Below are 55,088 nucleotides of genomic sequence, written 5' to 3' on the forward strand. Positions count from 1 at the left end.
CTTCACTTGCCCGGTCCGGGGTTCCATGCCGGACCGGGTTTTGTGCTGGCCTTTCGGGGCTCCGCCCCGGACCCGGCTCCTCAAACGCCGGAGAGGCTAGTTCTGTGGGTGGTCCCCCACCAGTTCCGCACCCGTGGTGTGCTCGCCGCGCTCGGTGATCTCGCCTGCCACCCAGGCCTCGACCCCGCGGTCGGCCAGTGCGGTCAGGGCCACGTCCGCCGATTCCTGCGGGACGATCGCGATCATGCCGACGCCCATGTTGAGCGTCTTCTCCAGTTCGAGCCGCTCGACGCTGCCGGTGCGGCCGACCAGGTCGAAGATCGGACCGGGGGTCCAGGTGGCGCGGTCGACGATCGCGTGCAGGTGGTCCGGGATCACCCGGGCCAGGTTCGCCGCGAGTCCGCCGCCGGTGACGTGGCTGAAGGCGTGGACCTCCGCCGTGCGCATCAGGGCCAGGCAGTCCAGCGAGTAGATCTTGGTCGGCTCCAGGAGTTCCTCGCCGAGGGTGCGGCCGAGCTCCTCGACGTGGGCGTCCAGGGCGAGGCCGGCCTGGTTCAGCAGGACGTGCCGGACCAGGGAGTACCCGTTCGAGTGAAGCCCGGAGGACGCCATGGCGATCACCGCGTCACCCGTACGGATACGATCCGGGCCGAGCAGCCGGTCAGCCTCCACGACGCCCGTACCGGCGCCGGCCACGTCGAAGTCGTCCGCGCCGAGCAGGCCCGGGTGTTCGGCCGTCTCACCGCCCACCAGGGCGCAGCCGGCCAGCACACAGCCCTCGGCGATGCCCTTGACGATGGCGGCGACCCGCTCGGGGTGGACCTTGCCGACGCAGATGTAGTCGGTCATGAACAGCGGCTCCGCGCCGCACACCACGATGTCGTCCATGACCATGGCGACCAGGTCGTGGCCGATCGTGTCGTACACGCCGAGCTGCCGGGCGATGTCCACCTTGGTGCCCACGCCGTCCGTGGCGGAGGCCAGCAGCGGCCGCTCGTAGTTCTTGAGGGCGGAGGCGTCGAAGAGGCCGGCGAAGCCTCCGAGGCCGCCGAGGACCTCGGGGCGCTGCGTCTTCTTCACCCACTCCTTCATGAGCTCCACGGCGCGGTCGCCCGCCTCGATGTCGACACCGGCAGCCGCGTAGGAAGCACCGGAAACAGGGCTCTCAGACATTGCCTGGGATCTTTCGGGTTGATGACGGGGCTTACGGGCGACGGATCGCGTCGGCCGCGGCCGTGGCTGCCGGACCGGCGGCCAGCTCGGTCTCCAGGAGCTGCTTGCCGAGCAGCTCGGGGTCCGGGAGCTCCATCGGGTACTCGCCGTCGAAGCAGGCGCGGCAGAGGTTCGGCTTGGCGATGGTGGTCGCCTCGATCATGCCGTCGATGGAGATGTACGCCAGCGAGTCGGCGCCGAGCGAGGTGCCGATCTCCTCGATGGTCATGCCGTTGGCGATGAGCTCGGCGCGGGTGGCGAAGTCGATGCCGAAGAAGCACGGCCACTTCACGGGCGGGGACGAGATCCGGATGTGGACCTCGGCGGCGCCGGCCTCCCGGAGCATCCGCACGAGCGCGCGCTGGGTGTTGCCGCGCACGATCGAGTCGTCGACGACGACCAGCCGCTTGCCCTTGATGACTTCCTTCAGCGGGTTCAGCTTCAGGCGGATGCCGAGCTGACGGATGGTCTGCGAGGGCTGGATGAAGGTCCGGCCGACGTAGGCGTTCTTGACCAGACCGTTGCCGAAGGGGATGCCGGAGGCCTCCGCGTAGCCGACGGCGGCGGGAGTGCCGGATTCCGGGGTCGCTATCACCAGGTCGGCGTCGACCGGGGCTTCCGCGGCGAGCTTCCGGCCCATCTCCACCCGGGAGAGGTAGACGTTCCGCCCGGCGATGTCGGTGTCGGGGCGGGCCAGGTACACGTACTCGAAGACACAGCCCTTGGGCTTCGCGTCAGCGAATCGCGAGGTGCGCAGACCGTTCTCGTCGATGGCGACGAACTCGCCCGGCTCGATCTCGCGGACGAAGCTGGCGCCGCAGATGTCGAGCGCGGCGGACTCGGAGGCGATGACCCAGCCGCGTTCGAGGCGGCCGAGGACCAGCGGGCGGATGCCCTGCGGGTCGCGGGCGGCGTAGAGGGTGTGCTCGTCCATGAAGACGAGCGAGAAGGCGCCCCGGACCTTCGGCAGGACCGTGTGCGCGGCCTCCTCGATGGTCAGCGGCTTGCCGTCCTCGTCGACCTGGGCCGCGAGGAGCGCGGTGAGCAGGTCGGTGTCGTTGGTGGCCGCGACCCGGGTGGACCGGCCGTTGTGGTCCTTCGGGAGTTCGGCGACCATCTCGGCGAGCTGCGCCGTGTTGACGAGGTTGCCGTTGTGGCCGAGCGCGATCGAGCCGTGCGCGGTGGCGCGGAACGTCGGCTGGGCGTTCTCCCACACGGAGGCACCGGTGGTCGAGTAGCGGGCGTGACCGACCGCGATATGACCCTGGAGCGAGCCGAGCGAGGTTTCGTCGAAGACCTGGGAGACGAGGCCCATGTCCTTGAAGACGAGGATCTGGGAGCCGTTGCTGACCGCGATACCCGCGGATTCCTGGCCCCGATGCTGGAGGGCGTAGAGCCCGAAGTACGTGAGCTTGGCGACCTCTTCACCGGGAGCCCAGACACCGAAGACGCCGCAAGCGTCCTGGGGGCCCTTCTCACCGGGGAGCAGATCGTGATTGAGGAGACCGTCACCACGTGGCACGCCACCGAGTGTAGGCGAGATCGACCACTGGTCCGAATTGGGGATACACAGCCGTAATGGATCTACGCCCGCGGGCGCCGTTGTGGCTTTCTCCATTTTCGCAGGTCAGCGCGGTGGGAGGTTTCTCCAGACGGCGTCGGTTCGTGCGGAGCGGTGCCGGCGCAACCCCCTGACACCGTATCCCTGAGTGAGGTGTCGCACATCAATCGGGGGGCCACGGCCCAGGTCGCGGCCTCGATCGCGGTCATGTCGCGGTCATGTCCTGGACAGCTGGACGCGGTCGCCGCCGGCCGTGGTGAGGGTGAGTTTCCGGTCCTCGCCCTTCATGGTCAGCGGGCCGGAGGTGAGCGTGCGGGCGAGTGCGCGCTCGAAGGTCATCCGGGCGTTGTCGCAGGCCATCCGGGTGGTGCGGGTGTGGCTCAGCCGGATCTGGTCGTCCGTGATCTGTGCCGTGGCGCTGAACTGGTTGCACCCGAAGCTGCCAGCCGCCCGGCCGTCATCGATCTTCACATGGGCGCGCGCCGGGGCGCGGTGGGTGGTGCCGTCGACGGTCACGCTGTCGACGGTCCAGTCGATCCCCGTCACCGGTGGCTGAGTCCCCACGGAGGCACCTTTCGCACTTCCACAGGCCACCACGAGCGGAACGAGCAGGGTGGCCGTCGCCGTCAGGGTCGTACGCCGCATGCGCTGTTTCAACCCGTACATGCCGTTTCGACGGCGCGCACCGGTCGATCGGTTCCCTCACCCCAGGACGGGCAGGTACGCCGCGAGGTCGGCCCGCTCCCCGCTGGCGCTGACCCTGGCGTCCGCCACGGCCTCCTGCCACGCGAGCCGTCCGGCGGCCAGCCGGATCCAGGTCAGCGGGTCGGTCTCGACGACGTTCGGCGGGGTGCCCCGGGTGTGCCGGGGCCCTTCGACGCACTGCACCACCGCGTACGGCGGCACCCGCACTTCCGTGGAGCCGCCGGGCGCCTTGACGGCGAGCGCGTCGGCGAGCAGCCGGGTGCAGGCGGCCAGGGCCTGCCGGTCGTAAGGCACCTCCAGCCCGGCGACGGCCGCGTTGAGGTCGTCGGTGTGGACGACCAGCTCGACGGCGCGGGTGACGAGGTAGTCGTCGAGGGAGAGCGCGCCGGCGCTGGTGGCGAGCAGCCGGGTGCCGGGGTGCGCGTCGAGCAGGGCGCGCAGGCCGGTGTCGGCGTCGGCGAGGTAGGCGCCGAGGTCGGGGTGGTCGGCGGCGAGGCGCCGGGTGAAGCCGTCGATCGCGGCGGCGTTGCCGGAGATCCCGAACGGCCAGTCGAGGAGGACGGCGTCGGCCTTGGCCGGCTCGGGCTGGTCCGCGGCCCGGTGGACGGCGGTGACCGCCATGCCGAGGTGGGCGACGAGGTCCCGCACGGTCCACCCCGCCAGCCGGGTGGGGAGCGCGAGCTGCTCGGCGGTGAGGCCCTCGACCGCCGCTCGCACATGGCCGAACTGGGCGAGAACCGCGGCGCGGGTCCTGGCCGGGTCGTAACTGCGGGCGCGCTTCTTGGCCTGGGGCATGGCGGTGAGCCTATCGAGCCCCTCCCTGTCAGTCTGGGTTGACAACCGGGCTGGCGTCAATCCAGACTGACACACATGAACGCAGGAGATCTCTCAGCACGCCTCAGGTCGCACGACCCCGCGGTGGGACTGCGGGCCGTGGGTGCCCTGCACCGACTGGCCGAGCAGGTCGAAGCGGCGGCCGTCGCGCGCGCCAGGGAACAGGGATGGTCCTGGGAACAGATCGGGGACGCCCTGGGCGTGTCCCGGCAGTCCGTCCACGCCAAGTACGGGAAGTGAGACGACCATGTTCGAACAGTTCGCGGCGGAGGCCCGGGCGACCGTCGCCTCGGCGCTCGAAGAGACCACGCTGCGCGGCGACCGCCGCATCGGTACCGAGCACCTCCTCCTGGGAGTGCTGCACGACCCCGGCGCGGTCCGGGCCCTCGGCACCGACCTGGAGACCGCCCGCGCCGCCCTCGACGCCCTCGACCGGTCCGCGCTGGCCGTCGTCGGCATCGACGTGCGGGGGATCGAGCGGGCCCCGATCCCCGCGTCCCGCAAACGGACCCCCTTCACGTCGGGCGCCCGCGCCGTCCTCCCCCGCGCCCTGACCGAGACCAAGAAGGCCCACAGCCGCCGCATCACACCGGAACACCTGCTGCTGGCCCTGCTCGACTGCGAGCGCCCGGATCCCGCGGCAGAACTCCTGACCGAACTCGGCATCGACCGCCCGGCCGTCCGTGACCGCATCAGGCAGACAGGGCGCTGAGAGATCGGGCGGGGCGCCGAGAGATCGGGCGGGCCCCCGCCGGTCGGCACACACGGCAGAGCGGCCCCGCCTGTTGCCTGAGCAACGGACGGGGCCGCCCGGAGAACCTCTCGCCCCCGGCTACGCCAGCAGCGCCTCGATCGTGCCCTCGTGCGCCTCGCGCAGTTCGGTCAGGGGGAGTTCGAACTCGCCCTGGATCTCCACCGAGTCGCCGTCCACGACACCGATGCGGGTGACCGGAAGGCCGCGCGCGCCGCACATGTCGTTGAAGCGGACCTCCTCGGAGCGCGGGACGGCCACGATCGCGCGGCCGGCCGACTCGGAGAGGAGGAAGGTGAAGGCGTCGAGGCCGTCGGGGACGACCAGTCGCGCGCCCTTGCCGCCGAGCAGCGCGGACTCGACCACGGCCTGGATCAGACCGCCGTCGGACAGGTCGTGCGCCGAGTCGATCATGCCGTCGCGGGAGGCGGAGATCAGGATCTCGGCCAGCAGACGCTCGCGCTCCAGGTCGACCTTCGGCGGCAGGCCGCCGAGGTGGTCGTGGACGACCTGGGACCAGGCCGAGCCGCCGAACTCCTCGCGGGTGTCGCCGAGGAGGTAGAGCAGCTGGCCCTCCTCCTGGAAGGCGACCGGCGTGCGGCGGGCCACGTCGTCGATCACGCCGAGGACGGCGACCACCGGGGTCGGGTGGATGGCCGCCTCGCCGGTCTGGTTGTAGAGCGAGACGTTGCCGCCGGTCACCGGGGTGCCCAGCTGGAGGCAGCCGTCGGCGAGGCCGCGGACCGCCTCGGCGAACTGCCACATGACCGCCGGGTCCTCGGGCGAGCCGAAGTTCAGGCAGTCGGAGACGGCGAGGGGCTTGGCGCCCGTCGTCGCCACGTTGCGGTAGGCCTCGGCCAGGGCCAGCTGGGCACCCGCGTACGGGTCGAGCTTGGCGTAGCGGCCGTTGCCGTCCGTGGCGATGGCGACGCCGAGGCCGCTCTCCTCGTCGACGCGGATCATGCCGGAGTCCTCGGGCTGGGCGAGGACGGTGTTGCCCTGCACGAAGTGGTCGTACTGGGAGGTGATCCACTTCTTGGAAGCCTGGTTGGGGGAGCCCACCAGCTGGAGGACCTGCGCGCGGAGTTCCTCGCTGTCGGCCGGGCGCGCGAGCTTGTTCGCGTCGTCCGCCTGGAGTTCGTCCTGCCAGGACGGGCGGGCGTAGGGGCGCTCGTAGACCGGGCCGTCGTGGGCGACCGTGCGCGGGTCGACATCGACGATCTTCTCGCCGTGCCAGAAGATCTCGAGCCGGTCGCCGTCGGTGACCTCACCGATGACGGTGGCGATGACGTCCCACTTCTCGCAGATCTCCAGGAAGCGGGCGACCTTGGCCGGCTCGACCACCGCGCACATGCGTTCCTGCGACTCGCTCATGAGGATTTCCTCGGGCGAGAGGGTCGAGTCGCGCAGCGGGACGTCGTCGAGGGTGACGGTCATGCCGCCGGAGCCGTTCGAGGCGAGCTCGGAGGTGGCGCAGGACAGGCCGGCCGCGCCGAGGTCCTGGATGCCGACGACGAGCTTCTCCCGGAAGGCCTCCAGGGTGCACTCGATGAGCAGCTTCTCCTGGAAGGGGTCGCCGACCTGGACCGCGGGGCGCTTGGAGGGCTTCGCGTCGTCGAAGGTCTCGGAGGCGAGGATCGACGCGCCGCCGATGCCGTCGCCGCCGGTCCGGGCGCCGTACAGGATGACCTGGTTGCCCGCGCCGGAGGCCTTGGCGAGGTGGATGTCCTCGTGCCGCATGACGCCGATGGCACCGGCGTTGACCAGCGGGTTGCCCTGGTAGCAGGCGTCGAAGACGACCTCGCCGCCGATGTTGGGCAGGCCCAGGCAGTTGCCGTAGCCGCCGATGCCGGCGACGACACCCGGCAGCACGCGCTTGGTGTCGGGGTGGTCGGCGGCACCGAAGCGCAGCGGGTCGACCACGGCCACCGGCCGCGCGCCCATCGCGATGATGTCGCGGACGATGCCGCCGACACCCGTGGCCGCGCCCTGGTAGGGCTCCACGTACGACGGGTGGTTGTGCGACTCGACCTTGAAGGTGACCGCGTAGCCCTGGCCGACGTCGACCACGCCCGCGTTCTCGCCGATGCCGACGAGCAGGGCGTCCGACTGGGGCGCCTTCTCGCCGAACTGGCGGAGGTGGACCTTCGAGGACTTGTACGAGCAGTGCTCGGACCACATGACGGAGTACATGGCGAGCTCGGCGCCGGTCGGGCGGCGGCCGAGGATCTCCACCACCCGCTCGTACTCGTCCTTCTTCAGGCCGAGTTCGGCCCAGGGCAGCTCGACGTCGGGGGTCGCGGCCGCGTGCTCGACCGTGTCCAGAGGCGTCCGGCTCATGCGCCCACCAGCTTCTTGAGGATCGAGGTGAAGAAGGGGAGGCCGTCGGTGCGGCCCGTGCCGATCAGCGGCTCGACGGCGTGCTCGGGGTGCGGCATGAGGCCGACGACGTTCCCGGCCTCGTTGGTGATGCCGGCGATGTCGCGGAGCGACCCGTTGGGGTTGAAGTCCAGGTAGCGGAAGACCACCCGGCCTTCCGCCTCCAGCTTGTCGAGCGTGTACTCGTCGGCGACGTACCGGCCGTCCATGTTCTTCAGCGGGATGTGGATCTCCTGGCCCGCGCGGTAGTCGGCCGTCCAGGCGGTGTCCGCGTTCTCCACCCGCAGCTTCTGGTCGCGGCAGATGAAGTGGAGGTGGTTGTTGCCGAGCATCGCGCCGGGCAGCAGGTGCGCCTCGGTGAGGACCTGGAAGCCGTTGCAGATGCCGAGGACCGGGAGGCCGGCCTTCGCCTGTTCGATGACGGTCTCCATCACCGGCGAGAAGCGGGAGATGGCGCCGGCCCGCAGATAGTCGCCGTAGGAGAAACCACCGGGAAGAACCACCGCGTCGACCTGGTGGAGGTCCTTGTCCTTGTGCCAGAGGGCGACCGGTTCCGCACCCGCGAGGCGGATCGCGCGCTGGGTGTCACGGTCGTCGAGGCTTCCCGGGAAAGTGACGACGCCAATACGAGCGGTCACTTCGCCGCCTCCGCGACTTCCTCCACCTTGACGGTGAAGTCCTCGATCACGGTGTTGGCGAGGAAGGATTCCGCAAGATCGTGGATGCGGGCGAGCGCGGCCTCGTCGACCGGTCCGTCAACTTCCAGTTCGAATCGCTTTCCCTGACGTACGTCGGCGATGCCCTCGAAACCCAGGCGCGGCAGCGCACGCTGGACCGCCTGGCCCTGGGGGTCGAGGATCTCCGGCTTGAGCATGACGTCGACTACGACGCGTGCCACTGGCACTCCCGGTGTTGTGGTGCTGACTGCTGTGCCTTCAGACTACCCGCACAAAATTTCTACGCGGGTAGAGTTGTAGGAAACTACGTGAGCCGCATCACGATCGGGTGACAGCGGCGGATCCTCACGAAAAGTTCTGGGAAAGTTCCCCGGGTTCGCCCGTGACATCTATTGCGCCGGGACACGCCGGACGGATTTAGTCGGGCTTCACTTTGTATTGCCAGGCACTGTACAAATGAATTGGCAATAGCCGATACTCGGCACGTCATCTCCCGCCATCGCGGTCATCGCCGATGTGCCGACGATGAGCTGTATAGACGTGCCACACGAAGGGACCGAATATTCGTGGCGCAGAAGGTCGTGGTCACTCTCTTTGACGACATCGACGGCTCGGAAGCGGCGGAAACGATCGCCTTCGGACTCGACGGCAAGTCGTACGAGATCGATCTGAATCAAGCGAACGCCAAGAAACTGCGCAAGGCCCTGGAGCCGTACCTTGCGGCCGGCCGCAAGCGGTCGAAGTCGGGCAAGGCGTACAAGCAGACGGAGGTCGCCCCCGACCCGGCGGCCGTCCGCGCCTGGGCGCAGGCGAACAAGATGGACGTCCCGGCCCGCGGACGCATCCCGAAGAAGGTGTACGAGGCGTTCAGCGCCGCCCAGTGACAGGACGGCCGGCTGCCCTCAGGGTGCGTCAGCCGCCCCTGGGGGCAGCCGACTTGCGCTACCCCCCTGCTGATCAGCTAATGTCTGGAGCACGCCGAGGGACACGGTCGAAAGCCGGGGCCCACGGAGTACACGCGGGTGTAGTTCAGTAGTAGAACATCCCCCTTCCAGGGGGAAGGCGCAGTGTGCAATTCCTGTCACCCGCTCTGCACCGCCGGTCCTGAGCAGCTTGTGGATCAGGTAGGCTGGTGCTCGCACCGATCGGTGGGAGCCGGTCGGGAGCAGTGCGGACGTAGCTCAGTTGGTAGAGCGCAACCTTGCCAAGGTTGAGGTCGCGAGTTCGAGCCTCGTCGTCCGCTCCAGCTCATAGAGGAAACCCCAGTCATATGACTGGGGTTTTTTCGTGCGCCCACCCGCACCCACACCCGCCGAGGCTGTTCACTCTGACATTTGTCATGGCGAGTGATGACACCGCGCACTGCTCCCGGACCCCGGCGGCGGAGACGCTGGAGTCATGGACTACGAACACGTGATTGAGGTCACAGATCTCCGTCGTGTCTACGGGGGCGGGTTCCAGGCGGTCCGCGGAATCACCTTCTCCGTGGCCCGCGGGGAGATCTTCGCGCTGCTCGGCACCAACGGTGCCGGAAAGACATCCACGGTCGAACTGCTGGAAGGACTCGCCCCGCCGGACGGGGGCAAGGTCCGGGTGCTGGGCCACGATCCGCACCGGGAGCGGGCCGCCGTACGCCCGCGCACCGGCGTGATGCTCCAGGAGGGCGGCTTCCCCTCCGAGCTGACCGTCGGCGAGACGGTACGGATGTGGGCCGGCTGTACGACCGGAGCCCGGCCCGTGGCCGAGGCGCTCGGCCTGGTCGGGCTAGCGGGCCGGGCGGAGGTCCGGGTCAAACAGCTCTCCGGCGGGGAACGGCGCCGCCTCGACCTGGCACTCGCGCTGCTCGGGCGGCCCGAGGTGCTGTTCCTGGACGAACCGACGACCGGACTCGACGCCGAAGGGCGCCGGGACACCTGGGAGTTGGTGCGCGCGCTGCGTGACGCCGGCACCGCCGTCCTGCTCACCACGCACTACCTGGAGGAGGCCGAGGACCTCGCCGACCGGCTCGCGATCCTGCACGAGGGGCGCATCGCCGTCACCGGCACTCCGGCCGAGGTGACCGCGGACCGGCCCGCGCGGATCTCGTTCGACCTGCCCACCGGGTACTTCCTCGGCGACCTGCCGCCGCTCGCCGCACTGGGCGTGTGCGGGCGCGAGGCCGAGGGCCGGGCCGTACGGCTGCGGACGCGCGAGGTGCAGCGGACCGCCACCGGGCTGCTGACCTGGGCCGAGCGGACGGGGGTCGCGCTGGAACGGCTGGAGGTGCGGTCGGCCTCGCTGGAGGAGACGTTCCTGGGGATCGCGCAGGAGGTGGCCGCATGACCGCCCCGAACGCGCCGGCTCTCGGCGGGCGCCGGGCGACGGGCACCGCGGTCCGTCGCCGGCTGGCCGCCCTCGCCCGTGCCGAACTGCTGCTCCTCGGCCGCAACCGCGGCACGGTGCTCGTCGCGCTGCTCGTGCCGCTCTCCCTGCCGATCACCGTACGGCCCACGTTCGACCAGCTCGACGTCAAGGGGAAAGGACTCAACACCGGCATCCTGATGCTGACCGCCGCGATCGGCTTCTCCTTCCTCTTCGCCGTGTACACCTCCCTGGTGAGCGCCTACGTGGCCCGCCGCGAGGAACTCGTCCTCAAGCGGCTGCGCACCGGCGAGCTCGCCGACGCGGAGATCCTGGCCGGCACCGCCCTGCCCGCCGTCTGCCTCGGCCTGGCGCAGGCCCTGGTCCTGACCGTCGGCTGCGCGGTGCTGCTCGACGCGGGCGCGCCCGAGGCCCCGTACCTCACCGTGCTGGGGCTGCTGGCGGGCCTGCTGATCAGTGCCGCGCTCGCCGCGCTGACCTCGGCCTTCACCCGGACCACCGAGAGCGCCCAGGTCACCGCGCTGCCCGTGGTCTTCGTCTCCATGCTGGGCTCGGGCATCGCCGTCCCCGCGGACGCCCTGCCCGACCGGGTGGCCGAGGTCGGCGAGTTCCTCCCGCTCTCCCCGGCCGTCCGGCTGGTGCGGGCCGGCTGGACCGGCGAGCTGACCACGGGCCAGGCCCTGGGCACCGTCCTCGTCGCGCTGGCCTGGACCGTGGTCGCGGTGTTTGCTGTACGGCGGTGGTTCCGCTGGGAACCTCGACGCTGAGGGCGGGGACGGGACCGGGATGAGCGGGGCAGCAGGTGGCTGGTGGCGGGGGAAGACCACGCCCGCCAAGGTCGAGACGTACACGCGGTGGTCGTTCCACTTCTTCGCGGTGATCGAGGTCGCGGCGATCGGGCTGCCGGCCTTCGCGGAGGCGGGGACGGGGGTGGCCGGCTGGCTGGTGGGGATGGTCGTCGTCCACGCGCTGCTCTGCGCGGTGACCGCCTCCCGGGCACTGGACTGGACGCGGGGTCGGCGGGAGCGGCCGGTGCGGCTGCTGTGGGTGCTGACCGCGGCGAGCTGCGTCTTCGCCGTCGCGGCTCAGATCCTGCGCAGGCACGGCGGCGGAGGTGACGGCACTCAGAGCGCGACGGCGACCGTCTTCGCCATGATCCTGGCCTTCGGGGCCGGGACCATGGCGCTGGGCGTGCGCGACCGGCGGCGCGTGGTGGCGCAGACCGCGGGCTTCGCGTGCGGGGCGGCCGTGGTGTCCCTGCCGCTGGGCGTTCCCGGGCCCGAAGCCGTGGTCACGGCGTTCGTGGTGTTCCTCTCCGGCAGCTTCCTCGCCGCCACCTCGGTCTTCTCCGTCTGGCTGCTGAACGCCGTCTACGAACTCGACGAGGCCCGCGAGACCCGGACCCGGCTCGCCGTCGCCGAGGAACGGCTGCGGTTCGGGCGCGATCTGCACGACGTGCTCGGCCGGAACCTCGCCGTCATCGCCCTCAAGAGCGAGCTGGCCGTGCAGCTGGCCCGGCGCGAACGGCCCGAGGCCGTGGAGCAGATGATCGAGGTGCAGCGCATCGCACAGGAGTCGCAGCGGGAGGTCCGCGATGTCGTACGGGGGTACCGGGACGCCGACCTGGGGGTCGAACTCTCCGGTGCGCAAGGGGTGTTGACGGCGGCGGGGATCTCCTGCGAGGTGACCGGCGACACCGGCAGGCTGCCCGCCGAGGTCCAGTCGGCGCTCGGGTGGGTGGTGCGGGAGGCGACCACCAACGTGCTGCGGCACGGGGACGCGGGGCGGTGCTCGGTGGGACTGCAGGTGCGGGAGGGGTGTGTGGTGCTGACGGTGGAGAACGACGGGGTGGTGGCTCATGGGAGTGGCGCGGGCCCGGACCGCGGCGGGAACGGGGGCTCCGGGCTGGCCGGGCTGCGGGAGCGGCTCGCGGTGGTCGACGGGACGCTGGAGGCAGGGCCGGTGGGAACGGACGGGTTCCGGGTGGTGGCGTCGGTGCCGCTGTCCGGTCGTACGGATGATGCGTCTGATGCGCGTGTGAGTGGAGTCACGTCATGACGTCTCCGGTACGGCTGTTGCTCGCGGACGACGAGCATCTGATCCGGGGTGCGCTGGCCGCACTGCTCGGTCTCGAGGACGACCTGGTCGTCGTCGCCGAGGCGGCCACCGGCCCGGAGGCGCTCGCCATGGCGCGGGCCCACCGTCCCGATGTCGCGGTGCTCGACCTCCAGATGCCCGGCGCGGACGGTGTGAGGGTCGCCACATCGCTGCGCGCCGAACTGCCCGGCTGCCAGGTGCTGATCGTCACCGGTCATGGCCGGCCCGGCCATCTGAAACGGGCGCTGGCCGCCGGTGTGCGGGGGTTCGTCCCGAAGACGGTGAGTGCGCAGCGGCTCGCCGAGATCATCCGGACCGTGCACGCCGGAAACCGCTACATCGACCCGGAGTTGGCCGCCGACGCGATCTCCGCCGGGGACTCGCCGCTGACCGCGCGGGAGGCCGAGGTACTGGAGCTGGCGGCCGACGGGGCGCCGGTCGCGGAGATCGCCGAGCGGGCCGCGCTGTCGCCGGGGACCGTGCGGAACTACCTCTCCTCGGCCGTCACCAAGCTCGGTGCGGAGAACCGTCATGCGGCAGTGCGTCTCGCGCGGGAGCGAGGTTGGGTATAGTTGCTCTCGCGCCACGGCGCATGCGGACGTAGCTCAGTTGGTAGAGCGCAACCTTGCCAAGGTTGAGGTCGCGAGTTCGAGCCTCGTCGTCCGCTCAGAGGAGAAGGCCCCCGGTTTCCGCCGGGGGCCTTCTGCGTACGCGGCCCTGCCTGTTCCCGGGCCGTCCGTTCCCGGGCCCTGGGGCCCGGGAGCCGCGTCCGTCACGACCAGGTGTTGCCCGTCAGCCGCTCGTACGCCTCGATGTACTTCGCGCGGGTCGCCTCGACCACCTGCTCCGGCAGCGGCGGCGGGGGCTGCTCGCTCCTGCGGTCCCAGCCGGACTCGGCCGAAGTCAGCCAGTCGCGCACGTACTGCTTGTCGAACGACGGCTGGGCGCGGCCCGGCTGCCACTCGTCGGCCGGCCAGAAGCGGGACGAGTCCGGGGTAAGGACCTCGTCGGCGAGGACGAGGGCATCGTTCTCGAAGCCGAACTCGAACTTCGTGTCGGCCAGGATGATCCCCCGGTCCCGGGCGATGTCCCGCGCCCTGCCGTACACCGCGAGGGTGGCCTGGCGCAGCTGGGCGGCGGTCTCGGCGCCGACCTGGCGGGCGACCTCCTCGTACGACACGTTCTCGTCGTGCTCGCCGACCTCGGCCTTGGTGGCGGGGGTGAAGATCGGGGCGGGCAGCTCGGAGCCGTCGACCAGGCCCTCGGGGAGGGCGAGGCCGCAGACCGTGCGGGACTCCTGGTACTCGGCGAGGCCGGAGCCGGTGAGGTAGCCGCGGGCCACGCACTCGACCGGGAGCATCTTCAGGGACTTGCAGATCAGGGTGCGGCCCGCCCAGTCGGCGGGGGCGCCCTCGGGCAGCTCGGTGCTGATGACGTGGTTGGGGGCCAGGTCGGCGAGCTTGTCGAACCACCACAGGGAGAGCTGCGTGAGCACCCGGCCCTTGTCGGGGATCTCGGTCGGCAGCACCCAGTCGTACGCGGACAGGCGGTCGCTGGCGACCATCACGAGGTCGCCGGCCGCGTTCTGGTACAGCTCGCGCACCTTGCCGGTGTGCAGATGCACCAGACCCGGCACCTCGACGGGCTCGGGCTTTTCGACGAATCCGGACACGGTTCCTCCCCGTGGTTCTGTACAGGTGCCCACGATTCTCCCGTATGCCGGGTTGCGCACGGACAGCGGGGCCGCGCGGACACCTGTACGGGGCGGTCGTGCGGTCGGTCGCGCGCGCATCAGTCGTGCTTGCAGATGCGGTCCAGGAGGTTGGCGGTGGCGCGCTGGACCCGGGGGTCGACATGGCCGGGGCGGTCCAGGGCCGGGGACCAGGCGAAGGTGCCGGAGGCGAAGACCAGGGCGCCGGAGGGGGCGCGGTAGAGGGAGGTCTCCTGGTGGCGGAGCGCGCCGTCGTTGTCCGTGTAGGGGGAGTGGGCGAGCAGGATGCGCGCCTCGTGCTCGGGCAGCGCGGTGCGCGGGAAGTAGCGGTCGGCCTCGCCGGCCACCAGGCCCGGGAGTTCGTCGCCCTCGTGCGCGCCGGTGGCCTCCCAGAGCCAGTGCCCCGCGTTGCGCACGATCAGGGGGGACGGCTCGGGCACCCGGCCCGCGTACTGGATGCCGACCGTCTGCTGTTCGGGCCGGTCGATCTCGCGCCAGAGCGCGGGCTTTCCCGGGCCCTTGCGTTTTCGGCAGGTCAGCAGGCGGTTCGCCACCCCGGACGGCGAGGGCCCCAACTCCACCTGCCAGTACATGGTGTTGGCGGAGAGGAAGACGAGACTGGTGCCGCTGTCGCGGGCCAGTTCGACCGTGCGGCGCATCTGCGGGGACCAGTACTCGTCGTGGCCCGGGAAGACCAGGCCCCGGTAGCGGGCGGGGTCGATGCGGCCGGCGTGCAGGTCGCGGGCGTCGGCGTAGGCGAGGTCGTAGCCGTAGCGCTCGGCCCAGCGGATGAAGTCGTAGGCGTGGCCGACGTGCAGCGGCAGGCCCGCGCCCGCGTACGGCCGGTCGAAGGAGACGGTGGTCGCCGCGTCGGCCTCGCCGAGCAGCCGGCCCCGCTCGTCCCAGGCGTGGTAGAGGCTGGCCCCGGTGCGGCCGTCCTCCGGGTAGAGGTTGTACGCCTGCCAGGTGATGTCCGGCAGCAGGAGCAGCAGGTCGGCCGGGTGGTTGTCGCGGATCGTGAACGGCACGTGCGAACGGTGGCCGTCGGCCGTGGTGAGCACGGCGACGTACGCACCGATGCTCCAGTACGACGGGACCTGCAGCCGCCAGGACAGCCACCAGTGGTGGCAGGAGACCGTGCGGTCGGCGGCCAGCGGCGGGGGCTGGACGATGCCGGACAGCCGGGGGCTGGTGGTGATCTTGGACGCGCCGTCGCCGCCGTAGTGGCCGATGCGGTAGATGTCGACGCTGAACTCCTGCGGCGGGTCGACGGTGATGTGGAAGTCGACGGCCTCGCCCGGGGCGACCGCGCCGGTCGAGGTGAACCCCTTGATCTGGCGGTGCACGTCGTCCGCCGAGCGCGGGCCGCCGACGGCGGTGCGCGGTGCGGGGACCCTGGGGTTCTCGCCGGTGGGCTGCGGCCGGCTGGGGTCCACGTACCAGGGGACGACATGACCGGTGTCGTCGAAATAGGTCTCGCTGCCACGCAGCCAGGGGACGGGCCCCAGGCCGAAGGGGTCCGTGACGGCGTGCGCGAGTGCTCCCGACTCCCAGCGGCGGATGTGGTCCGATGCCATGGTGGCTCCCCTCCCTCGTGCCCCCGTGAAGTGTGCTGATACGAGCCGATGTGCGATGTGTACGCGGTTCTTTTCCTGTTGCGCGCTCTTTCCCCGTTGCGCCTGGCCGTTCCTGGTCGTGCCTGTTCGCGCCTGGTTGCGTACGGTTCTGATCCCGGTCGCGGTGTCGGGCCGCGCCGTGACTGTGGCGTCTGTCTTATGTCGGATGCGCTTGCCACATCCGCGAACGGTCCCAGCACATCACATAACGCACGCGTCCGGTCACGGTTCGTTGCGAATTTGCCTGAAGTGGAACACTTTGCTCCGCTAAAGCGTCGAAACGCCGAGGTCAGACGAGTCGGACCGGTTTCTCGGGACGTATTCCGGACTCGACCAGCCAGGCCCGCAGCGGGGCCGGGTCTCCCTCCTCGACGAGGCTGAGGACTCTGGACGTCAGGTCGGCGGCCCGCTCGCCGTCGACCAGCAGGGACGGGCCGTCGAGCCAGTCCAGGCCGGGGGTGGCTCCGGCGGTGTCCACGGCCGCGCAGCACACCATCGCCTTGACGTGGTCGGCGAGGAGCTCGCGGGCGGTGCGCGGGGGCTGGAGCGGGAACAGGGGCAGTGCGCCGTCGTCCCAGAGGGGGCTGCCGGGGCCGGCCTGGCCGGCGGAGGCAGAGGCGGGGGCCAGGACGGGGCTGCCGGGGCGCGCGGCGTCGGCCGCCTCCGCGCGCTCCTCGCGGGCGAGGGCCGCGGTGAGGCCGGCGGCGAGGGCGGCGCTGCGTTCGGTGCCGGTGGGCTCCTCCGCCTCCTCGTCGTAGCCGGGGATGTGGGGGTCCTCGTAACCCGGGGTGCGAGGGTCCTCGTGACCAGGGGTGTGGGGGTCCTCGTCGTACTCCGAAGGGCACGGGCGGTGCCTGCCGGGGGCGGACGGGTCCGTCAGGTGGTCCAGGACCCGGGCCAGGGTGGGGCCGCCGGGATCCGGGGCGGCGGGGTCCAGGGTGGCGCGGACGCCGAGGGCGTCCAGGACGCGGTGCAGGCGGGCCGCCTCGGTGCGCCAGGTGCGGTCGACGACCTCGTCCGGATACTCCTGCCAGTCCACCGGCGACCAGGCCGGTCCGGGCTCGGCGGGGCCGCCGTGGAAGAGGCGGGCGGCGAGCAGCGAGGCGGCCTCGTCCACGAGGCCCGGCTCCTCCAGCAGGTCGCAGGCGGGCCGCTCGCCCAGCCGGGAGGCGAACCCCTCGGCCAGCCGGTCGCGCCGGGACAGCTCGGTGAGGGCCGCGACCACGCCCGCGTCCAGCCGGGACGGCCAGCGGCCCATCCGCCAGGCGGGCAGCGCGACCCGGGTGAGCAGGCGGTCCCAGCCGGCGTAGGCCAGGCCGACCTGCTCCTGGGCGACGATCCGCAGGCCGTAGTCCACGGCCTGGGCCCGCTCGGCGGCCGCGGCCGCGACCCCGCGCTCCATCAGCGCCGCGTGCTCCCGGCAGCCGCGCAGCAGCATCCGGGCCACCCAGCCGACGCCCACGCAGAGCAGTCGGGTGCCCGGACATCGGCCGGGCGTCGCGGACACGGCCACCGCCGCGTCCAGGCCCCGTACGAAACGGCGGGCGGCTGCTATGTCCGGGTGCGCCGAGGGTCCCGTACCGGCGACGACCGGGGCGAGGACCGCGCGGAGCTCGCCGACGCGCATCCACCACAGGAACGGGGAGCCGATGACGAGGACGGGGGCGGCCGGGGTGCGGCGGTGCAGACCGGGGGTGCCGAGCTCATCGCCGCCCTTGGGCGCGGGCGGGCCGTGGGCCGGGTGGGTGCGGTCCTCCAGCCAGCTGTCGCAGTCCGGGGTGAGCGCTATCGCGGAGGGCGCCGGCACGTCCAGGCGGTCGGCGAGGTCGCGCACCATCCGGTACAGGTCCGGGGCGGACTCCTCCGGGACCGGGACCGTCGGGGTCACGGCCGGGCGGGCGCGGGCCACGACCAGGGCGATGCCGGCGGCGGCCAGCAGCACGAGCACGGCGAGGACGCCGACGATCCAGCGGGTGGTGTCCCAGCCGCGGCCGACGAAGTGGCCGGTGGAACCGCCGGTCAGCAGGATCACCGTGGCCGCGGCGGGGAGCAGGGCCACGGCGAGGGCCCGGCCGCGGATGCGCAGCACGGCGAGGGCCCGGGTGCGCGCTGCCTGCGCTCCCGCCTCCGCACCGATACCGGTACTGGTCACGTCCGGACCTCACCCCCTCCCTGCTGTCCTCGGCCTGTCCTGGCTGTTGCTCACTCCCCCACTGTGGCACCCACGACTGACATCGCAATGCCGGTGGGCCAAGTGCCGGAACGCCTGCGCCGCACCCTAGTTGGGGCCTCGGCCTCCGTCAGCCGGATGGGGCATCGGTCACTCGATGGAATGGCTTTGGTCAGAGGTGATCGACAGAAAGCAACGATCAGGCCCCGGATTTCGGGTCCGGGGCCTGATCAGGGACGGGTCTGCGGGGAGGAGCGGCAGGGAGGGGCGGCGGGTGGCTCAGGCCTCCTGGGCCTGGGCTGCCGCCTTCGCGGCGATGTCCGTGCGGTGCTGGGAGCCGTCGAGGCCGATCCGCGCCACCGCCGCGTACGCCCGCTCACGGGCCTGGGTCAGGTCCTCGCCGGTCGCCGTGACGGAGAGGACCCGGCCGCCGGCGCTGACGACGTCGTCGCCGGCGCGCTTCGTCCCCGCGTGCAGGACGTACGCGTGCGGCGCGTCCTCGGCGGCGATCGCGTCGAGGCCGGTGATGGGGTCACCGGTGCGCGGGGTGTCCGGGTAGTTGTGCGAGGCGACGACGACGGTGACGGCCGCGTCGTCGCGCCAGCGCAGCGGCGGGAGGTCGGCGAGGGTGCCGTTCGCGGCGGCGAGCAGGACACCGGCCAGCGGGGTCTTCAGGCGGGCGAGGACCACCTGGGTCTCCGGGTCGCCGAAACGGGCGTTGAACTCGATGACCCGCACGCCGCGCGAGGTGATCGCGAGGCCGGCGTAGAGCAGCCCGGAGAACGGGGTGCCGCGCCGCCGCATCTCGTCGACGGTCGGCTGCAGGACGGTCTCCAGGACCTCGTCGACGAGCTTGGGGTCGGCCCAGGGCAGCGGGGAGTAGGCCCCCATGCCGCCCGTGTTCGGCCCCTCGTCGCCGTCCAGGGCTCGCTTGAAGTCCTGGGCGGGCTGGAGCGGGAGGACCGCCTCGCCGTCGGTGATCGCGAAGAGGGAGACCTCGGGGCCGTCCAGGAACTCCTCGATGACGACGCGGTCGCAGGCGGCGGCGTGCGCCTTGGCGGCGTCCAGGTCGTCCGTGACGACGACGCCCTTGCCGGCGGCGAGCCCGTCGTCCTTCACGACGTACGGGGCACCGAAGGCGTCCAGCGCCTCGGCGACCTCCTCGGCGTTTGTGCAGACGTACGAACGGGCGGTGGGCACCGCGGCCCCCGCCATCACGTCCTTGGCGAACGCCTTGGACCCCTCGATCAGGGCGGCCGCCCCGGAGGGGCCGAACACCGGGATGCCCGCCGCGCGCACGGCGTCGGAGACCCCGGCGACGAGGGGGGCCTCCGGGCCGACGACGACCAGGTCGGCGCCGAGTTCCAGGGCGAGCGCGGCCACGGCCTCGCCGTCCAGGGCATCGACCTGGTGCAGCTCGGCCACCTCGGCGATGCCGGCGTTGCCGGGGGCGCAGTACAGCGCGGTGACGTCGGAATCGAGGGACAGGGAGCGGCACAAGGCGTGTTCGCGGGCGCCGCTGCCGATGACGAGGACCTTCACGGGGGCCAGCGTAGCTGGGTGGGCCGACTGGAGGATTCTCCAAGGGGGCTCGGCCGAGGAGTGGCCGCCTGCTGAGGTGCCCGCCCCCTTGGGGGCTGCCGCCCCCAAACCCCCGCATCGGCCTGAACGGCCTCGTCCTCGAACGCCGGACGGGCTGGGGGGTGCCGCCTCACACGCCGGACGGGCTGGGGTGCCGTGGATGGGTGGGTGAGGGTGGGGAGATCCGGTGGCTGCGGGGTGGGAACCGACCCTCGCCCTCCGGTGGCGGTCAGCCCGACGAACCCAGGGGCGCGGGGAACTGCGCGACCAGCCCACGACGGTCCGCAGCCGACACGAGACCGCAACGCCCCCGGGCCGCCGACGCTCGCCTCTCAACCCACGCCATTCGTCACTCGTTCTGGAACTCCTCCACCACCGTCGCCCCCAGCTCCTTGACGATCAGTTCGTGGCCGGAGAGGGCCGACTCGTCGAGGTCGGGGTCGTCCTCCTCGGGGATGTCGTCCTCGGGGGCCACCGGTGGCGGTTCGGGGGCGGTGGGTGCGGGGCGGGCGGGGGCCGGCGCCGTCGGGGTTGGCGGCGGGCTCTGGGCCGGGGACGCCGCCGGGGCCTGCTGGGCGGGCGCGGGGCGGGCCGGGGCCGCGGGGGCGGCGCCGTAGCCGGACGCCGCGGGCGCGCCGTAGCCGCCGGGCTGGCCGCCGCCGTACCCGGCGCCGGACGGAGCCGCACCGCCGCCGCCCGTCGGGTCGACGACCGCCTCGACCCGCCACTGCACGCCGAACTGCTCGGTCAGAGCCTGTCGCAGCACGTCCTCGCTGCCGCTGCTCGCGAAGTTGTCGCGGGCGCCGGCGTTGACGAAGCCGAGCTGGAGGGTGGTGCCGTCGAAACCGGCGACCTGGGCGTTCTGGCTGAGCAGGATCCAGGTGAAGCGGCGGCGGTTCTTGACCGCCTCCAGGATGTTCGGCCAGAGCACACGGGGGTCGAGGCCACCGGCGGGAGCGGAGGCGGGGGCAGCGGCAGCGGCGGGAGCGGCAGCCGGGGTCGGGGGGGCTGCCGGGGCCGCCGCGGGCGGCGGGGTCTGCTGGGCCGCCGGAGCTCCGGCGGCCGTCGGCCAGCCGCCGGGACGGCGGGCACCACCGCCGCCGCCTGCGGGGGCGGCCGTCGGCCAGGCACCGGGCGCGGGAGCGGCCGGTGCGGCGGCAGCGGGCGGTGCGGCCGGGGAAGGGGCGGGCGCGGCGGCCGGAGTCGGAGCCGGAGGCTCTGGCGTCGGGACGGGGGCCGGCGCAGGTGCAGGCGCAGACACAGGTACAGGTGCAGGGGCCGCTCCCCCGCGTACGGCCGCCCGGGCCGCGGCCGGACCGCCGCCGCCCTGCGGGACAGGCCCCGGCCCCGGAGCCGGAGCCGGAGCCGACGCCGGGGGCTGCATGTGCGCCTCGGGCCCGGGGACGTAGCCCATGGCGGGTGCGCCGCCCCCGCCCGAGAAGTTGACGCCCCGCTCCAGCCGGTCGAGGCGGGCCATCACGGACCGCTCGTCGCCGTACGCCGCGGGCAGCAGCACGCGGGCGCAGATCAGCTCCAGCTGGAGGCGCGGGGAGGTGGCGCCGCGCATCTCGGTCAGGCCCTCGTTGACGAGGTCGGCGGCGCGGCTGAGCTCGGCGGCGCCGAAGGTACCGGCCTGGGCCTGCATGCGCTCGATGACGTCGGCGGGGGCGTCGAACAGTCCCTTTTCCGCGGCGTCCGGGACGGCGGCGAGGATCACCAGGTCGCGCAGCCGCTCCAGCAGGTCGGCGACGAAGCGGCGCGGGTCGTTACCGCCCTCGATGATGCGGTCCACGACCTCGAAGGCGGCGGCGCCGTCCCCGGTCGCGAAGGCCTCGACCACGGAGTCGAGCAGTGAGCCGTCGGTGTAGCCGAGCAGCGAGGTGGCCATGGCATACGTCACACCCTCCTCGGTGGCCCCGGCGAGCAGCTGGTCCATGACGGACATGGAGTCACGCACGGACCCGGCACCGGCGCGCACGACGAGCGGCAGCACCCCGTCCTCGACAGGGATTTTCTCCTTCCCGCACACCTCACCGAGGTAGTCCCGCAGAGTCCCCGGCGGCACCAGCCGGAACGGATAGTGATGGGTCCGCGACCGGATGGTCCCGATGACCTTCTCGGGCTCGGTCGTGGCGAAGATGAACTTGAGATGCTCCGGCGGCTCCTCGACGACCTTGAGCAGCGCGTTGAAGCCGGCCGACGTGACCATGTGGGCCTCGTCGATGATGTAGATCTTGTAGCGGCTGGAGGCGGGCCCGAAGAAGGCCTTCTCACGCAGCTCACGGGCGTCGTCCACACCACCGTGAGAGGCCGCGTCGATCTCGATGACGTCGATGGATCCCGGGCCGTTGCGGGCGAGGTCCTGGCAGGACTGGCACTCCCCGCAGGGGGTCGGCGTCGGCCCCTGCTCGCAGTTCAGGCACCGGGCGAGGATCCGGGCGCTGGTCGTCTTTCCGCACCCACGCGGCCCGCTGAACAGGTACGCGTGATTGACCCGGTTGTTCCGCAGCGCCTGCTGCAGCGGGTCGGTGACATGCTCCTGCCCGATGACCTCGGCGAACGACTCCGGGCGATAGCGGCGGTACAGCGCGAGAGACGACACGCATACGAGGTTATAGGCGCCCACTGACAACCAGCCCCGCCCGCAAACGCAAGCGCCCCCCACGCACCCGCCAGAGCCAACCTACCCTTGCTGCCTTCCGGCCCTGGGGGAGTTCAGTCAGATAGCGCCGCGTGAGGGGCTCCGCACAGAGTACCCGACGTCAGCAGGTGGGAACGAGTTCGCGAGCACTCCTCTCGGTCATGTAGTGTTCCGAGCGGAGGATTCGCCTAGAGGCCTAGGGCGCACGCTTGGAAAGCGTGTTGGGGGCAACCCCTCACGAGTTCGAATCTCGTATCCTCCGCAGCCGCCTGAACAGGCGAAACGAGGAGCCGAGCCGCAATCGCGGCTCGGCTTTTCGTCGTGCACTGGTTGCATTTTTGGTTGCATTTACATCAGCCCATTAAGGATATTTCGCGCGAGCGGGCGGCCGGATCTTCTCCTGCCGTCGGCTCGTCTCGTCGGGCTGGGCCCGGCGGGGAGGCGCTGCGGGCTCTGTCTTCGTACGACATCTGCGGATCATGGAACTGCGCCATCCTTGGCGTTGGCGCCGAAGCGGCTTCGGCCCGCCTGTGACGTTTCCTGTCTGTCGAGGTGCACCCTCATGAAGTCCCGATCGACGCTTGCGACCTGGCTGAGCGAACTCGACCGTTCCCGCCTGGCACGCGTACTCGCCATGCGGAAGGACGCGGCCTCCTCTCCGGAACCACGCTCGGTGGGGGAACTGGCGGACCGTCTCCAGCGTCCGGGGTCCGTGGCACTCGTCCTGCCGCGGCTCACGCTGCCGTGCTTGCAGGTCGCCGAGGCGCTGGCCGCCCTGGGAGCACGAGCGACCCGGGAGAGCCTCGCGGAGTTGCTCGGCTCGACATCCCCGGCGGCGGTGCACGCACTGGACGCGACCCTGGAGGCGCTGTCGGATCGGGCGCTCGTGTGGCACGACGGTAACGAGGCACTCCGCATGTCTACGCCCTTGCGGCAGGCGTGGAGCACGCCCCTGGGACTTGACGCCATGCTGGAGGAGCTGCTGACCGGCACCACCTCGGAGGAACTGCGCGGCATGCTGGCGGTCCTGGGTATCAAGCCACCCGGCACCAAGCAGCAGCGACTCGCGGCTCTGGTGGAGCACCACAGTGACGCGGAGCGGGTCGCCGCGCTGGTGGCGGGGGCACCAGCGGCCACACGGAAGTTGCTTGAGCAGAACGCCAGGTCCACGCCGCGTCAGTCGCTGTTCGTCGCGTTCGGGGCTCCTGACCCCGATCTCCAACCAGGCGCTCGGTGGGCACTCGACCGTGGGCTTCTGCTCCAGGACCGTCACCGGTACGGGCCCGTCCGGATGCCGGTCGAGGTGGCTTTGGCCGTGCGGGGCGCCGATTGGCACGCTCCGTTCGATCCTCTGCCGCCCGTCACACAGTTGGTGCCCGTCACCTCTTCGGAGGTGGATCGGGAGGCCGCGGTGGCCGCCACCGCGTTCGCGGCCCATGCCGCCTCCGTCCTTTCGGTGTGCGCGACTGCTCCACCGACCCGGCTCAAGTCGGGCGGGATCGGCGCGCGTGAACTGGCCCGGCTCGGCAAGGCCGCCCAAGCGGACGACGCCGTCGTACGCATCGCCCTGGAGACCGCCTACGCCGCCGGACTGCTGGCTCGCGACGGCGATCGCGTACCTCCCACCGAGGCATACGACGCCTGGGCCGAGCAGGAGCCCGCGGAACAACTCGCCGTACTGCTCCGGGCATGGCGGGACCTGCCGCTCACCCCCACCCGGGCGCGCGACGAAGACGACAAGGCGCTACCCGCGCTCGCCGGCGCGCCTGACTGCGGCGGCTGTCTGCAGGCCCGACACGGGCTGCTCACCGCGGCAGCGGGGCTCCCGGCGGGACAGGGTGTCAAGGTCGCTTCGGAGCTGGGGCCGCTCGTGGCCTGGCACCGTCCGCTCGCCGACGACGCCTCGCCCCAGGACGCGGCACCGTTCAGCACCGTGATCCGCGAAGCCGAACTGCTGGGCGTGCTGGCACGGGGTGCGCTGTCCCCGCTCGGCGCCCACCTGGCGGCCCACGCCGACGAAGAGCTCGACATCACGGTGCGGCGGCTGCTGCCCCCCGCGACCACGACGGCCCGGATCGGCGCCGACCTCACCGCCGTCGTCACCGGCACCCCGTCCGCGCGACTCGCAGAACTGCTGGATGCGACGGCCGACCGGGAGACCAGTGGCACGGCGTCGGTATGGCGCTTCAGTGCCGGCAGCATCCGCCGTGCCCTGGACGCCGGCCGCACCCCGGACGACATCACAGCCGACCTGGCAGCCGGCTCCGCCACAGCCCTGCCACAGCCGCTGACCTATCTCATCGCCGACACCGCACGAGGTCACGGCCGGGTACGCATCGCCCCCGCAGTCTGTGTCATCCACGGCGACGAACCCGCACTCCTGGCCGAACTCGCCGCCCACCGCGCACTGGCCAAGCTCGCCCTGCGGCAGCTCGCCCCGACGGTCCTGGTCAGCGGCAGCCCACCCGCGACGGCTCTCGCCGCGCTCCGCGCTGCGGGCTACGCCCCGGTCGCCGAGACCGCCGGGGGAACGGTACGCATCGAAAAGCGCCCGCCGCAGAGGGCCGCCGCTGCCGTCCCGCCCCCGCGAAGGAACGTCGGGCGGCACGGCCCCCGGACCACCGCGACCCGCGCCTCGGACATGCCCGCCGACACCGGGACGGACGCCTTGGCCGACCGGCTGCTCAAGGCCCCGCCGGTCTCACCTGAACCCGACCCGTTCGGCAGCGGGGTGCCTTTCGCGACGGACACCGAGGAGATCGTCGCCGGATACGCGAAGCACCTGTCGTACAGCGACGTCCGCCAGATCGCCCATGCCATCGACACCGGTGCGGCCATCACGATCGAGTACATCGCCACCTCGGGCAGCCGGACCGTACGCACCCTGAGCGACCTGGAACTCGACCCGCCCTACCTCGACGCCTGGTGCCACCTGCGCGAATCGGAACGCGTCTTCACTCTCTCCCGCATCCATGGCGTGATGCCCGCGTAGGACTCGGCGGCCAAGGCCGGGTACCCAGGCGTGCCACCCCGCGGGCACCTCGCGAGATATACTTGACCCCATATTTGATATCAGGGAGGCACTCGTGAGTCGGACGGTTATCGACCTTGACGACGACCTGGTCGCGGACGTGGCCAAAGCCCTCGGGACGAGCACCAAGAAGGAGACCGTCAACACGGCTCTTCGCGAGGTGCTGGAGAGCCGGCGTCGCGCCCTGGCGCTCGCCCGACTGCGGGCCGCGGCCGGGGACGGCGCATTCGATCTGGAGCTGTTCGAGAACAAGGGGAACTACCGCCGGTGAACGCGGCCCAGTTCCTGATCGACACCAGCGCGCTCGCTCGGTTCATGCGCGAGGACGCGGAGCAGTACGGCTGGGACCAGGCGGCAGCCGCCGGGCTCATCGCCACCTGCCCGATCACCGAGCTTGAGTTCTTCTACAGCGCCCGGTCGGCCGCCGACAGGGCGCGCGGCATCGAGGACATGCGACTGATCTTCGGTTGGGTTCCCGTCGACGACCGCGCCTACGACCGCGCCTGGCAGGTCCAGGAAGCTCTCACCAAACAGGGAAAGCACCGCAGTGCGGGTGCGGTGGATCTCGTCGTCGCCGCGACGGCCGAGTTGCAAGGGCTCACCCTCCTGCACCGCGACCATGACTTCGCCTGCATCGCGGCAGTGACCGGCCAGGCTCTTCAGTGGTACGGCCCGGAGAGCGGAAAATAGCCGGGCGGTGGTTGCAGTTCTGGTTGCATTCACCTCCGTACAGCACCGTTCAGAAGCCCCACCACCACAGCTGCACCGCAGGTCAGAACGCTCCCGCACACCCCTGTACCCCCAGACGAACATTTGGAAAGCGTGTTGGGGGCAACCCCTCACGAGTTCGAATCTCGTATCCTCCGCCAGTGCCTCACCGGGCACGATTTCGAAGGTCCCCACCGCGAGCCGTGAGGTGAAATCCTTCGATGCGCGGTTAACGGGGCGGCCGAACAGCCACGGAACGGTTGCCGTCATTCCAGATGTAGACACTGCTGGTACCTGCGCCGTACCAACTCTCCGGCCCGACCTCGGCCGTGAGAGACGGGTACTCGCTGATGGAATCCCAAACCTCGGCCGGGTCCACCTGTCTGTACGGCTGGTTGAAAACCAGAGCGGGCCTGCCGGTGGTCCGCGAAAGCCACGTGGTCGTGTGGTCGTAGAACCCTGGCCGGCCTTGGCATTCCCTCTTGACACAACGGCCCCTGTCGAGCCAGTGCAGCCCGGACGAACACCCCGTGTTGCCGCTCTTGAGGTGGTGCCGGTCCGCCCAGTCCAACAGGTCCGCGCGCATCTGGACATAGATGTTCGGGCCGTACGGCCAGTGCACGCCGTCGGCGTCACGGTTGAGCACGCCCCGAGCGTGGTCATCCAGAGTACTGACCAGTTCCTTCTGATCGGTGCTCTGGCAGCGCCAGCACCACCACTTCGCTTCTCCGATCCCGGAACCGAAGAACAACCCCTGCCGGGACCGTCCGCATCCCTCGCAGTTGTACATGGTCTTGCTCCTTCGCTTCTCGTCAGACCCGGTTCGATGCAGTGGGGAAGGGAGCAGGCGGTTCCCCACCGCAGAGGAGAGAGAACCGCAGACCATCCGGCTCCCGGCGATTCGGAGCCACCCGGTATCACCAGGTATGACCTGGGCTTTTGCCTGAACTACCCCCAGTTGTGCGCTCATCAGCGCGCGGGGCGCGCCTCAGCGGGCCGCGAACCACAGAGCTGACCAAACTGGCTCTCTTCGTGCTGCTCGTGGCCCTGGCCTTTGTCCGGTGCACCGCCAGCCGCCACCGTTCACCGCCGTTACGCGCAACCCGTCTGGCCTGTCCCCTGAACCCGCGAACGCCCCCGGGCGGCCGCGCGGTGTCGGCATGACGGTCACCGGACTCTGTGGCCCCAGCACGATGTTCCTGTTGGCCGTCACCTCCGCGCTATCGGGGATTTTCGGCGACCGAAGCCGTCGACGCGGAGCCGCTCGATGGATCAGCAGTGCACCAACCATCCACGTGCGCCCTACCAACCCGTTCCATGCCGCGCGTCAACCCGGAGGGGGGACGTTCGCGAGCCCACCCCTCCGATGTCACACTCGGCCCACCGGCGGCCGGCCCTCAGTCCCGTCGCCTCGCGAACTCGGCTCCGGCCAGCAGGTCGACGATCCGCACGATCGGATCATCGAGCCCCATGGCGACCAACACATCGTCGGGAAGGACTACATACCTTCCCTTCTCCTTCGTGACACGGCAGGGGAAGCGGCCCGCCCTCACCAGTCCGCCCGCCTTCGCTGCGTCGACTCCGAGGAGTTCTGCCACCTTGCGGAGGGGCATTGGCTCACCCAGCCACTGCGAAAGTCGCCTTGCGCTCGGGTTCACTCGGCTTCCTTCCGCAGTCCGTCGAGTTCGTCGGACTCGCCCTCGGGCATCTGCCCCGGACCCGAGGCGAGGAACGCACCCAAGAGCCCGAGGCGGTGCAAGGTAGCGCCCATGCGTTCGCCGCTGATGCGCTCCCCCAGCAAAGAGTCCACCTCACCGACCACCTGGATGTCCGAATCGTTACGGATGGGCGAGTAGTCGTCGCCAAGGAGACTCGCACGGTCGACAAGACTGCGCGGATCCGTCGTGCGTTCGGCCGGATCAGCCCGCTCAACCGCCCAGCCAGCGGCATTGGCAGCCCGGAGAACCTGATCACGGACATCGTCGGCTTCAGCGGCCAGTGCCAGCCCGTACAACGCGAGCAACTGGCCGCGCTGAGCCAAGTTCGGCACGTCGCTTCGGGCATCGCACCCCACACACCGCCACAGCGCATCCCGCACAGCAGCATCAGCGGCATCTCGTGCCGCCGCTTCCTCAGCCTCCGAGAGCGTGAGGTGCTCGCCGACCGAACACCTCTCCCCGGGTACATGCGGACAGACCAACTGTCTGCCGAGCAACTGCGGAACCTTTAGCTCGATCGATCTGAAGACGTCTGCCGAAGGCAGCAGGGACATGGACTCTCCTCCCGTCGTTACATCAACGGCAGGAGACTCACCGCCGCGAAGGAGAACCATCCTCATCCGACGCAGCATGCGCTGATGAGAGTGAAGGGCACACGGTGGCCGAGTGAAGCGGTACGAGTCGGCGATCACGCGTGGGCAGGGCTCACGGATTGGCCATTGGTCTCCTTGCCCTACGGGTCACGGCAACCTGGTAAGGGCATTCACACCAAGAGTATGGTGACTTGTATGGCAACCAAGAAAGTAACGGTGACGATCCCCGAAGATCTCCTGGACGAGATCCGCGCCGACGCGGCTGAGCGAGGACTTTCGGCGTACGTCGCCGAAGCACTGCGATTCAAGCGCGATCGGGACCGGCTGGTGGAGTTGGTCGACTGGTTGCAGGAGGAACACGGCGCGGTCACCGAGGACGAGCGTGCGGCAGCGCTCTCGGAACTGGACGATCTCGACGCCGAGCACGAGCGCCGCCGCGCGGCCGGAGGACACGACGCCGGAGAGGCCGCGTGACCAAGCGAGCCGGTGAGCACAGGCAGCGGCCACTGCGTGCTTTCGTACTCGACTGCGAAGCCCTGTCCCTCGCTGTGCGGGGCGATCGGAAGATGATCGCCTGGCTCGATCTCGCAGCACGAGGCGAAGCCGAAGTGGTCACGTCGCCCATGACGCTGGTGGAGGCGTACGACGGCAGAACCACCGAGCAGCGCTGGGACTGGGTGCTCTCCCGGCTTAAAGTCGCCGACATCGGGAAGGACGAGGCCCGCCAGGCCCGCCGGCTCCTGTCCGACGCCGAGCTTCACGGGCACAACTGCGCGATCGACGCGGTGCTCGCCGTCATCGCCCGACGGCAGAAAGGGCAGGTCACCGTCTTCACATCGGACGTGGACGACCTGGAGAAGCTGGTTCCGGAATCGATCGTCGTCAAGCGAGTATGACCGGCGCCCTGGTTCGGCTTCTCCGGCACTCTCTTCCGTATCACCGAGCAGCGCCAGGCCGCCTCAGATGACCTCGCCGAGGCCCTCCGTGCCCGCCGACCCTGTCGACGGGCACCCGGCGTTCGGTAGTTGGAGGTGAAACTCCCGGGGCAGCCTCAGTCGCCGCAGTACCGGTTGAAGGCCGAGTTGTAGCCCGAGTTGTAGCCGTCGACGTAGCCACGTGCCCACGAGGAGTCGTGGCCTCTTCCGTAGCCGGATCCGTAGCCGCTGCGGTCGCAGTCGGATCGCGCGTCGGAGAAGCCGTCGCGGAAACCCTGCCGGAAGCCCTGGCGGTAGTGGTCCTGCTCCGGGAGAACCGTCGCGGAACTCACGTGCGTTGCGGGAGAAGACGCGAACGCCGGCTGACTGCTCAGCGGCATGAGGGCGACACCCGTCGCCACCAGAGCGGAGCTGAGGGCAGCGGCCCTCTTGATAGTCCTTCGTTGCATGAGCTCTCCCCAGATACGCCCACATGGAATATATCCACACTAATAGACCAAAAGCGTGATGCAACTCGCGGGTGTACTCCGATCCGCCACCGCCGCCCGCCGCCGCCCTGGGGTGGGCGCGCCTTCCATCCGGCAGGGTCCGAGGTGGGGAACTCCCAGACAACGAGCCGAGATTCGTGCTGCTCGCATGCCGGGGCCGACAGGAACTCACAATTAACAGAAGGGACTTGGACGATCGCACGGCTCGGTCTCGCACACCGTCGTCGTCAAGAAGGTCCGACCCGGCGCCCTGGTCCCGTCTCAGTTCTCGTCGTGAGCGTGAGCGTCACACTGAGGGGGGAGATAGTAGCGATATAGATAGTATCGCCATCGATACTATTCTCTGCGGGAGGCTTGCCGTGCGTCGATTCATCGGGCGGGATCGTGAGCTGGGCGTGCTGGGCAACGCCTTGCAGGCTGTCCACGATGGCGTCGGGTCGGCGCAGCCGGGGCGGTGCATCCTCATGCGGGGCAGGAGGCGTGTCGGCAAGTCCAGCCTCGTCGAGGAGTTCCTCCGGCGTACCGAGACACCGAACCTCTTCTTCACGGCGGCCGGCGGCACGGCGGAGGACGAGCTGACGGAGCTGCTCGACGCCGTCGCCAGATCCACTCTGCCGGAGCGGGAGGTGTTCTCGGAGGAGACTCCGGAGCAGTGGAACGCCGCATTCAGGCTCCTTGCCGAGATCCTGCCCGACGACAGGCCGAGCGTGGTCGTCATCGACGAGGTCCCGTACCTCATGGACCGCATCGACGCGTTCGAGGGCATGCTCCAGCGGGCGTGGGACCGGCTGCTCTGCCGTAAACCCGTACTGCTCCTCCTGGTCGGATCCGACCTGTCGATGATGGAGGCGCTGAACGGCTACGACCGCCCCTTCCATCAGCGCGGCCGGGAAATGGTCGTGGGGCCGCTGAACCCTGCCGACCTCAGCGAGATGCTCGGGCTTGAGCCGGCAGCCGCCTTCGACGCCGCCCTGGTCACGGGTGGTCTGCCGCTCATCTGTGCGGAGTGGCGGCCCGGAGCGGCTGTCTGGGAGTTCCTCCGCGACTCGTTGGACAACCCGATCTCCGCACTGCTGGTCTCGGCAGAACGCTCGCTGGCCGCCGAGTTTCCCCCGCAGGCGATGAGCAGGGAGGTCCTGAGCGCCATCGGGAGCGGGGAGCGGACCTTCACCAACATCGCGCGCGCGGCCGGCGGCATCGCCCACACCACTCTCACCAGAGCCACCGAGGTTCTCACCGAGAAGCGAGTCGTGGCGGCAGAACTGCCGCTCTCGCTGCGCCCCTCGAAGGAACGCCGCTACCGGGTGGCCGACCCCTACCTGCGGTTCTGGCTCGCGTTTCTGGACCCGCACATGGCGGAGATCGAGCGGATGCGCGGGGATCTCACTCTGAGCCGGATCAAGGAGCGGTGGACGAGTTGGCGGGGCCGCGCCGTCGAGCCCCTGGTACGGGAATCCCTCGCCCGGCTGCTCCCGGACGGGCTCCTGCCCGCCAGCCCGGCGATCGGCGGGTACTGGACCCGCAGCAACGACGTCGAAATCGACCTGGTTGGCGCCGACCGTCAGCCGGTGGCCAGGCAGTTGCTCTTCCTCGGTTCCGTCAAGTGGCTGGAGAATTCCGCGTTCGACAGCCACGACCTCGCCTCGCTCCAGAAGCATCGGGCGGCGGTCACCGACGAACCGGTGCCGCTCGTAGCGGTCTCACGCAATGGGACCAGCTGTCCCGGGCTCGACGCGGCGTACGGACCCGAGGAACTGCTCGGCGCCTGGCGAAGGGCGTGAGCGACGGCCGAGAGCGGGGCGGGCCGTACTCGGCCGTTGGATACTGCCGTTGCGCCCCGGTGCCGGGGTCGATGAACCCGATGAATGCCATGAGTGTGATGAGGAGTACCGCCGGTGAGCAGCGACGAACGTGTGGGGCCGCCCAGTTTCGGCAGTGAACGGGACATGCTGCGGGCGTTTCTCGACTACCACCGGGCGACCCTCGCCATGAAGTGCGAAGGGCTCACCGACGAGGAGCTGCGGCGGCAGTCCATGCCGCCGTCCACGTTGTCGCTGCTCGGCCTGGTGCGGCACATGGCGGAGGTGGAGCGGGCCTGGTTCCGCCGGGTCTTCGAGGACAAGGACGCGCCCATGGTGTGGTCCGACGAGATCGACTTCCAGGCCGCGTACGACGCGAGCGAGTCGACCAGGGCGGAGGCGTTCGCCGCCTGGGAGGCCGAGGTGGCGGCCTCGCGCCGGATCGAGCGCGCGGCCGGCTCCCTGGACCAGGCCGGATACCAGCCGAGGTGGGAGGAGGAGGTGTCGCTGCGGATGGTGATGCTGCACGTGCTCCTGGAGTACGGCCGTCACAACGGGCACGCCGACTTCCTGCGCGAGGGCGTCGACGGGACCGTGGGCGCCTGAGCGGCCGGGGCGGGGCCGGCTACGCGTTGATCCGTATCTTCTTCGCCACCGTCACCTGGTCCAGGTCGGACACCCGTACGGTCACCGCCATCGTCCACTCGCCCGCGATGGGGATGTTGACGGAGTCGGCGGCCCAGTAGCCCCCGCGGTCGGTCACGTTGGCGGGGAGGGGGCCGATCTTCTGGGCGGCGAGGGTGAAGGAGAGCCGGAGTTCGGGGACGGTGGAGATGCCGTCGTCGGGGCCGAAGACGACCGCCTGCACGGAGTTCTTGCCGACCCGGCCCGGGTCCAGGGTGATCTGTACCTTGCCGTAGCCGTTCGGCGTGCCGACGTCGAAGGGGACGGTGGCGACGGCGGCGGCCGGGATGCCGGCCGCGTCCGACGTCGTTCCCGACGCGGCCGCCTCGGCCGCGGCCCGGCCGGGCAGGGTGCCGCCGAGGATCGTGGTGATGCCCAGGACGGCGACACCGATGGCCACTTCGGCGAGGACCGAGCGGCGCAGGGCGGCCTGGTGGCGGCCGGCGGAGGTGGCGGGGGCCGCTTCCTCCGAAGTCGACGGTTCCTCCGGGGACGGTGCCTCCCCCGGCCCCGGGGTCGTCGAATCCTCCGCGGTGGCCGGATCCTCCGCGCTCGGGCGGTCCGCCAGGGCCGACGGGTCCGCCGGGGCCGGGGCGCCGACCGGCACCGGAACGCGGTCACGGGCGGTCGCGGGCGTGGCTGTGGCTGTGGCCGGGACCGTGGCCGGGACCGTCGCCAGCTTCGCCGTCCAGCGCCGGGACTGCGAGGCCGCCGCCAGCAGCAGGGTCACCGCGGCGAGTTTGACCAGGAGGAGCCTGCCGTACGACGTGTCCGAGAGGGCCTGCCAGGAGCCGAGGCCGCGCCAGGACTGGTAGACGCCGGTGACGACGAGGACCGTCACCGAGGCGAAGGCCACGCGGGAGAAGCGGGTGACGACCGCGGCGGGGAGGGGCGTGGTGGTGCGGTGGAGGGTGCGGAGGAGGGCCGTGAGGCCGCCCAGCCAGAGCGCCATCGACAACAGGTGCAGGACCGACGACGTCATCGCCAGCGGGACCTGGATGCCGGCCGAGGCGTGTTCCGCCGCCGCCCAGGTCAGGGCCAGGGCCACGGAGACGGCGGCGGCCGCGGCGAGCAGCGGGCGGGACGGCCGGGTCAGGAGACTCGGGCTCACGCGCTTGCGGAGGACGAGATACAGGGCCGCCGTGAGCGCCAGCAGGGCTGCCCTGGCCAGCAGGGCCAGGCCCGGGCGGCCGGTCGCCGACCTGCCGAGGGCGGAGAGGTCGAAGGCCGTCGCCGGGGACGTGCCCTCCTCGTACGGCGCACGGAGAACGAAGAGGAAGAGGGTCGAGGCGAGGAGGACCCACCACGCGGTGCGGACCGGGGTGCGCAGGGGGGCGGGGTCCGGCGGGCGGCAGACGGCCAGGAAGGCGGCGGTGCCTATGAGCAGCGCCACCGCGATGTACGCGAGGTAGCGGCCGATGTTGTAGAGACTGCCGGTGAGCGGGTTCTCGACGGGGCCGGTGGAGACGGCCGCCGTGGTCGCCGACGGCTTGCCCACGGAGAAGGTGAGGGCGCCGGAGACGGGGTGGCTGTCCGCCGAGACGATCCGCCACGCCACGGTGTACGTGCCGGTGCCCAGCTTCTTCGGGAAGGTGATCCGGGCGGTGTCCGAGCCGGCCGGGCCGTGGTCGGGCTCGCCGGTGTCCACCCGGTGGTTGGTGGGGTCGTACACCCGGAACGAGTCGTCGAGCAGGCCGACGGACTCGGTGAAGGTGAGGGTGACGGAACCGGGCGACGACTTGAGCACGGCGCCGTCGGCGGGGTCGCTGCCGCGCAGGGCCGCGTGCGCGGAGGCGGGGCCGGCGGAGGCCAGGAGGAGGGCGGCGATGAGGGTGCCGAGAAGTGCGAGGGCGCGCAGCGGCCGGGCCCTGTGCCGGTGGTCGCCGGTCGGCGTTCGCCGCTGATCGTGTCCTTCGCTCACGTCACCCGCTCCGAGTTCGGCAACACATGTTCCTGAGTCATACGGCTGAGAAGGCTGTGGTGCTCATATTGTCCGCGGGCGCGTCGTGGCTGGTCGCGCCCGCGCGGCGGAGCCGCACATCGGTACGGCCCCGCGCCCCTGCAGGGCGCGTCACCACGTCGGGCGTGCCGACACCCCGCCGTCGACGACCAGGTCGTGGCCGCTGATCCAGGACGCGAGCGGCGACGCGAGGAAGACGACGGCGTTCGCCACGTCGTCCGCGCTGCCCAGCCGGCCCGTGGGCACCGCCTCCTGCCATCTCCGCACCCCCTCCGGCCAGTCCGCGGCCAGCCCCTCCCGGTCGATCAGGCCCGGGGAGACGGTGTTGACGCGGATGCCGGAGCGACCGTACTCCAGGGCCGCCGCCCTCGCGTGCATGACCACGGCCGCCTTCGCCGTGCAGTAGTGGGCGTGGCCGGGGGCCGGGTGGGTCGCCTCGATGGAGGCGATGTGGGTGACCGTGCCGCCGCCAGACTGGGCGCGCATGATCTCGGCGGCGGCCTGAGTGCAGGCGAAGACGCTGGTGAGGTCGGTGTCGACGACCGCGCGCCAGTCGGCCGCGGTCATGCCGGGCAGGGGCTGTACGGGTTGTACGGCCGCGTTGTTGACCAGCGCCGTCAGCCGTCCGCCGCCCCACTCCGCGGCCTCGCGGACGACGCGGTGGCAGGTCTCCTCGTCGCTCAGGTCGCCCTGTACGACCGTCGCCCGGCCGCCGCCGGCCGTGATGCCCGAAGCCGCGTCGTGTGCCGCCCGGACGGCCGTCAGGCAGTGCAGGGCCACCGCCGCACCCTCTTCCGCCAGGCGCCGGGCGATGGCCCGGCCGATACCGCCGCTCGCGCCCGTGACCAGGGCGATCTGTCCGTCCAGCAGGTGGGTCGTCATGGACGGCAGAGTTCCGTGATGCGGGCGGCTTCGGACGGGTAACGCGCCGTGAGGTGGGCCGCGTTCCCGTGTTCGTACCCCTCGAAGGTGAATCCGGGGGCCAGGGTGCAGCCGAAGAGGGTCCAGGCGCCCGGCGGCACCACGCGGGCGCCCATCCAGGTGCCGGCCGGGACGGTCAGCTGGATGTGCTGGCCGCCCGGGAGGTCGGGGCCGAGGACGGGCGTGCGGGTGGTGCCGTCGGGGGCGAGGAGCAGGAACTCCAGGGGGTCGCCCAGGTAGAAGTGCCAGATCTCGTCGGTGGGCAGGCGGTGCAGGGCCGAGTAGTCGTCGGCGGTGAGGAGGCCGACGATCGCGGTGCCCTCGGGGCGGCCGTCGGCGCGTGCGGGACCGGCCCAGGTCTCGCGGAACAGGCCGCCCTCGCGGGGGATCGGCTGCAGGCCGTAGTGGGCGATCAGGTCATCGGGAGTCAGCATCCGGGACATCCGGGAAGGCTACCGGCCGGGTGAGAAAAGCCAGTTGCGCATGCTTTTCGGGCAGGTGGACGTCGGGGAGGTCGATCTCGGGGAGTACGACGGCCGGGCCGAGCTCGAAGCCCTGGCGCCGGAAGCGGGCGACCGCCTTCTCGTTGCGGACGTCCGGGTCCACGACGATGCGGTGGCGGTCGAGGCCGCGCAGGGCGTACGCCGTGAAGGCGGTCAGGAGGGCCTCCGTCCAGCCGGGGCGGGGACCTTCGGGTCCGGGCGGGGCGAGCAGGACGTGGACGCCGATGTCGCCGGGGCGGACGTCGTAGCACTCGCTCACCCGGTCGGCCTCCGGCTCGTACGTCTGGAGGAGCGCGACCGGGGTGCCGTCCTTCTCCGCGAGGTACGCGTGGTGGGTGTCGAGGGTGGCCATGTGGGCGTAGATCTCGGCGACCTGGGGGCGGGTGAGGCCGGTCATGCCCCAGAAGGCGGCGCGTTCCCCGCCGACCCAGGTGTGGACGACGTCCGCGTCACGCTCGGGGTCGAGCGGGCGGAGACGGACGGTACCGAAGCCGGCAACGGCGTGTTCGAAGACGGGGAGGTGTGCGGGGTGCTCAGACATCGTTCTCTTCCGTGAGTTCTGTGGGGCTTGCGGGGCCCGTGCCGCCTGTGGGGTCCACGCGTTCCAGTCGGTCCCAGTCCGTGACGACCGGCGCCAGGTCTCCCTTGAGCCACAAGGGGAGTTGGTCGGTGTGGTGCGGTGCGCCGGGGACGCCGTCCGCGCCGAACGGCACCACCCAGCGGCTGTCGTCGCGGCGGGCCAGGTCCCAGACGTACCGGGCGGCCGGGCCGCGCGCGGAGCGGTCGGTGAGGCCGGGGACGGCGGAGGTGCACAGCACGCAGTCGTGGTCGCCGGACAGCGCCGGTCCGTCGTCGTACGACGGCTCGGGCAGCGCCTGCCAGGGGGCGAGGCGGTGGGTGTCGCCCCAGGTGCCGGTGGGCAGGCCGGCCGCGACCTCTTCCACGGCCGCGCGTACGGCGGCGGGGCGGTCGACGCCGTACAACTTCTCCGCCCTCAGGAGGTGTTCGAGGGCGAAGGCGATACGGGGGGTGAGTGCCAGCCAGGGGAGGAGGACCTCGGGGTGGGCCGGGGGCTCGGTGAGGGCGGCGAAGGCGGGGTGGGCGGCGAGGTGCCGTACGACGGCGGAGCGTACGGCCGCGTAGGCGGCGGCGTCGGTGCTGCCGACGTCCATCCGGCGGTCCCAGGCGAGGAGGCGGTCGCGGAGTCCGGCGGCCGGCGGGGTGAGGTCGTCCAGGGCGGCCAGGCGGTCGAGGAGAGGGGCGGCCGAGGCGAGGTGGGTGTCGGTGTGGATCGCGGCCATGTCGGCGGCGGACCAGGTGCGGCGCTCACCGAGGAGGGCGCGGATGCGGTCGGCGCGGTGGGGTGAGGCGAACTCGACGCCGAGGGGCGTGGCCGGGCCGCGCTGGTTCGCCATCACGGCCACGCCGTCGGTGAGGTCGCCGTACGGCATCTCGTGCCAGCCCTGCCAGTCGTGGCCGGGGAGCCAGGCGGGGGCGAGCCGGGTGCGGTTGGTGCGGGAGCGGACGGGGACGCGGCCGGCGACGCGGTGCAGGACGCCTCCGGCGGTGTCGGCGGCGTGCACGACGTTGACGGGCTCGGCCCAGGCGTCGAAGGCGCGGTCGACGTCGGTGACGTGGCGGGCGCGGAGGAGGGGGAGGAGGGCGCTGAAGCCCAGGTCGTGGGTGACGCGGGGTGGGTAGCGGAGCGCCAGCGCCTCGGCTTCGCCGTCGGCGTGTGCGGGTGGCCCCTGCGGGGGTTGCCCGCCGTCGGCGGCTGCCGGTGCGGGGACGACAGCGAGGTGTTCGGCGTGCGGAGCGCGCGGCGTGCGACCGCCGTCGGCGGCTGACGGTGGGCTCGTCTGCGGATGCTCCGGCCACCCGGCGATCACCGGGCCCCGGGGTGTTTCCAGGACCTCGATCTGTACCGAAGGGCTGTCGGAGATCTCGATCGTCTCCGTGTGGTGGGCGGCCGGGGTCCAGGTGCCGTCCGGGGCGAGGGCCTCCACGCCGGTCTCCGCGCGCCGCAGGCGCTCCCGGTAGAGGTCCTGGTAGTCGGCCATCGCGTTGGTGATGGACCAGGCGACCGTGCCCGTGTGGGCGAAGTGGGCGATGCCGGGGACGCCCGGGACCGCCAGGCCGACGACGTCGAACTCCGGGCAGGCGAGGCGGATCTGCTGGTAGACGCCGGGCGCCTCGATGAAGCGGTGGGGGTCGCCGGCGAGCAGGGCGTGGCCGGTGGCGGTGCGGGAGCCCGCGAGGAGCCAGCCGTTGCTGCCGGCGGTGGTGGGGCCGTCCGTGGCGAAGAGCGGGACCGCCTCCTCGCCCAGGTGCCGTATCGCCTCCTCGCGCCACAGCTTGGCCGGGAAGCCGGCGAACAGGATGTGGGTGGCCAGCCAGACGCCCAGGGGGTGCCACGGCTCCCAGGTGCCCGGGGCCAGGCCGGTGCGGGTGAACTCGGGCGTGCGGGCGGCGCCGGCCGGCAGTCCCTCGTTGACGCCGGCCACGTACGCCCGTACCCACTGAGCCGTCTCCGGGTCCCGTCTCTCCAGCGCCTCGAAGCAACGTCTCGCCGTGTCCGCCAGGCGGGCCCGGCGGGCGAAGACGTCCCAGGCGACGGCCGGGGCACCGAGGAACGACGCCGACGTGCCCTGCGCACGGTGCCGTTCCACCTCCAGCTGCCAGGCCCGGTCATCGGCCGTCACCCGGCCTTGCGCGCGGGCGAGTTCGCGGGCGTCGGCCGCTCGCAGATGGGGGATGCCCCAGGCGTCGCGGTACGTCTCGATGGTCACCCAGTGACCCCCTTGTCTGAGGTTAGCCTTACCTAAGCCGAATCGCGGAGGAATCGTACGTGAGGGGTGTGGGAGCCGAGGAGGCCGGGCTGTCGCGGGCGCGCGAGGCCGGTCCGGGCGCGGGATCATCGGGCCATGGACGCCAACACCAACGCCCCCGCCCTGCACCTCGCCCAGGACCCCGAGGCCGACGAACTCCTCAGCCGCAGCAGGCTCGCCGCGCTCACCGGGATGCTGCTCGACCAGCAGGTGCCGATGGAGTGGGCGTTCAAGGGGCCGGCGACCATCGCGCAGCGCATGGGCACGGACGACCTGGACGCGCACGAGATCGCCGCCCAGGACCCGGAGGCCTTCGCCGCGCTGCTCTCCGAGAAGCCGGCCGTGCACCGGTACCCCGGTTCCATGGCCAAGCGCGTTCAACAGCTGTGCCAGTACCTCGTCGAGCACTACGACGGTGACGCCGAGGGCATCTGGCGTGACGTCGACAGCGGGGCGGAGCTGCTCCGGCGGCTCCAGGAACTGCCCGGGTTCGGGAAGCAGAAGGCCCAGATCTTCCTGGCGCTGCTGGGGAAGCAGCTGGGGGTGACGCCGAAGGGATGGCGGGAGGCGGCGGGGGCGTACGGGGAGGCGGCGGCGTTCCGGTCGGTGGCCGACATCACCGGGCCCGAGTCGCTGGCGAAGGTGCGGGCCCACAAGCAGGAGATGAAGGCGGCGGCGAAGGCCGCGAAGGCGGCGGGTGGGAGGTAGGGGCCCCGAGCCCCCGTGTCTCCCGAGCCGCCGGACCCGAGGGCTCACCCGTCCGGTCCCGCCCTGCTGGCAGGGCCGCCCCCGTCGGTCTCAGCTGGAACCATGACCGAGCCCCCCAGCACGGGCCCCGCCGACGACGACCGGAAGGCGCATGCCACCGGCACCGCTCGGCACGAGCCCGAACCACCCTTCGAGGGACCGCTGCACGCCCTCTCCCAGGCCGCCTGGCAGACCGTCCTGCTCACCGGGATCGCCTCCCTGATCCTCGGCATCCTGATCCTCGTCTGGCCCGGTGCCTCGCTGCTCGCCGCCGGTGTGCTCTTCGGCATCTACCTGCTGATCAGCGGCGTCTTCCAGCTGGTGGCGGCGTTCGGCACGCACAAGGCGACCTCGCTGCGCGTGCTGGCCTTCATCAGCGGCGCCCTGTCGATCCTGCTGGGCCTGTTCTGCTTCCGGGGCCCCCTGGAGTCGATCCTGCTGCTCGCCCTGTGGATCGGGATCGGCTGGCTGATCCGCGGGATCACCCAGACCCTCGCCGCCGTGCACGACCACGGAATGCCCGCCCGCGGCTGGATGATCTTCCTCGGGATCGTCACGTTCATCGCCGGCATCGTGCTGATCGTCTCGCCGTTCAGGTCGGTCGCGGTGCTCACCCTGGTCGCCGGCATCTGGCTGATCGTCGTCGGCATCGTCGAGATCGTCACGGCGTTCGGCATCCGGGGCCGCGCCAAGCAGATCCCGCAGGCCCTGTGAACGGCGGGCCCGGGGGCACAGCATGCGCGGGCGCTGCGGGCACCGGCCCGTCGGCTTCGTCAACTTCGCGCCCCGCCAGTACGCCGAGCGAGCGGATCTCGCACTCCGCGCGATGAACACCGCCCACCACACGGGGAGATGACCGCCATGAGCAGCGGTCACCCGACCAAACGTCGCCCGCGGCCGGGCCCCGCCCGGCCGCGGGCGCTCGTGCTGCTGCTCGCCCTGCTGCTGGCCGGCGTCCCGACGGCGGCGGAGGCGCTCTCGGCGGCCGCCCCGGCCGTCTCGGCGGAGACCGTCGAGCACGACGTCCTCCACACCCCGCTGCGGCCACCCGCCCGTGCCGTCCACCGCGCCGACGTACCCCAGCGCCCCGCGCCGCTCCCCGACGCGGCACCGCCCGCCGGCCCGGCGGACCACCACCCCTGCCGCCCGACGGCACCGCGTCCGCCGTACGCCACACCCCTCCTGCGCACCGTGGTCCTGCGCTGCTGACCGACCGGCCTGTCCCGCATTCCCCCAGGTCAGTCAGTTCTACGCAAGGAACACAGCCATGTCCTCAGACCCGTACGCGGTCCTGCGCGCCCTGCTGCGCGCGGAAGCCGTCCGCAGCACCCCGAAGCCGGCGACGAAGACGGCGGAGCCGTCGACGCCGCGACCGCAGGAGCAGAAACGCGGTTGATCCCGCGGAGGTGAGCCGGGCGCCCGTGCGGGCGCCCGGCTCACCTGCGTCTGCGGGCCGTACCGAACAGCGACCGGGTGATCTCACGGCCGAGTTGCGTTCCCACCGACCGGGCGAGGGACTTGAACATCCCGCTGCCGACCACCTGTTCGACCAGCGACGGTTCCTCCCTCGGGGCCTTCGGAGCCCTCGCAGCCTTCGGGGTCGTCGGCTCGGCCGGCGTCCGCTGCAGCTTCTCGTACGCCGACTCCCGGTCCACAGCCTGTGCATAACGCGCGTGCAGCGCGGATCCGCGCACCGCCGCGTCCAGTTCCGCCGTGTCCATGGGCCCCATCAGGGACTCGGGGGCCCGCAGCCGGGTCGCGGCGACCGGCGTCGGGGCGCCCTTCTCGCTGAGCACGGTGACCACGGCCTCGCCGGTGCCGAGCCCGGTGAGCAGCTCCTCCAGGTCGTACGACGACTTCGGGAAGGTCTGCACGGTCGCCCGCAGCGCCTTCTGGTCCTCCGGGGTGAAGGCCCTGAGCGCGTGCTGGACGCGGTTGCCGAGCTGGCCGAGGACGTCGGACGGTACGTCCTTCGGGGTCTGCGTCACGAAGAAGACGCCGACCCCTTTCGAGCGAATGAGGCGCACGGTCTGCGTGATCGAGTCCAGGAACGCCTTCGAGGCGTCGTCGAACAGCAGGTGCGCCTCGTCGAAGAAGAAGACCAGCCTGGGCCGGTCGGCGTCGCCGATCTCGGGGAGGTCGTGGAAGAGGTCGGCGAGCAGCCACATCAGGAAGGTGGAGAAGAGCAGGGGGCGGTCCTGGACGGCGGGGAGTTCGAGGACCGAGACGACGCCCCGGCCGTCCGGTGCCGTACGCAGCAGGTCGGCCGTGTCGAACTCCGGCTCGCCGAAGAAGTCCGCCATGCCCTGGGCCTCGAAGGCGGTGAGCGAGCGCAGGATCACCCCGGCGGTGGCCGTCGACAGTCCTCCGATGTCCTTCAGCTCCGGCCTGCCCTCGTCGGAGGTGAGGAAGGCGACCACGGCCCTGAGGTCCTTGAGGTCGATCAGCTCCAGGCCCTTGGTGTCGGCGTAGTGGAAGATCAGGCCGAGGGACTGTTCCTGGGTCTGGTTGAGCTGGAGCACCTTCGACAGCAGCACCGGTCCGAAGCTGGTGATCGTCGCCCGCACGGGGATGCCGTGGCCGAGGCCGCCGAGCGCGAGGAACTCGGCCGGGTAGCCGGTCGGCGTCCACTCCTGCCCCACCTCGCCGGCCCGGCCCCGGACCCTGTCGTCCGGCTGCCCGGGGCGGGCGATGCCGGACAGGTCGCCCTTGACGTCCGCCAGGAACACCGGGACGCCCTGTGCCGAGAGCTGCTCGGCGATCAGCTGGAGCGTCTTGGTCTTGCCGGTGCCGGTGGCGCCGGCGACCAGGCCGTGCCGGTTGAGCATGGGGAGGGGGATCCGGACCGGGGCGTCGGGACGGCACCGCCCGTCCCGGAGCAGGGCACCGAGCTCCAGCGCCTGACCGGCGAAGGCGTACCCGGCGGCGATCTCGGCGACCACGGGGTCGGCTGTGTCCGCGGCCGTGGCAGGGGCCGTGGCCGGAGTCGCGGCGTCGACTTCGTCGGCCTCACCGGCACTCATCATCGGACCACCCGTTCCCTTTTAGCCCATTTGATGACCCTTACGGAGTCTTTTCCAGCGTCGCACTCGGTCGCCATGGCTGCGCCCGGAACGTCTGGACCGGTAGGCTTTCCGTGTGATCTTCAAGCGCATCGGAAACGGCCGGCCGTACCCCGACCACGGCCGGGAGAGCACCCGGCAGTGGGCGGACGTCGCACCGCGCCCGGTGCGCCTCGATCAGCTCGTGACGACCAAGGGGCAGCTCGACCTGGAGACCCTCCTCGCCGAGGACTCGACGTTCTACGGCGACCTCTTCGCGCACGTCGTGAAGTGGCAGGGCGACCTGTACCTGGAGGACGGGCTGCACCGCGCGGTCCGTGCCGCCCTCCAGCAGCGCCAGGTGCTGCACGCGCGCGTGCTCGAACTCGACTGACACCCGTCAGCCATCCGGCATTTGCCGCCGGTTGGCCCTTTCGGGTTGGACCGGGCGCCGTCGGATGATCATCTATTAGTCAACGCTCCCGTGGCGCACTACGCTGCGCTCATGAGCATGCTGACTCCCCCCGGCATGGGCGGCCAGTACCGGATCACAGGGGACAAATACCCTCGCATGCGCCCGCGCCGGCGGCGTGCCCGGCTCGTCCTCTCCATGGTCGCCTCCGTGACCGCGCTCGGCCTGGTCGGCTGGGGCACCCTGCAGCTCATCGACGTCTTCACGGGCGGCGGCGGGACCGCGTCCGCGGCCGGCTCGGCGGGCGACTGCGTCAAGCAGGCCGCCGCCAGCGCGAGTCCCGCGGCCGGTGCGTCGGCCGGCAAGCCGGCGGTGACGCTGCCGAAGCCGGCCCAGATCACGGTGAACGTCTACAACGCCACGACCCGCACGGGCCTGGCCAAGGAAACCGCGGACGAACTGAAGAAGCGCGGCTTCAGGATCGGCGACATCGGCAACGCGCCGGCGAAGTTCGACCAGAAGGTCAAGGGCACGGCGATACTGCTCGGCCCGGCCTCGGCCCTGAAGACCTCGCTCCCGGTCCTGGCCACCCAGGTGACAGCCGCCGACCAGCGCACGGAGGCGGGCCGCAAGGGCACCGCCGTGGACCTGATCATCGGCAACGCCTTCAAGACCCTGACCCCCCAGGCAACGGCCGCCAAGGCGATCACGGCCCTGTCCAACCCCACACCGACGGCATCGACTTCAAAAAAGACCTGCTGACCAGCGCCCCATCAGGGGCGCGGCCCACCAGCGCCCCGTCAGGGGCGCGGGGAACTGCGCGACAAGCCACGACGCACCCGTCGGCCGCCGACGCACCTGCACCCCTACGGCGCCCGGGCGAACGCCCCGCCGGGCACCGCGAGGCACCGCCGGACCCCGCCGTCCCGGCTGATCGCCGTCGCGGCGGTCAAAGAGGCGAGGCTCGGCAGACGCCCTGAAGGGGCGCGGGGAACTGCGCGACAAGCCACGACGCACCCGTCGGCCGCCGACGCACCTGCACCCCTACGGCGCCGAAGCGAACGGCTCGGCCCGCTACTCGGCCGCCCCGTACAGCCGGTCCCCCGCGTCCCCCAGCCCCGGCACGATGTACCCGTGCTCGTTGAGGCGCTCGTCCACCGCCGCCGTCACGACCGTGACCGGCGTCCCCGCCAGCTCCCGCTCCATGAGCTCGACGCCCTCGGGCGCGGCCAGCAGCACGACCGCCGTCACGTCGTCCGCGCCCCGCTTGATGAGCTCACGGATCGCCGCGACCAGCGTGCCGCCCGTGGCCAGCATCGGGTCCAGGACGTACACCTGGCGCCCGGAGAGGTCCTCCGGCATCCGCGACGCGTACGTGGACGCCTGGAGCGTCTCCTCGTTGCGGATCATGCCCAGGAAGCCCACCTCGGCGGTCGGCAGCAGCCGGACCATGCCGTCCAGCATGCCGAGCCCGGCCCGCAGGATCGGCACCACCAGCGGGCGCGGCCGGGCGAGCTTGACGCCGGTCGTGGCGGCCACCGGGGTCTGGATGTCGACGGCCTCGGTCCGCACGTCCCGCGTCGCCTCGTAGGCGAGCAGGGTGACCAGTTCGTCGGCGAGCCGCCGGAACGTCGCGGAGTCGGTGCGCTGGTCGCGCAGCGTGGTGAGCTTGTGGGCGACCAGAGGGTGGTCGACGACGTGGAGACGCATGTCCACAACAGTAACCGCGCCCCCGCCCACCTCGCGCAGGCCCGCGCAGGCGGACGCCGGCATCAAACCCCCCATCCGGGGGAAAGTGGAGGTGTCGGACGGGGGTGATGCGACCGTGCCCGAGCTGTCTGAGGGGCCCGAGCGGCCCGACCGTGCGTACGGCGCGCCCGAGGGCGAGACGGAGGCCGAGCGGCGGCGCCGCCGGGCCCGGTTCCTGCGCGAGCTCGCCGAGGCGCGGGCGCTGCGCGACCGGGTCCAGCCCCGCCGCGCCAAGGCGGCCCGGCTGCGACACGCGCTGCGCATGCGGACGTTCCACTGGTAGGAATCGGCAGGAGTCCCCTGGACCCGGTAAGAGCCCACAAGACTCGGCAAGAGTCGTAAAGCCGATCCTTCGGCAAAGATCCACTGGTTGTGCCGCGTTGCGGTCCGTCATGGAGAAGGCAGTGCGTGGGCGGCGGGAAAACCCGCGTACGATCCGCAGGTGGCGGCAACGAGTGCGCTGGTGACTGCGTTGACGGACGCATGGATGCCTCTTTGCACACGTGCGATCAAAACTGCCAGACACAGGGAGCCGAAGACGTCCCCTGAACGCCTTGTTTCTGCCACGATTCCGAGTGGGTGGGGCTCGGAGCACAGCTCTCCCCGCCCAGAACCTCCGCCGGGGGGACCCCCAACCGGCACGCCTAAGACCAGTGGGAGAGTCACGGTGTACTTCGCCGCACTGCTCGCGCGCACCGAAGACGGGTGGGAAGCGAGCGACACAGAGCTCGACGATGTGGAGACCCTGTCGGACCTGGCCGACCTGGCCCGGGAATCGGCCTCGGAGGCCGACGACACGGTGCTCGTCTTCATCGAGCAGGAAGACGCGTGGTTCGGTGTCGTACGCGTCGACGGGGAGGAGGACCCGCGGGTCTTCGTCTCCAACGCCGCCGCCGCCGCCCGCAGCTCGTACGGGGAGCTCCTGCTCACCGACGAACTGCTCGGAAGGGAGCCCAAGGACGAATCCGACGACCTGGACGACCTCGACCTCGACGGCACCGAGGACGGTGAGCCGGAGGCCGAGGAGGACGACGACGCGGACGGCTCCGCCGTGCCGGCCGGCCCGGTCGGCGACGCCGCGATCCTGGACGACCTGGGCGTGAGCCCGAAGGAGCTGCTGTCCCTGGACGAGGACGCGCTCGGCGAGATCGCCGAGGCCCTGGGCGCCTCCGACGTCCTGGAGACCGTCCGCTGACCCTCCACGAGGCACCCGGGTCCCCCGACCCGGTACGCGACCGCTGGCGGGCCGCGATGCGGCTCGCCCTGGACGAGGCCGGCCGTGCCGTCCCGGGCGGGGACGTCCCCGTCGGCGCCGTCGTACTGTCCCCGGACGGTACGACGGTCCTCGCGGCCGGGCACAACGAACGCGAGGCGACCGGCGACCCCACCGCGCACGCCGAGGTCCTCGCCCTGCGCCGGGCCGCCGCGGCGCTCGGGGAGTGGCGGCTCACCGGCTGCACCCTGGTCGTGACGCTGGAGCCCTGCACGATGTGCGCCGGCGCACTGGTGCAGTCCCGGGTGGACCGGGTCGTCTACGGCGCCCGCGACGAGAAGGCCGGCGCCGCGGGGTCCCTCTGGGACGTCGTCCGCGACCGGCGCCTGAACCACCGCCCCGAGGTCGTCGAGGGTGTCCTGGCGGACGAGTCCGCCCGCCTCCTCACGGACTTCTTCCGCACCCGCTGAACCGGCTCGCGGGGGCCTGCCCCGGCCCCCGAATACCGATTTCAGAGCACGGCCCCCCGTGCTGTAAGGTCTCCCTCGGTAGCGTGTCCGAGCGGCCGAAGGAGCTCGCCTCGAAAGCGAGTGTGGCGCAAGTCACCGAGGGTTCAAATCCCTCCGCTACCGCTGTCGCGTGAAGGGCGGCTCCGCATCGGAGCCGCCCTTCACGCCGTTACGACACCCGGTCCGACCAGTTCCTGTCGGCCTCGGCCCCGGTCTGGGCCTAGGCCGAGGGCTCGGGGCGCTTGCCCGCGTAGTTCCAGACGAGGGCTCCGAAGACCGGGGCGTGGAACATGAACAGCAGCCAGAGCCACTTCGGGACGTACCTGACCCGCTCCGCCGGGGTGCGGACGCAGTCGAGCAGCGCCGCCACCACGAGCATGATCAGCAGGGCCACGAGTACGAAGGCCATCGTCGTCATCAGCATCTGCGCTCTCCTTCTCGACTCCGGCTGCCCCGGGTCCGCCTGTGTTCTCTCGGCCCTTCATCGGAGCGGCCCCCGCGATCGGTTCACGCTTCGGGGCATCGGAGAAAAAAATCCGGCATCCATCGCGCCGTTGGTCATACAAAACGATCGGAGGGTTACACTCGCGCCCGGCACACGGGGGAACAGACAGGGGAGAGGCCAGGTGGCGGTGAACGCCAAGAAGATCGCCGTCTACGTGCTCGTGATCTTCGCGCTCTACGTGATCATCACGGACCCGCCCAAGGCGGCGGACTGGGTCCAGATAGTCTTCCAAGGCATATCGGACGCCGCGAAGGCCGTCGGAGACTTCTTCACCTGGCTGGCCGACGGGGCGAAGTAGACGCACCGGGAGTACCCATGATCCGCCACCTGGTCCTCTTCAAGCTCAACGAGGGCGTCGAGCGCGACGATCCGCGCGCCGTCGCGGGCGCCGAGGCCTTCTTCGCCCTCGGCGACCAGATCGAGGAGCTGCACTCCTGGGAGTGCGGCTGGAACATCACGGACCGCCCCATCGCCTACGACTTCGCGATCAACTCGGCGGTCGAGAACGGGGACGCGCTGAAGCGGTACATCGAGCACCCGGCTCACCAGGCGGCCGCGGCCCAGTGGCGGGAGTTCGCCACGTGGGTGATCGCCGACTACGACTTCTGAGCCGTACGGCCGCTGCCGGATCCCGAGCCCCTCGCCTGCGACGGCGGGGGGCTTTGCTGCGCCTTATGCCTCAACTTGCCAGTATTAATACCCAACACGACGTTATGAGGTGCTTGCACACAGTGCACATGTCTTGTGATGCTATGACCGCTTTTGACGGATGATTGACCGATGAAGAGGTGGCGTTGACCGTGTCGGCCAGTTCTGCGCCGCCCCAGGAAGAGGCGCCCGCCCCCGCTCAGACCCCCGCCCCCGCCCAGCCCCTCGCCCAGACCGCCGCTGCTCCGGCCCAAGCCGACGCCCCCGCCCCGGAGAAGCGGCGGGGCGCCGACACCCGGGCGCTGACCCAGGTGCTCTTCGGCCAGCTGAAGGAGCTCAGGCCGGGCACGCCGGAGCACAACCGGGTGCGCGCGGCGCTCATCGAGGCGAACCTCCCGCTCGTGCGCTACGCGGCCGCCCGCTTCCGCTCCCGCAACGAGCCGATGGAAGACGTCGTCCAGGTCGGCACCATCGGCCTCATCAACGCCATCGACCGCTTCGACCCGGACCGGGGCGTGCAGTTCCCGACCTTCGCGATGCCGACCGTCGTCGGCGAGATCAAGCGCTACTTCCGGGACAACGTCCGCACCGTGCACGTCCCGCGCCGGCTGCACGAGCTGTGGGTCCAGGTCAACAGCGCGACCGAGGACCTGACCACCTCCTTCGGCCGCTCCCCCTCCACCGCCGAGATCGCCGAGCGGCTGCGGATCAGCGAGGAGGAGGTGCTCTCCTGCATCGAGGCCGGCCGGTCGTACCACGCGACCTCCCTGGAGGCCGCACAGGAGGGCGACGGCCTGCCCGGTCTCCTCGACCGCATCGGCTACGAGGACCCGGCCCTGGACGGCGTGGAACACCGCGACCTGGTCCGCCACCTGCTCGTCCAACTCCCCGAGCGGGAGCAGCGGATCCTCCTGCTGCGCTACTACAGCAACCTCACCCAGTCGCAGATCAGCGCGGAGCTCGGCGTCTCCCAGATGCACGTCTCCCGCCTCCTCGCCCGCAGCTTCCAGCGCCTGCGCTCGGCGAACCGCATCGAGGCCTGAACCCGGTCCGGGCCCCCGCCGCCGGTGCCGTTACCGGTCCGAGACCCGCCCCCGGCGACTTGGCACGGCCGTAACCGCAAACAGGATCGAGCCATCACCGGCGAGAGCGAATCGCTCACCAGCGCACTTCCCGACAGTTGAGGGGCGAAAAAGCGTCAGACCCCCTTCTTCCAGGGCGGATTCACATCTCGCATGTCGACATGTCACTACAGCGTGTTGCCGACATGTGACATTCTGCCGGAAGCGCGTTTGCCGGGGCTCCGGCTCCGGTATTCAGGTGAAGGCATCGTTCCTAGCAGGGAACACCGCCGCGACCGTCCCGCGACCCAAAGGGGGTGGCATGTCCGCAGACCAGGGCAGCTCGAAGGTGCTCACGCCCACGAACAGCGAGGCAGCGCCCAAGGAGCTCGACGCCATCGACGTGCTCGACAGCATCGACGGCACCATCGACGGCGCTCCCGCGCTGGAGGCTCCTCCGGCCCCGGAGCTCCCGGGCGCCTCGGCGAACCTCGACACCCGCACCCTGTCCCGCTCCCTGTTCCTGCGCCTTGCCGCACTCGACGAGGAGAGCCCCGAGCGTGCCTACGTCCGGGACACCCTGATCGAACTCAACCTCCCCCTGGTGCGCTACGCCGCGGCCCGCTTCCGCAGCCGCAACGAGCCCATGGAGGACATCGTCCAGGTCGGCACCATCGGCCTGATCAAGGCGATCGACCGCTTCGACTGCGAACGGGGCGTGGAGTTCCCGACGTTCGCGATGCCGACGGTCGTGGGCGAGATCAAGCGCTTCTTCCGGGACACCTCGTGGTCGGTGCGCGTCCCGCGCCGCCTCCAGGAACTGCGCCTGGCCCTCACCAAGGCCAGCGACGAGCTCTCCCAGAAGCTGGACCGTTCCCCGACGGTGCCGGAGCTGGCGGCCGTCCTGGGCGTCTCCGAGGAGGACGTGGTCGACGGCCTCGCCGTCGGCAACGCGTACACCGCCTCCTCCCTCGACTCCCCGGCCCCCGAGGACGACGGCGGCGAGGGCTCCCTGGCCGACCGCCTCGGCTACGAGGACACGGCCCTGGAGGGCGTCGAGTACCGCGAGTCGCTCAAGCCGCTGCTCGCCAAGCTCCCGCCGCGCGAGCGCCGGATCATCATGCTCCGCTTCTTCGCGAACATGACCCAGTCCCAGATCGGCGAGGAGGTCGGCATCTCCCAGATGCACGTCTCCCGCCTGCTGACCCGCACCCTGGCCCAGCTCCGCGAGGGCCTGATCTCGGACTGAAGTCGTGCCTACGGGTTCCTTACTGACGGAGTGTCAGCCACACTGGCGCGATGCTTCTCCGTAGGACACCGAGGGCACCGCGGACTCCGAGGACACCACGGGCATCGAGGACATCGGGTGGCCGCCGAGGCGCCGTCACGGCAGCGTCGGCGGCCGCCGTCTGCCTGGCCTCGGCACTCACGGCGTGCGCGGGCGGCGGAGGCGGCGGCTATACGGCCGTAGGAGCGGCGGGCAGCACGGCAGGGACCTCGCCGACGCGACCGACGGGGTCGGTGACACTGGTCCCGCTGGACGGGACGAAGGGGACGGGCGGCGGTACGGCGGCAGCCGGATCGGTCGCGGCGGCCGGCGAGCCGACCGGCAGCGTCACCGGGTCCGGGTCCGCCGGATCCATCGGCGCGGGCAACTCCGCCGCCGGCTCGGCGACTTCGCCCTCCCGCCGCAACGGCACCCGGCCACCGGCCTCCGCCCCGGCAGCGCCCGACTCACCGCACCCCGGCGCCTCTTCGGCCTCGCCCGCACCCGCCGCCCTCGCCTGGTCCACCCCCACCCGCGCGGCCACGGACCGGCGGTGGTGCGAGAAGGTGACCGTGACCTTCACCAACTCGGGTGGCACGGCGGTCCGTTCCGGCACGGTCACCCTCGGCACGCACATCATCGACCTGCTGGGCATCGACTGGTCGACGATCACGTCGACGGAGGCCCTGCCGGCCCCGATCGCCGCCGGCTCCCGTACGGCCAGGACCTGGACGGTCTGCGTGGACGACTGGCGGGTCCCCCTGGGCATGCACGTCGAGACCCGGGTCGTGACGGTCGACTGGCGCTGAGCACGACGAAAGCCCGGGGCACCCGGCCCCGGGTTCTTCGTCGTACCGCCGCCTCGACCGCCGCCTCGACCGCCGGACCGGCCGCCGTGTCAGCCGCCAGGCAGCCGTATTACATGAGCGCGAGCCAGGCCACCGCCGCGACCACGACCACCACGGCGACGACGCCGAGGATCAGGCCGATGCGGGGGCCGGAGGAGGCGGCGTAGGTGGACGTCGTCTGCTGGGAGGTCTGCGGGGCCTCGTCGACGAACGCGCGGAACATCTGGGTGCTGCCGGCGGGGTCGTAGTTGCCCTGGGGGCCCTGGGTGTTAGCCATGGCCCGAGACACTAGCGAATCCGCGGGTGTCGCCCAAGTGGGGGGCCTCCCATGGACGCAAGCGACCCCACCTGCGTGTTTACGTCCGCAATACTTGCCTTTGCCAAGTTTTTATGCCCACCCTCACCGATTTATTTGCCTGTGGCAACCAAGCAGTTCTATGGTTGCCCCAAGCAACGAATACGGTCGTGAGGAGGTGTGCGTGATGGCGAGGCAGGCCCAGTTCGAGGAGCTGGCGCGGCAGCTCAGCGCCGTCGGGGCCGTCAAGAGGGACCTGGGGCGCATTCTGCCGCCCGAGTGCCCGACCGGCTCCGCGGCCGTGCTGACACTGCTCGGCCGCTACGGCTCCATGCGCATGAGCAAGCTCGCCGAGCTGCTCGCCGTGGACATGTCCGTGACCAGCCGGCACGTGGCGCACGTGGCCGAGCGCGGCTGGATCGAGCGCTCCGCCGACCCGGCGGACAAGCGCTCCCGCATCCTGCACCTCACCCCCGCGGGCGAGGCGACCCTCGTGGACCTGTCCCGGCGCAGCACCCGGCTGCTCGCCGAACGGCTCGGCGACTGGAGCGACGAGGAGGTCGACCAGCTGATCCGGCTGATGACCCGGCTCCGGGACAGCTTCGGCGACTGCCGGGCCACGGCTCCCCATCCCCGGTCCGCCGCCGACCCGGCATCGGCCCCGGGCCCCCACCGGGCCACGGCCGACGTCCTGGACAAGGCCAGGGACAAGGCCATGGCGAAAGCCACGGCCGCCTCCGCCGCCCGCGCGCCCACCACCCCCGTACTCGAACCGACGACCACCCGTACACCCGCATAAGACGTAAGAAAAGGAAGCTCATGGCAACGACCACACCAGCCGGTGTGCGGGCTCACGCCAAGCACGGGGGAGGCGGCTCCGGCAGCTCCGTCGAGCAGGCCCCGATGTCCCACCGGCAGATCATGGAGGCCCTCACCGGCCTCCTGCTCGGCATGTTCGTGGCGATCCTGTCCTCCACGATCGTCACCAACGCCCTGCCGCACATCATCGGCGACCTCGGCGGCGGCCAGTCCGCCTACACCTGGGTCGTCACCGCCTCGCTGCTGGCCATGACGGCCACCACCCCGCTGTGGGGCAAGCTCTCCGACCTTTACAGCAAGAAGGCGCTCGTCCAGATAGCCCTGGTCATCTACGTCGCGGGCTCCATGGTCGCCGGTCTGTCGCAGAACCCCGGCATGCTGATCGCCTGCCGTGTCGTCCAGGGCATCGGCGTCGGCGGTCTGTCGGCGCTCGCCCAGATCGTCATGGCAGCGATGATCTCGCCGCGGGAGCGCGGCCGTTACTCCGGCTACCTGGGCGCGACCTTCGCCGTCGCCACCGTCGGCGGCCCGCTGCTCGGCGGTGTCATCACCGACACCTCGTGGCTGGGCTGGCGCTGGTGCTTCTACGTCGGCGTCCCCTTCGCCGTCATCGCGCTGATCGTGCTGCAGAAGACCCTGCACCTGCCGGTCGTGAAGCGGGACGTCAAGGTCGACTGGGCCGGCGCCTTCTTCGTCGCCGCCGCCGTGTCGCTGCTGCTGCTCTGGGTCACCTTCGCCGGTGACAAGTACGACTGGATCTCCTGGCAGACGTACGCGATGGTCGGCGGTTCGATCGTCCTCGGGCTGATCTTCGTCCTGGTCGAGTCGAAGGCCGCGGAACCGATCATCCCGCTGCGGCTGTTCCGCAACCGCACCATCACCCTGGCCTCGCTGGCCTCCCTGTTCGTCGGTGTCGCGATGTTCACCGGCACGGTGTTCTTCAGCCAGTACTTCCAGCTGGCCCGCGACAAGTCCCCGACGATGTCCGGTGTGCTGACGATCCCGATGATCGGCGGTCTGTTCATCTCCTCCACCGTCTCGGGTCAGTTCATCACCCGCACCGGACGCTGGAAGGGCTGGCTGGTCAGCGGCGGCGTGCTGGTGACGGCGGGCCTCGGCCTGCTCGGCACCATCCGCTACGACACGGCGTACTGGAAGATGTCGATCTTCATGGCGCTGATGGGTCTCGGCATCGGCATGATGATGCAGAACCTGGTGCTCTGCACGCAGAACCAGGTCTCCCCCGCCGACCTCGGCTCGGCCAGCTCCACGGTCACCTTCTTCCGGTCCCTCGGCGGTGCGGTCGGCGTCTCGGCGCTGGGCGCGGTGATGGCCAACCGGATCACGCACTACATCACGGACGGCATCGCCTCCCTCTCCCCCAAGTACCAGGCGGCCCTGGCCGGTTCCAGCTCGTCCACCGACAGCATCCCGGACCTGGGCAAGTACCCGGCCCCGATCCGCAACCTCGTCGAGAGCGCCTACGGCCACGCCATCGCCGACGTCTTCCTGATCGCCGGTGGCCTCGCGGCACTCGCGTTCCTGATCAGCCTGTTCATCAAGGAGGTCCCGCTGCGGACCAAGGGCGGGCTCGCCCAGGCCGCCGAGGGCGAGACCGCGGGCAGCCCGGAGACCGTGCCCGCCGCCGTCGCCGCGGTGCCGGCTCCCGCGGGGGAGCAGCAGGTCCCCAGCTGGGCCGCCCCGGTCGTGAGCAGCAGCACGGAGGCCGCGCCGGAAGCCACCCGGCAGTTCGCCGCCGTGGCCACCATCGCCGGCCCCGAGCAGTCGGCGGGTTCCGCCGGCACCCCGGTGCACGGTTTCGTGCGCGGTGCCGAGAGCGCCCCGGTCGGGCAGGCCGCGGTCACCCTCATCTCGCTGTCCGGCCGCCAGCTGGGCCGCTCGGTCGCGGGCTTCGACGGCTCCTACCGGCTGGACGCGCCCGGCGCGGGGTCGTACGTGCTGATCGCCTCCGCCGACGGCTACCAGCCGCAGGCCGCCACGGTCGTGGTGGGCGAGGAGCCGGTGCCCTATGACATCTTGCTGAGCGGCACCAGCGGCCTGAGCGGCGTCGTCCGCGGCGCCGGCAGCGCGCTCCCCGTCAAGGACGCGATGGTGATCGTCACCGACGTGCGCGGTGACCTGCTGGCCACCGCGGCCACCGGTGAGCAGGGCGACTTCCGCTTCGGCGAGCTGGTGCCGGGTGTCGTCACGGTCGCCGTGAACGCGGCCGGCTACCGGCCCCGCGCGGTCCCGGTCGAGATCGGCGCCACCGGGGTCACCCGGATCGAGGTCGACCTGGACGCCGGTGCCCAGCTCCAGGGTGTCGTACGGGCCCCGCACGGCCCGCTGGCGGACGCCCGCGTGACCCTCGTGGACGCGGCGGGCAACGTGGTCGGCACCTCCACCACCGGCCTGGACGGCGCGTACGCCTTCGCCGACCTGGACGGCGGCGACTACACCGTGATCGCGACGGGCTACCCGCCGGTCGCCACGGCCCTGAACGTCACCGGCGCCGGTGTCGACGGCCACGACATCGAACTCTCCCACCCGGGCGAGTAGTCCGTACTCCGGCCCGTGGCGGGCGCGCCCACAAGGAGGCGCCCGCCACGGGCCGGTCCCATGAGGCCAATTTGTAATCGTCTGACTGTCGGACCGCATGAATGTCCGAGTGCCCGAATGTCTGATGTCTGAGTGTTCGCAGGGAGAAACGGGATGGGACTGACCGCGAGGATCCGCACCCGGGACGGATGGGCCGTGTCGCACGCGGTCGTCACGGTGACCGACATGACCGGCACGCAGGTGCTGCGCGCCGAGGCCGACGACGAGGGCACGGTACGGGACCCGAACCCGCTGGCACCCGGCGCGTACACCGTCATCGTCACGGCCGTGGGCTACGCGCCCGCCGCCGCCAGCGCCATCGTCACCGCGAGCGGCCGCGCCGAGGTCGGCACGGTCACCCTGGCGCGGCAGGGCGGCACCGAACTGCCCCCGCCCGGCCCGTGGACGGTGGACCCCGCGCACTCCACCGTGGGCGCGGTCGCCCAGCACCTGGGCATCTCCAGCGTCCGCGGCCGCTTCACGGACTTCGGCGCGGGGATCGAGATCGCCCCCGACGACGTCACCAAGTCCCGCGTCCACGCCGTGATCCGCGCCGCCTCCATCGACACCGGCAACGGCATGCGCGACACCCACCTGCGCTCCGCCGACTTCCTGGACGTCGAACGCCACCCCGAGATCACCTACTTCTCGACGGGCCTGACCGCGACCGGCTCCGACCGCTGGACGGTCCACGGCGAGCTCTCGCTGCACGGTGTCGTACGACCGGTCGACCTCACCCTCTCCTACCTCGGCACCGGCGCCGACCCGTGGGGCGGCACGCGCGCCGCGTTCCGCGCGACGACCGAACTGCACCGCGAGGACTTCGCCATGAACTACAACCAGGTCGTCCAGGCGGGCATCGCCGCGATCGGCACCACACTGAAGGTGGAGCTGGAGATCCAGGCCGTACAG

General features: G+C 71.4%; 56 protein-coding genes, 5 tRNA genes and 1 other RNA gene (1 of these 62 only partly in view). 36 read left to right on the forward strand and 26 right to left on the reverse strand.

The window, feature by feature from the left end; translation table 11 throughout:
- Window positions 1-96 precede the first annotated feature (96 nt).
- From purM to ABZ887_RS08700, 4 genes are all read right to left on the reverse strand, one after another.
- Window positions 97-1,173: a phosphoribosylformylglycinamidine cyclo-ligase gene (purM, locus tag ABZ887_RS08685; RefSeq protein ID WP_361284770.1), complete on the reverse strand. Its 1,077-nt coding sequence runs from the start codon at window positions 1,171-1,173 to the stop codon at window positions 97-99.
- Window positions 1,174-1,204: 31 nt separating this feature from the next.
- Window positions 1,205-2,734: an amidophosphoribosyltransferase gene (gene purF / locus ABZ887_RS08690; RefSeq protein ID WP_361284773.1), complete on the reverse strand. Its 1,530-nt coding sequence runs from the start codon at window positions 2,732-2,734 to the stop codon at window positions 1,205-1,207.
- 255 nt (window positions 2,735-2,989) lie between these two features.
- Window positions 2,990-3,337: an META domain-containing protein gene (locus ABZ887_RS08695; protein ID WP_361284776.1), complete on the reverse strand. Its 348-nt coding sequence runs from the start codon at window positions 3,335-3,337 to the stop codon at window positions 2,990-2,992.
- A 138-nt stretch (window positions 3,338-3,475) separates the two neighbouring features.
- Window positions 3,476-4,273, reverse strand: coding sequence for a sterol carrier family protein (locus ABZ887_RS08700; RefSeq protein ID WP_361284779.1), 798 nt, complete (start codon window positions 4,271-4,273; stop codon window positions 3,476-3,478).
- A gap of 75 nt (window positions 4,274-4,348) precedes the next feature.
- Between ABZ887_RS08700 and ABZ887_RS08705 the strand changes: the two genes are divergently transcribed.
- Together ABZ887_RS08705 and ABZ887_RS08710 are read left to right on the forward strand one after the other, a co-directional pair.
- Complete coding sequence (locus ABZ887_RS08705) at window positions 4,349-4,552, forward strand: helix-turn-helix domain-containing protein (RefSeq protein ID WP_361284781.1); 204 nt, start codon at window positions 4,349-4,351, stop codon at window positions 4,550-4,552.
- Window positions 4,553-4,559: 7 nt separating this feature from the next.
- Entirely contained in the window at window positions 4,560-5,024 is a 465-nt protein-coding gene (locus ABZ887_RS08710) for a Clp protease N-terminal domain-containing protein (protein WP_361284784.1), read from the forward strand.
- A 120-nt stretch (window positions 5,025-5,144) separates the two neighbouring features.
- Here the strand turns inward: ABZ887_RS08710 and purL are convergent, their stop codons facing one another.
- The 3 genes from purL to purS are packed head-to-tail and all read right to left on the reverse strand — an operon-like array spanning window position 5,145 to window position 8,340.
- A complete protein-coding gene (purL, locus tag ABZ887_RS08715; RefSeq protein WP_361284787.1) occupies window positions 5,145-7,403 on the reverse strand; it encodes a phosphoribosylformylglycinamidine synthase subunit PurL in 2,259 nt (752 codons plus the stop codon).
- Window positions 7,400-8,080 (reverse strand): phosphoribosylformylglycinamidine synthase subunit PurQ, encoded by a 681-nt coding sequence (purQ, locus tag ABZ887_RS08720; protein ID WP_361284790.1) that lies wholly within the window; start codon window positions 8,078-8,080, stop codon window positions 7,400-7,402. The genes purL and purQ overlap by 4 nt, the downstream gene beginning before the upstream one ends.
- Window positions 8,077-8,340 (reverse strand): phosphoribosylformylglycinamidine synthase subunit PurS, encoded by a 264-nt coding sequence (gene purS, locus ABZ887_RS08725; protein WP_097253685.1) that lies wholly within the window; start codon window positions 8,338-8,340, stop codon window positions 8,077-8,079. The genes purQ and purS overlap by 4 nt, the downstream gene beginning before the upstream one ends.
- Before the next feature lie 345 nt (window positions 8,341-8,685).
- On the opposite strand from purS, the gene ABZ887_RS08730 reads away from it, so the two are divergent.
- From ABZ887_RS08730 to ABZ887_RS08765, 8 genes are all read left to right on the forward strand, one after another.
- The gene (locus ABZ887_RS08730) at window positions 8,686-9,003 is read left to right on the forward strand and encodes an Lsr2 family protein (RefSeq protein WP_355713692.1); all 318 of its coding nucleotides are present in this window, start codon (window positions 8,686-8,688) and stop codon (window positions 9,001-9,003) included.
- Window positions 9,004-9,137: 134 nt separating this feature from the next.
- A tRNA-Gly gene (locus ABZ887_RS08735) sits at window positions 9,138-9,209 on the forward strand.
- 80 nt (window positions 9,210-9,289) lie between these two features.
- Window positions 9,290-9,365, forward strand: a tRNA-Gly gene (locus ABZ887_RS08740).
- A gap of 152 nt (window positions 9,366-9,517) precedes the next feature.
- Window positions 9,518-10,441, forward strand: coding sequence for an ABC transporter ATP-binding protein (locus ABZ887_RS08745; RefSeq protein WP_361284794.1), 924 nt, complete (start codon window positions 9,518-9,520; stop codon window positions 10,439-10,441).
- Window positions 10,438-11,247, forward strand: a complete 810-nt coding sequence (locus ABZ887_RS08750; protein ID WP_361284797.1) for an ABC transporter permease — start codon at window positions 10,438-10,440, stop codon at window positions 11,245-11,247. The genes ABZ887_RS08745 and ABZ887_RS08750 overlap by 4 nt, the downstream gene beginning before the upstream one ends.
- A gap of 19 nt (window positions 11,248-11,266) precedes the next feature.
- Window positions 11,267-12,538: a histidine kinase gene (locus ABZ887_RS08755; protein WP_361284800.1), complete on the forward strand. Its 1,272-nt coding sequence runs from the start codon at window positions 11,267-11,269 to the stop codon at window positions 12,536-12,538.
- Window positions 12,535-13,149, forward strand: a complete 615-nt coding sequence (locus ABZ887_RS08760) for a response regulator transcription factor (protein WP_189262722.1) — start codon at window positions 12,535-12,537, stop codon at window positions 13,147-13,149. The genes ABZ887_RS08755 and ABZ887_RS08760 overlap by 4 nt, the downstream gene beginning before the upstream one ends.
- 22 nt (window positions 13,150-13,171) lie before the next feature.
- A tRNA-Gly gene (locus tag ABZ887_RS08765) sits at window positions 13,172-13,244 on the forward strand.
- A gap of 105 nt (window positions 13,245-13,349) precedes the next feature.
- On the opposite strand, the gene ABZ887_RS08770 is transcribed toward ABZ887_RS08765, so the two are convergent.
- The 6 genes from ABZ887_RS08770 to ffs all read right to left on the reverse strand — a co-directional run bounded on the left by ABZ887_RS08770 (window position 13,350) and on the right by ffs (window position 22,401).
- Window positions 13,350-14,249, reverse strand: a complete 900-nt coding sequence (locus tag ABZ887_RS08770) for a phosphoribosylaminoimidazolesuccinocarboxamide synthase (protein WP_361284803.1) — start codon at window positions 14,247-14,249, stop codon at window positions 13,350-13,352.
- A 119-nt stretch (window positions 14,250-14,368) separates the two neighbouring features.
- Complete coding sequence (locus ABZ887_RS08775; protein WP_361284806.1) at window positions 14,369-15,865, reverse strand: N,N-dimethylformamidase beta subunit family domain-containing protein; 1,497 nt, start codon at window positions 15,863-15,865, stop codon at window positions 14,369-14,371.
- 328 nt (window positions 15,866-16,193) lie between these two features.
- Window positions 16,194-18,056: a hypothetical protein gene (locus ABZ887_RS08780; RefSeq protein ID WP_361284809.1), complete on the reverse strand. Its 1,863-nt coding sequence runs from the start codon at window positions 18,054-18,056 to the stop codon at window positions 16,194-16,196.
- Window positions 18,057-18,353: 297 nt separating this feature from the next.
- On the reverse strand, window positions 18,354-19,616 hold the full coding sequence (purD, locus tag ABZ887_RS08785) for a phosphoribosylamine--glycine ligase (RefSeq protein ID WP_361284812.1): 1,263 nt from the start codon (window positions 19,614-19,616) through the stop codon (window positions 18,354-18,356).
- Window positions 19,617-20,004: 388 nt separating this feature from the next.
- Complete coding sequence (locus ABZ887_RS08790; RefSeq protein ID WP_361284815.1) at window positions 20,005-22,257, reverse strand: DNA polymerase III subunit gamma and tau; 2,253 nt, start codon at window positions 22,255-22,257, stop codon at window positions 20,005-20,007.
- Window positions 22,258-22,302: 45 nt separating this feature from the next.
- An RNA gene (ffs, locus tag ABZ887_RS08795) (signal recognition particle sRNA small type) lies at window positions 22,303-22,401 on the reverse strand.
- A gap of 72 nt (window positions 22,402-22,473) precedes the next feature.
- On the opposite strand from ffs, the gene ABZ887_RS08800 reads away from it, so the two are divergent.
- From ABZ887_RS08800 to ABZ887_RS08815, 4 genes are all read left to right on the forward strand, one after another.
- Window positions 22,474-22,558: transfer RNA gene (locus ABZ887_RS08800), tRNA-Ser, on the forward strand.
- A 300-nt stretch (window positions 22,559-22,858) separates the two neighbouring features.
- Complete coding sequence (locus tag ABZ887_RS08805) at window positions 22,859-25,288, forward strand: helicase-associated domain-containing protein (protein ID WP_361284818.1); 2,430 nt, start codon at window positions 22,859-22,861, stop codon at window positions 25,286-25,288.
- Between the two features lie 94 nt (window positions 25,289-25,382).
- Window positions 25,383-25,598: a type II toxin-antitoxin system VapB family antitoxin gene (locus ABZ887_RS08810; RefSeq protein WP_053752751.1), complete on the forward strand. Its 216-nt coding sequence runs from the start codon at window positions 25,383-25,385 to the stop codon at window positions 25,596-25,598.
- Window positions 25,595-26,017 carry a PIN domain nuclease gene (locus tag ABZ887_RS08815; RefSeq protein WP_053752750.1) on the forward strand — a complete coding sequence of 141 codons (423 nt, stop codon included), beginning with the start codon at window positions 25,595-25,597 and terminating at the stop codon, window positions 26,015-26,017. Before ABZ887_RS08810 ends, ABZ887_RS08815 begins: the two co-directional genes overlap by 4 nt.
- Window positions 26,018-26,264: 247 nt before the next feature.
- On the opposite strand, the gene ABZ887_RS08820 is transcribed toward ABZ887_RS08815, so the two are convergent.
- From ABZ887_RS08820 to ABZ887_RS08830, 3 genes are all read right to left on the reverse strand, one after another.
- On the reverse strand, window positions 26,265-26,825 hold the full coding sequence (locus tag ABZ887_RS08820; RefSeq protein WP_361284822.1) for a hypothetical protein: 561 nt from the start codon (window positions 26,823-26,825) through the stop codon (window positions 26,265-26,267).
- Between the two features lie 607 nt (window positions 26,826-27,432).
- Entirely contained in the window at window positions 27,433-27,633 is a 201-nt protein-coding gene (locus tag ABZ887_RS08825) for a hypothetical protein (protein WP_361284825.1), read from the reverse strand.
- Window positions 27,634-27,689: 56 nt separating this feature from the next.
- On the reverse strand, window positions 27,690-28,307 hold the full coding sequence (locus ABZ887_RS08830; RefSeq protein WP_361284828.1) for a hypothetical protein: 618 nt from the start codon (window positions 28,305-28,307) through the stop codon (window positions 27,690-27,692).
- A 234-nt stretch (window positions 28,308-28,541) separates the two neighbouring features.
- Here ABZ887_RS08830 and ABZ887_RS08835 point away from each other — a divergent pair, with 234 nt between their 5' ends.
- Complete coding sequence (locus ABZ887_RS08835) at window positions 28,542-28,820, forward strand: CopG family transcriptional regulator (protein ID WP_361284831.1); 279 nt, start codon at window positions 28,542-28,544, stop codon at window positions 28,818-28,820.
- Window positions 28,817-29,242, forward strand: a complete 426-nt coding sequence (locus tag ABZ887_RS08840; protein ID WP_361284834.1) for a hypothetical protein — start codon at window positions 28,817-28,819, stop codon at window positions 29,240-29,242. Before ABZ887_RS08835 ends, ABZ887_RS08840 begins: the two co-directional genes overlap by 4 nt.
- Before the next feature lie 155 nt (window positions 29,243-29,397).
- On the opposite strand, the gene ABZ887_RS08845 is transcribed toward ABZ887_RS08840, so the two are convergent.
- Window positions 29,398-29,730 carry a hypothetical protein gene (locus tag ABZ887_RS08845; RefSeq protein WP_361284837.1) on the reverse strand — a complete coding sequence of 111 codons (333 nt, stop codon included), beginning with the start codon at window positions 29,728-29,730 and terminating at the stop codon, window positions 29,398-29,400.
- A gap of 398 nt (window positions 29,731-30,128) precedes the next feature.
- On the opposite strand from ABZ887_RS08845, the gene ABZ887_RS08850 reads away from it, so the two are divergent.
- Together ABZ887_RS08850 and ABZ887_RS08855 are read left to right on the forward strand one after the other, a co-directional pair.
- Window positions 30,129-31,550 (forward strand): ATP-binding protein, encoded by a 1,422-nt coding sequence (locus tag ABZ887_RS08850; RefSeq protein WP_361284840.1) that lies wholly within the window; start codon window positions 30,129-30,131, stop codon window positions 31,548-31,550.
- Between the two features lie 114 nt (window positions 31,551-31,664).
- On the forward strand, window positions 31,665-32,174 hold the full coding sequence (locus ABZ887_RS08855) for a DinB family protein (RefSeq protein WP_361284843.1): 510 nt from the start codon (window positions 31,665-31,667) through the stop codon (window positions 32,172-32,174).
- A 19-nt stretch (window positions 32,175-32,193) separates the two neighbouring features.
- Here the strand turns inward: ABZ887_RS08855 and ABZ887_RS08860 are convergent, their stop codons facing one another.
- From ABZ887_RS08860 to ABZ887_RS08880, 5 genes are all read right to left on the reverse strand, one after another.
- Complete coding sequence (locus ABZ887_RS08860; RefSeq protein ID WP_361285759.1) at window positions 32,194-34,110, reverse strand: copper resistance protein CopC; 1,917 nt, start codon at window positions 34,108-34,110, stop codon at window positions 32,194-32,196.
- A 213-nt stretch (window positions 34,111-34,323) separates the two neighbouring features.
- Window positions 34,324-35,094, reverse strand: a complete 771-nt coding sequence (locus ABZ887_RS08865; RefSeq protein ID WP_361284846.1) for an SDR family oxidoreductase — start codon at window positions 35,092-35,094, stop codon at window positions 34,324-34,326.
- Window positions 35,091-35,564 (reverse strand): cupin domain-containing protein, encoded by a 474-nt coding sequence (locus tag ABZ887_RS08870; protein WP_361285762.1) that lies wholly within the window; start codon window positions 35,562-35,564, stop codon window positions 35,091-35,093. Before ABZ887_RS08870 ends, ABZ887_RS08865 begins: the two co-directional genes overlap by 4 nt.
- A complete protein-coding gene (locus ABZ887_RS08875; RefSeq protein WP_361284849.1) occupies window positions 35,551-36,177 on the reverse strand; it encodes a GNAT family N-acetyltransferase in 627 nt (208 codons plus the stop codon). The genes ABZ887_RS08870 and ABZ887_RS08875 overlap by 14 nt, the downstream gene beginning before the upstream one ends.
- Window positions 36,170-38,425 (reverse strand): penicillin acylase family protein, encoded by a 2,256-nt coding sequence (locus tag ABZ887_RS08880; RefSeq protein WP_361284852.1) that lies wholly within the window; start codon window positions 38,423-38,425, stop codon window positions 36,170-36,172. The genes ABZ887_RS08875 and ABZ887_RS08880 overlap by 8 nt, the downstream gene beginning before the upstream one ends.
- Before the next feature lie 135 nt (window positions 38,426-38,560).
- Here ABZ887_RS08880 and ABZ887_RS08885 point away from each other — a divergent pair, with 135 nt between their 5' ends.
- The 4 genes from ABZ887_RS08885 (at window position 38,561) to ABZ887_RS08900 (ending at window position 40,607) form a co-directional block, all read left to right on the forward strand.
- Window positions 38,561-39,172: an HhH-GPD-type base excision DNA repair protein gene (locus tag ABZ887_RS08885; protein ID WP_361284855.1), complete on the forward strand. Its 612-nt coding sequence runs from the start codon at window positions 38,561-38,563 to the stop codon at window positions 39,170-39,172.
- A gap of 102 nt (window positions 39,173-39,274) precedes the next feature.
- A complete protein-coding gene (locus ABZ887_RS08890) occupies window positions 39,275-39,925 on the forward strand; it encodes an HdeD family acid-resistance protein (RefSeq protein WP_361284858.1) in 651 nt (216 codons plus the stop codon).
- A 147-nt stretch (window positions 39,926-40,072) separates the two neighbouring features.
- Complete coding sequence (locus ABZ887_RS08895; RefSeq protein WP_361284861.1) at window positions 40,073-40,420, forward strand: hypothetical protein; 348 nt, start codon at window positions 40,073-40,075, stop codon at window positions 40,418-40,420.
- 58 nt (window positions 40,421-40,478) lie between these two features.
- Window positions 40,479-40,607 carry a hypothetical protein gene (locus ABZ887_RS08900; protein ID WP_361284864.1) on the forward strand — a complete coding sequence of 43 codons (129 nt, stop codon included), beginning with the start codon at window positions 40,479-40,481 and terminating at the stop codon, window positions 40,605-40,607.
- Between the two features lie 40 nt (window positions 40,608-40,647).
- Here the strand turns inward: ABZ887_RS08900 and ABZ887_RS08905 are convergent, their stop codons facing one another.
- Window positions 40,648-42,237 (reverse strand): helicase HerA-like domain-containing protein, encoded by a 1,590-nt coding sequence (locus tag ABZ887_RS08905; RefSeq protein WP_361284867.1) that lies wholly within the window; start codon window positions 42,235-42,237, stop codon window positions 40,648-40,650.
- Window positions 42,238-42,349: 112 nt separating this feature from the next.
- On the opposite strand from ABZ887_RS08905, the gene ABZ887_RS08910 reads away from it, so the two are divergent.
- Window positions 42,350-42,646 carry a type II toxin-antitoxin system VapB family antitoxin gene (locus ABZ887_RS08910; RefSeq protein WP_003999914.1) on the forward strand — a complete coding sequence of 99 codons (297 nt, stop codon included), beginning with the start codon at window positions 42,350-42,352 and terminating at the stop codon, window positions 42,644-42,646.
- Window positions 42,647-42,757: 111 nt separating this feature from the next.
- A complete protein-coding gene (locus ABZ887_RS08915) occupies window positions 42,758-43,426 on the forward strand; it encodes a LytR C-terminal domain-containing protein (protein ID WP_361284870.1) in 669 nt (222 codons plus the stop codon).
- A 312-nt stretch (window positions 43,427-43,738) separates the two neighbouring features.
- On the opposite strand, the gene upp is transcribed toward ABZ887_RS08915, so the two are convergent.
- Window positions 43,739-44,374: a uracil phosphoribosyltransferase gene (gene upp, locus ABZ887_RS08920; RefSeq protein ID WP_361284873.1), complete on the reverse strand. Its 636-nt coding sequence runs from the start codon at window positions 44,372-44,374 to the stop codon at window positions 43,739-43,741.
- 124 nt (window positions 44,375-44,498) lie between these two features.
- Here upp and ABZ887_RS08925 point away from each other — a divergent pair, with 124 nt between their 5' ends.
- The 4 genes from ABZ887_RS08925 (at window position 44,499) to ABZ887_RS08940 (ending at window position 46,258) form a co-directional block, all read left to right on the forward strand.
- The gene (locus tag ABZ887_RS08925) at window positions 44,499-44,696 is read left to right on the forward strand and encodes a hypothetical protein (protein WP_361285765.1); all 198 of its coding nucleotides are present in this window, start codon (window positions 44,499-44,501) and stop codon (window positions 44,694-44,696) included.
- Between the two features lie 384 nt (window positions 44,697-45,080).
- Complete coding sequence (locus ABZ887_RS08930) at window positions 45,081-45,608, forward strand: hypothetical protein (RefSeq protein WP_361284876.1); 528 nt, start codon at window positions 45,081-45,083, stop codon at window positions 45,606-45,608.
- Between the two features lie 56 nt (window positions 45,609-45,664).
- Window positions 45,665-46,096, forward strand: a complete 432-nt coding sequence (tadA, locus tag ABZ887_RS08935) for a tRNA adenosine(34) deaminase TadA (protein ID WP_361284879.1) — start codon at window positions 45,665-45,667, stop codon at window positions 46,094-46,096.
- A gap of 77 nt (window positions 46,097-46,173) precedes the next feature.
- Window positions 46,174-46,258 (forward strand) — tRNA-Ser (locus ABZ887_RS08940).
- Window positions 46,259-46,355: 97 nt separating this feature from the next.
- On the opposite strand, the gene ABZ887_RS08945 is transcribed toward ABZ887_RS08940, so the two are convergent.
- Window positions 46,356-46,559, reverse strand: a complete 204-nt coding sequence (locus ABZ887_RS08945) for a PLDc N-terminal domain-containing protein (RefSeq protein WP_361284882.1) — start codon at window positions 46,557-46,559, stop codon at window positions 46,356-46,358.
- A 202-nt stretch (window positions 46,560-46,761) separates the two neighbouring features.
- Here ABZ887_RS08945 and ABZ887_RS08950 point away from each other — a divergent pair, with 202 nt between their 5' ends.
- The 5 genes from ABZ887_RS08950 (at window position 46,762) to ABZ887_RS08970 (ending at window position 50,425) form a co-directional block, all read left to right on the forward strand.
- Window positions 46,762-46,938: a hypothetical protein gene (locus tag ABZ887_RS08950; RefSeq protein ID WP_351706364.1), complete on the forward strand. Its 177-nt coding sequence runs from the start codon at window positions 46,762-46,764 to the stop codon at window positions 46,936-46,938.
- Between the two features lie 17 nt (window positions 46,939-46,955).
- A complete protein-coding gene (locus ABZ887_RS08955) occupies window positions 46,956-47,249 on the forward strand; it encodes a Dabb family protein (RefSeq protein ID WP_361284885.1) in 294 nt (97 codons plus the stop codon).
- Window positions 47,250-47,434: 185 nt separating this feature from the next.
- Window positions 47,435-48,331, forward strand: coding sequence for an RNA polymerase sigma factor SigF (locus ABZ887_RS08960; protein ID WP_361285767.1), 897 nt, complete (start codon window positions 47,435-47,437; stop codon window positions 48,329-48,331).
- Between the two features lie 340 nt (window positions 48,332-48,671).
- The gene (locus ABZ887_RS08965; RefSeq protein WP_361284888.1) at window positions 48,672-49,598 is read left to right on the forward strand and encodes an RNA polymerase sigma factor SigF; all 927 of its coding nucleotides are present in this window, start codon (window positions 48,672-48,674) and stop codon (window positions 49,596-49,598) included.
- Window positions 49,599-49,870: 272 nt separating this feature from the next.
- A complete protein-coding gene (locus tag ABZ887_RS08970) occupies window positions 49,871-50,425 on the forward strand; it encodes a hypothetical protein (protein ID WP_361284891.1) in 555 nt (184 codons plus the stop codon).
- Between the two features lie 109 nt (window positions 50,426-50,534).
- Here the strand turns inward: ABZ887_RS08970 and ABZ887_RS08975 are convergent, their stop codons facing one another.
- Entirely contained in the window at window positions 50,535-50,741 is a 207-nt protein-coding gene (locus ABZ887_RS08975) for a hypothetical protein (protein WP_361284894.1), read from the reverse strand.
- A gap of 205 nt (window positions 50,742-50,946) precedes the next feature.
- Here ABZ887_RS08975 and ABZ887_RS08980 point away from each other — a divergent pair, with 205 nt between their 5' ends.
- The 3 genes from ABZ887_RS08980 to ABZ887_RS08990 form a co-directional block, all read left to right on the forward strand.
- On the forward strand, window positions 50,947-51,558 hold the full coding sequence (locus ABZ887_RS08980; protein WP_361284897.1) for a MarR family transcriptional regulator: 612 nt from the start codon (window positions 50,947-50,949) through the stop codon (window positions 51,556-51,558).
- A gap of 20 nt (window positions 51,559-51,578) precedes the next feature.
- Window positions 51,579-54,137: an MFS transporter gene (locus ABZ887_RS08985; protein WP_361284900.1), complete on the forward strand. Its 2,559-nt coding sequence runs from the start codon at window positions 51,579-51,581 to the stop codon at window positions 54,135-54,137.
- Between the two features lie 153 nt (window positions 54,138-54,290).
- Window positions 54,291-55,088: the 5' portion of a YceI family protein gene (locus tag ABZ887_RS08990; RefSeq protein ID WP_361284903.1), read on the forward strand. It continues 24 nt past the right edge of the window; the window shows 798 of its 822 coding nt (coding positions 1-798); it begins with the start codon at window positions 54,291-54,293; its stop codon lies beyond the right edge, outside the window.

It is taken from the genome of Streptomyces sp. NPDC047061, assembly GCF_040643955.1.
GTDB lineage: Bacteria > Actinomycetota > Actinomycetes > Streptomycetales > Streptomycetaceae > Streptomyces.

Coding starts and splice junctions, on each gene's coding strand:
- purM (WP_361284770.1), bottom strand. CDS start 1,173: ATGTCTGAGAGCCCTGTTTCCGGTGCTTCCTACGCGGCTGCCGGTGTC.
- ABZ887_RS08700 (WP_361284779.1), bottom strand. CDS start 4,273: ATGCCCCAGGCCAAGAAGCGCGCCCGCAGTTACGACCCGGCCAGGACC.
- ABZ887_RS08705 (WP_361284781.1), top strand. CDS start 4,349: ATGAACGCAGGAGATCTCTCAGCACGCCTCAGGTCGCACGACCCCGCG.
- ABZ887_RS08710 (WP_361284784.1), top strand. CDS start 4,560: ATGTTCGAACAGTTCGCGGCGGAGGCCCGGGCGACCGTCGCCTCGGCG.
- purL (WP_361284787.1), bottom strand. CDS start 7,403: ATGAGCCGGACGCCTCTGGACACGGTCGAGCACGCGGCCGCGACCCCC.
- ABZ887_RS08745 (WP_361284794.1), top strand. CDS start 9,518: ATGGACTACGAACACGTGATTGAGGTCACAGATCTCCGTCGTGTCTAC.
- ABZ887_RS08750 (WP_361284797.1), top strand. CDS start 10,438: ATGACCGCCCCGAACGCGCCGGCTCTCGGCGGGCGCCGGGCGACGGGC.
- ABZ887_RS08755 (WP_361284800.1), top strand. CDS start 11,267: ATGAGCGGGGCAGCAGGTGGCTGGTGGCGGGGGAAGACCACGCCCGCC.
- ABZ887_RS08760 (WP_189262722.1), top strand. CDS start 12,535: ATGACGTCTCCGGTACGGCTGTTGCTCGCGGACGACGAGCATCTGATC.
- ABZ887_RS08775 (WP_361284806.1), bottom strand. CDS start 15,865: ATGGCATCGGACCACATCCGCCGCTGGGAGTCGGGAGCACTCGCGCAC.
- ABZ887_RS08805 (WP_361284818.1), top strand. CDS start 22,859: ATGAAGTCCCGATCGACGCTTGCGACCTGGCTGAGCGAACTCGACCGT.
- ABZ887_RS08820 (WP_361284822.1), bottom strand. CDS start 26,825: ATGTACAACTGCGAGGGATGCGGACGGTCCCGGCAGGGGTTGTTCTTC.
- ABZ887_RS08830 (WP_361284828.1), bottom strand. CDS start 28,307: ATGTCCCTGCTGCCTTCGGCAGACGTCTTCAGATCGATCGAGCTAAAG.
- ABZ887_RS08835 (WP_361284831.1), top strand. CDS start 28,542: ATGGCAACCAAGAAAGTAACGGTGACGATCCCCGAAGATCTCCTGGAC.
- ABZ887_RS08845 (WP_361284837.1), bottom strand. CDS start 29,730: ATGCAACGAAGGACTATCAAGAGGGCCGCTGCCCTCAGCTCCGCTCTG.
- ABZ887_RS08865 (WP_361284846.1), bottom strand. CDS start 35,094: ATGACGACCCACCTGCTGGACGGACAGATCGCCCTGGTCACGGGCGCG.
- ABZ887_RS08875 (WP_361284849.1), bottom strand. CDS start 36,177: ATGTCTGAGCACCCCGCACACCTCCCCGTCTTCGAACACGCCGTTGCC.
- ABZ887_RS08885 (WP_361284855.1), top strand. CDS start 38,561: ATGGACGCCAACACCAACGCCCCCGCCCTGCACCTCGCCCAGGACCCC.
- ABZ887_RS08890 (WP_361284858.1), top strand. CDS start 39,275: ATGACCGAGCCCCCCAGCACGGGCCCCGCCGACGACGACCGGAAGGCG.
- ABZ887_RS08895 (WP_361284861.1), top strand. CDS start 40,073: ATGAGCAGCGGTCACCCGACCAAACGTCGCCCGCGGCCGGGCCCCGCC.
- ABZ887_RS08900 (WP_361284864.1), top strand. CDS start 40,479: ATGTCCTCAGACCCGTACGCGGTCCTGCGCGCCCTGCTGCGCGCGGAA.
- ABZ887_RS08905 (WP_361284867.1), bottom strand. CDS start 42,237: ATGATGAGTGCCGGTGAGGCCGACGAAGTCGACGCCGCGACTCCGGCC.
- ABZ887_RS08915 (WP_361284870.1), top strand. CDS start 42,758: ATGAGCATGCTGACTCCCCCCGGCATGGGCGGCCAGTACCGGATCACA.
- upp (WP_361284873.1), bottom strand. CDS start 44,374: ATGCGTCTCCACGTCGTCGACCACCCTCTGGTCGCCCACAAGCTCACC.
- tadA (WP_361284879.1), top strand. CDS start 45,665: ATGCGGCTCGCCCTGGACGAGGCCGGCCGTGCCGTCCCGGGCGGGGAC.
- ABZ887_RS08945 (WP_361284882.1), bottom strand. CDS start 46,559: ATGCTGATGACGACGATGGCCTTCGTACTCGTGGCCCTGCTGATCATG.
- ABZ887_RS08955 (WP_361284885.1), top strand. CDS start 46,956: ATGATCCGCCACCTGGTCCTCTTCAAGCTCAACGAGGGCGTCGAGCGC.
- ABZ887_RS08965 (WP_361284888.1), top strand. CDS start 48,672: ATGTCCGCAGACCAGGGCAGCTCGAAGGTGCTCACGCCCACGAACAGC.
- ABZ887_RS08975 (WP_361284894.1), bottom strand. CDS start 50,741: ATGGCTAACACCCAGGGCCCCCAGGGCAACTACGACCCCGCCGGCAGC.
- ABZ887_RS08980 (WP_361284897.1), top strand. CDS start 50,947: ATGGCGAGGCAGGCCCAGTTCGAGGAGCTGGCGCGGCAGCTCAGCGCC.
- ABZ887_RS08985 (WP_361284900.1), top strand. CDS start 51,579: ATGGCAACGACCACACCAGCCGGTGTGCGGGCTCACGCCAAGCACGGG.